Source organism: Chryseobacterium sp. FP211-J200 (genome assembly GCF_001643375.1).
Taxonomy (GTDB): domain Bacteria; phylum Bacteroidota; class Bacteroidia; order Flavobacteriales; family Weeksellaceae; genus Epilithonimonas; species Epilithonimonas ginsengisoli.
The window spans coordinates 1-57,671 of sequence record NZ_LSHB01000003.1; the positions used below are offsets into that span (position 1 = coordinate 1).

Consider the following 57,671-nt stretch of genomic DNA (forward strand, 5'->3'; position numbering starts at 1 on the left):
TAATAATGCACTACGAGTATCAATATTATTGTTTTATCAATTTCTTACTGAAACTTTCGTTTGCTGTTTTTATCTTCACAACATAGTTTCCAGTTTTCAGTCTAGAAACATCGAATGTATTTTTTGATAAACTATCAGCTTCAAACTGCTTCACCAATTTCCCTGAATTATCATATATCTCAACTGCAGTAATCTTGTTAATTCCATTCAAAGTGAATTGGCTTTTAACCGGATTTGGAGACAACGAAATATCTTTGGAATTGATAACGTCATCCACTGCAAGCGCCGTACAGCTAAAGTTAGCCTTGAAACCAGCCCTTGTTTGTCCGGTCGTCGATCTGAAAGTAATAGTGATCGCTCCTGTTGCATGAGTAGATTCAAATGCAGGTGGCAAGGTATTTCCGGTCATTAATCCTTGAAAAGGAACTCCTGCCGTCAGGCCATTTCTTACAATTATATAGTCACCTGCATTTATATCAAATTCCGTAAATGTGATCTTCAATTTTTGAGAAGAGTCGTTTGGATAGAATGTTTTTGTCCAGTTTTCATTATTAGAATAATTACCATTTTCACCTCCAGTATCTGTAACTGTTTCACCACACCAGTTATTACCTGGTAAAATAATCAATGACCTTTGAAACAATGGAGAACAATCTGTTCCGGCCTCTATTTTATAGAAGACTTTTGCAGTAAGCCCCGTGACATTGAAGACTTTTGTAGAAGTAGTTCCTGAGCTCACAATTGTACCGTCCATTGTGGAAACCCTATACTTCCAAGAGGTAGATGTATTATCTGAAATTGTAACTGTAGCACCTGTTTCCGTAACGTTTGTCACAGTCATGTTGGTCAAGGTCACATCACATGATTTGGAACAGTCACCACTCATACATGCTTTAGAATCAATAGTTTGCCTGATAAGGTCTCCAGGCTGAGGCCCAAATCCATTCGCAAAGCTGATCCCAACCGAATTCACTAAATGACAGTAACTCATGATCGTTCCCTTTGTAGTTGTGGGAAGTGGCCCGTCACAACCTTCGTCATTACCAGATGCTGGTCCACAACCATCGATAGCGGTATTATTACCATTCCAAGCACAAGCATGTGTATGCGGAGAACCAAGATTATGTCCTAATTCGTGAGTCATCGCTTCGATGTTCCAAGAATAAGTAGGTACTGCAACATTTTGGCTATTCACACCACAATAAGAATATTTGTAAGTTCCGCAAAGCGCATCTACATAAGCTACACTAGTTGTTGCAGGATTTCTGATCAGCTGAGCAAGGTCACCATTAAAAGTTGGCCTTGCAGTTCTGAACTGGCTAAGTATCGTTCCTGGTTGTCCAGAATAAGGATCTGTTGTTGTCCAAACATAAATAGAACTCATTGCAATATTTACGCTTTCATTATCATACAAAGTTTTGATATTGTTGAACAAAGCTGTCACCCAGTTGGTTGTATTCGCTACGTTGGAACCATTTTGAGTATACGGTCCATAACCTACCTCAAAATAAACTCTTACACAGTTGGCAGTTAGCTTATTGGTAGTTTTTTTAGTTGGGTCATAGGAGATCTTGTTCGCTGCGTTTTCCGGTAATTGGTCTGCACCACACGAGAACGGGTTTTTTGGTTTCAATTTGTAATCGCTGTAAGAGACGAAATCCTGAGAGCTTTTGGCTTTTCCCAGAACCACATTTCCCAATTCATTTGTGGAGGCAACTCCTACCACATCATTGTCAAAGAAACTGAAGGCTACAACAGAACTGTTATCTCCTTTTATAATTCCCTGATAATAAACACCTGGGGTATAAGCTTTGATTCCTTTATCTGTATCGACTTGAAAATCAGTTGTAAGAATATTATTCTTAACCAATTCTACCGTAAGTTCACGATCCTCGAATGGGAAAGTAAGTTCCATGGCTTCAGGCTTATCATTTACAATGGCCTGCAATTCCGAAGGCTTCAACTGCATCACCGTCACATCCGAAGCCTCATTTTTATACATGATGGCATTTTTGGAAGCGACATCTTTTGCAAAGGGGCTAATCTTCACAAAACTTCTATTTTTCGCCTTTTGGTCCGCTACTTTTTGGGCAATAGGCTTTAGGTCTTGTGAAAAACCTAGAACTACCATTCCCGCAGAAAATAATAGCTGTAAAATTCTCTTCATAATATTTTAATTAAATTAATGATACAAAAAAAGCGATTTTTCACCATAATCCATCTCAAAAATGGAATTTTAACTATTATAGTTTAATTAAAATAATATCTTAAAATCGATTTATATCAATTAAAATCAAAAAATAATTCCATTAAAAGCAAACAATCATAAGTTTTATTCAAAAAAAATGGCCAAAAAAAAATAATTTTGACCATTTTTACTTAATTTAATAAAATTATTCTTTGATCAATTTTTTACTTAAGGTCTCATTAGCCGCTTGGATCTTGATGATATAGCCCCCGATCTTCAATTTGGAAACATCGTAACTATTTTTCAAAACCGAAGCTTCTTCAAAGGTTTTCACCAGTTTTCCAGAAGCATCGAAAATACTCACTGACTCTATCTTATCAACTCCATCAATTTTGAAATTACCTCTAACTGGATTTGGAGAAAGCAGTACAGCTTTATTTTTATCAATATCAGAAACACTGAGTGTACTACAAGAAAACACAGCAGACCAACCAGACATTGTAAGATACGTATCCGATTTGAAAACAACAGTGATAGCACCCGTAGTATCAGTAGAAGTAAAAGTTCCTGGATTGAAATTACCTGTCATATTATTAGCTCCTGAGAAAATGGGAGAAGAAACGCTCGCGCCGTTTCTGATGGTCATAAAGTCGTAGCCATCCTCCAGATCAAAACTATTGAACGTTAACTTCAATTTTTGACCTGCCGAATCTGGATAGAAAGTCTTCACAAAATCCTCCGCATCCGAGTAATTCACTGTTGCTCCGCCAGAATCTGTGAAAGCCTTACCACACCAGTCATCATTGGTCAAAAACATATTGCTCGTCTGGAATGCATTCTCGCCTGCACAGAAAGTCCCAACTAATAATTTGTAATAGGTATTGGCCGTCAAACCATCAATAGACAATGTTTTGGTAGAAGTCGTGCCGGATCTCACGATCGTCCCGTCCATTTGGGTCACTCTGTATTTCCAAGAAGTAGAAGTATTGTCTGTAATTGTAGCCGTAAAATTAGTTTTTGCAATACTGTTGAAAGTGATCGCAGATACCGTGATCGGACAAGTCGTAACGCAATCTGTTCCCAGACATGCCTTTGAGTCCACAAGTGTTCTTATCAAAGCCGCAGGCTGAGGTCCAAACCCATTGGCAAAACTAATTCCCACATTCAGATGGCAATAGCTCATGATCGTTCCTTTCGTAGGAATCGGGCCGTCACAACCTTCGTCATAGCCAGACATCGGTCCACAGCCATCGATAGCTGTATCATTACCATTCCAAGCGCAGGCATGCGTATGTGGAGAACCTAGAGAATGCCCCATCTCGTGGGCCATTGCACCAATCGTCCAAGAATAGGTAGGAACATTGGAGTAACTTTGATCTATGCCGGAGTAAGCATGTTTATAACTTGTACATAAAGAATTAAGATAGGCAACACTTGTTGTAGAAGGTGCATTCACCAGATGCGCAAGGTCACCATCAAAAGTTGGTCTGTTGGCACTGAAAGCTTCCAAATTAGCATTATAATCTCCCGTGTAAGGATCCGCGGTCGTCCAAATGAAAATCTTCTTAAGGGTCATTTTCACACCGTCATTCACATAAAGTGTATTGATATTGTTGTGAACAGCCGTGATCCAATTGGTGGTTGTCGTTACATTAGAACCGTTGTTTTTATAAGGTTTATTGGCGACTTCGTAATACATTCTCACACAATTGGCAGTTTCAAGTGGTGCTTTCGCTTTGGGATCAAATGAAACTTTTTGTTTTTCATTCTGCATCAGCTCATCTGTCCCACACAGGAAAGTGCTTTTTCCTCTTAGTTTTAAATCATCATAGACCACAAAATCATCCGAGTTGATAGCCTTTCCGAGAACGACATTTCCACCGTCCTTTACCGAAGCGATACCAACAACATCATGATCAAAGAAACTAAAAGCCACCACAGAATTAACATCATTTTTAATGATTCCACGATAATAGACACCAGGATTATAATTAGTTACTTTTCCTTTATCAGTTTCAACATTGAATCCGATGGAAAAAATATCTACTTTGACCAATTCTACAGTCAATTCCCTGTTTTCAAAAGGAAAGGTCAATTCCAAAGCCTGAGGTTTTTGGCTGATGATCTGCGAAAGTTGGGAATGATTTAATTTCAAAGTGACTGCATCGGTCGCAGCTTGTTGGTATTTGGCCTGTTTCTGAGCTGAGGTATCTTTACTAAAAAGCGTAAACTTTTCGAAAGCTATTCTTCTTGTGTGGAGATCTGCAACTTCCTTGGCAACAGGTTTCAAAGCTTGAGCAAAACCTAGTATGCCAAGGAAAACTGCAAATAACAATTGTAATTTTCTTTTCATAATTATTTTTTTTTAATTTATTACAAAAGAAACATTTTTTATTCAATATCAACAAAATTATTTCAATTTTAACGTCAAATACTCAAAATAACCATGTGCGATTCTCCGTTTTATTTTTCTACCAATAAGGACTATCTTTGCAAAAATCCCCTGAATGCTATATTCCATTATCAAAGCGATTCACATTATTTTTATGGTAAGTTACTTTGCCGGGATCTTCTATCTTGTAAGACTTTTTGTTTACTATAAGGACACAGATGAATTTGACGAAGTGAAACAACAGATCCTTAGAAATCAATACATTTTCATGGCGGTCAGACTTTGGAATATCATCACGGTTCCAGCGGGAATACTGATGCTATTATCCGGAATAACCATGATCTTCTTGAATTCTGGATTGATGAAGACGCCTTGGTTCCATTTGAAACTTACATTTTTGGTCGGATTGGGAATCTACCATTTCTGGTGTTGGAAAAAGGTGAAAGAACTCAAAAAACTGAATGGCGATATTTTACCAACCACCAACATCAAACTTCGACAGTTCAATGAGATCGCAACTTTTATTTTATTCGGTGTAGTTTTCACAGTAATCCTCAAATATTCCGTTATAGAATATTGGTGGCAATTGATCTTAGGTTTCTTCGGAATCATTATTTTGATAAGTTCAATCGTCAAAATGGTGAATCGAAATAAGACAAAAGACTCAAGGCAAAAGAATCAAGAATAAGAACTATTTAACTTTAATACTTTCAAACTTATCTATGATCGCAATATTCAAAAAGGAACTTTGGAATTTTTTCGGAAACTGGAGCGCGTGGATCATCATCGGCGCTTTCAGTGTAATATCAGCATTATTCCTATTCTTCTTCGAGAATGATTTTAATATTTTCGATATCGGAAGTGCAACGCTTCAAAGTTTCTTTGTGCTTTCACCCTGGCTTTTTATGTTCATCATTCCAGCGATCAGTATGAGAACTTTGGCGGAGGAGCAACAATCCGGAACATTATTTTGGCTATTTTCTCAACCTGTAAAGATCACAGAAATCGTTGGTGGGAAATTCCTTTCTGTTTGGTTGGTCGGCGTTTTGTGCTTGCTGCCATCCTTGGTTTATTACTACACGGTTTACGTTTTGGGCGTTCCTGAAGGTAATATTGACGGAAGTATGACCTTTGGAAGTTACATTGGATTGATCATTTTAATTGCGGCTTTTTCCGCAGTTGGGATTTTGGCTTCATCGCTTTCACCTAATCAGATCACCGCTTATCTTTTGGGCGTTTTCATTTGTTTCATTTCGTATTTTGGGATTGAGCAATTGGCGAGTTACAAATTGTTGGGAAGTGCAGATTATATTTTGCAAAATATTGGATTTTATCAACACTTTTTAGCATTCACAAGAGGACAGATCGATACGAGAGACGTTTTCTATTTCTTATTCGTGATATTCCTGGGATTAGGTTTGGCGAGTTGGTTTGTCTGGAAAAAGAAGTAAGGAAATAGACAAGAAAAAAGTCAAAAGATAAAAGGCTTTCAATTGGAACGCTGAATCTGCAGCCCGGCTTGAGTGGAAATCCTTTTTTGTGGCTGGAAAAGCTAAGGCAAAAAGATTGGGAACGGAAGACGGATAAAGCTGCCCAAAAAAATTAAATTATAAAAATTCATTATCATTAAGATGAATAAAAAACATAAAATCACCCTTATCATTATCACTGTTCTTCTAATCATCGGGATGAGCGGATTGGTTTACAAACGTTTCGACCTCACAGCGGAAAAACGATACACACTTTCGTATTCTACCATCAAAGTTTTGGAAAGCGTGAACAAACCGATGACGATAGAAGTCTATTTGGATGGCGATTTCCCGGCTTCTTTCAAACAGCTCCAGAATGAGACCAAGTTTATGCTGGACGAGTTCCGAAAGATCAATCCGAAGATCGAGTACAAATTCCGTGACCCGATTGCGGAGAAAATTCCGCAAGATACTTTGGCCGGAATGGGAATGCAGCCTTCGATCCTTCCGGATATGAAAGATGGAAAGATCTCCGAGATTGTGATGTTCCCTTACGCCGCTATCAAATATAATGGTTATGGCACTGCAGTTCCACTCATCATTCAGCAATCCGGAATTGATGCAAGTACGCAACTTAGCAAATCGATTGAGAATCTTGAATATAATTTTGCCTCGACCATCAAAGGAATGACGGAAGAAACAGCCAAAAATGTCGGATTTTTGGTGAATCAGCAAGAATTGAGTCCAGATGAATTCCGTGGATTTTTGGATGTTGCAATGGAAAATTACAATGTTGGCCCAGTCATTCCGGAAAACAAGACCGAACTTTCTTTGGCCGATGTTCCGAAACTCAAGCAAATAGATGCGCTCGTCATCGCAAAACCCAGAAAAGCTTTTACCGACGGAGAGAAAGTCATTCTTGACCAATATATTATGAATGGCGGTAAAACGCTATGGATGATTGATGCTGTGAATGCAGAAATGGACACACTTTTCCAAGCGAAGAAGATCATGGCTTATCCGCTTGATCTCAACCTCACAGATTTTATGTTTAATTATGGATTAAGAATCAATCCTGCTTTGACAAAGGATATGAAGAAGTCGGCCTTGATCAGGATTGTTTCGGGCGAAGTGGCTGGCAATCCGCAATACAGCAGTTTTCTTTGGCCTTATTTTCCGTTAGGAATTGCGGAAACCAAGAATCCAATTACAAAAAACATCAATCCTGTAAAATTCGAATTTCCAACTTCTATTGATACGTTGGGTAGACCAAATATCAAAACAAAAGTTCTTTTCGAATCCAGCGAAAGGACCATCAGCAAAACGGTTCCGAATTATGTTGCCTTGTCAGAGATTGTAAGAGCAGACAGCATCGGCGAGATGGAACGTCCTACGCCACCGAAGATTTTTGCTGTGGCCTTGGAAGGAAAATTCACTTCAGCGTATGCGACGAGAAGTGAGAAAAATGCTTATCCAGGCTTTAAAGCTCAAAGTACAGAAAATAAAATGCTCGTGATCGCCGATGGCGACATTGCAAGAAATCAAATCTGGAAAGGAAAACCGCTTCCTTTGGGCGAAGATCTGCTTACCAAAGAACATTATGGAAACGCACAATTCCTTAGAAACGCCTTAGATTATCTTTTAGACGACAGCAATATGATGGAACTCCGCAACAGAACCATTGAAATCCGTTTGCTCGACAGAGAAAGAGTGGACGAAGAACGCTCGAAATGGCAATGGATCAACCTGCTTCTGCCATTGGGAATTTTGGGGATTTTAGGAGCTGGATTTTATTTTATTAGGAAGAAAAGATTCTCCTAGCCAAAATCAATTTATTTCCCCGACCCCAAAGGGAGTAAATTGATTTGCTTCGCTCCCTTTAGGGTCGGGGAAACCAAGGAAATTAATTTACACACATTAAAAATTATTAAATTTAATAATAATGAAGAACCTTCTATTAGCTTTAATATCCGGAGTTTTACTCGCCATTTCTTGGCCAACTTACGGGATTCCATTTTTTATATTTTTCGCATTCGTTCCTTTATTGATGATGGAACACAACATTGCTAAATTCAGTAATATCAAAAGGAAAAGCTTAGCGATATTTGGTTTGTCCTATCTTACGTTTGTCATTTGGAACGCGGTTACGACCGGTTGGCTTTATAATTCCAAACTTCCGGATGGGAGCAATTCGCTCTTGGCAGTTCTGTTTCCGGTTTTGACCAACGCGTTTTTTATGTCGATTATTTTCCACTTTTATCGACTTTACAAAAGAAGTCAGGGAACGTATTTCGGATTGGTATTTTTTGTGGTGATCTGGATGGCTTTTGAGAAGTTGCATTTGGTTTGGGAATTCACCTGGCCTTGGCTGAATCTTGGAAATGTCTTTGCAGATTATCATCAATTTATCCAATGGTACGACACTTTGGGCGCCACTGGCGGCAGTTTCTGGATTTTAATTTGTAATGTGTTGGCATTTTATACTTTTAGAATTTGGGAAGCGGGACGCAAGAGAAAACCGCTCATCAAAAATGTATCGATGTTGGCAGGATTTATCATTTTACCGATGTTGATTTCCTTGGTCAAATATTACAATTACGCACCAAAAACGGTCGGAACTTTGAATGTGACAATGCTTCAACCGGCTTTAGACCCTTACAATGAGAAATATCAAAAAGACAGTTTAACGATTGAAAGTGACCTATTAAAATTAGGGTCAGAAAATTCAATTATAACATTAAGAGGAAAAGAAACTCAAAACATCGACCTTTATCTTTCGCCGGAAACATCTTTGCCTGGACCAGGTTCTATAAGTGAGCGAGGATTCAATAATAGTTTGCTCATCAATAATATCAAAGCATTTTTAACTCAACATCCGAAATCGGTTTTTGCTGGCGGAATTTCCAGCTATTACGTTTATAAAGAAGATGAGGAAAAGCCTGTAACCGCGAGTTATCTTGAAAGACAAGGCATTTGGGTGGATGAATATAATTCTGCCATTCAAATCATCCCGAATCAACAGCCGGAAGTCTATCACAAAGCGATGCTGGTTCCCGGTGTTGAGATTTTCCCATACATCAATTTCTTCAAACCAATTTTAGGCGATGTGATGCTGGATTTAGGCGGAACAACACGTTCACTCGGCGTTTCCAAAGAACGAAAAGTATTTGCAAATCCTTATAACAAATCCGTTATCGCGCCAATCATTTGCTACGAAAGTGTCTATGGCGAATATGTAACGGATTATGTTAAGAAAGGTGCCAATCTTCTAACGATTGTGACGAATGATTCCTGGTGGGGATTTTCGCAAGGCCATAAACAATTGTTGGCTTACGCAAAACTCCGTGCGATAGAAACCAGACGCGAAATTGCAAGAGCTGCCAACAGCGGTACAAGTGCTCACATCAATTCCCGAGGAGATATTGTGGATGAATTACCATACGGCGCAAAAGGTGCATTAACCGCAAAAATCAATCTGATTGACAAAGAAACGTTCTATACCAAAAGCGGCGATTTTCTTTCTAGAATATGTCTTTTTGTGATTGGAGCTTTGTTACTTTTTATTCCGGGGAGAAAGTATTTAACTAGAAAGAAATAGATTGGTGAAATTGTTGATTTGTAAAACTGTAAAATTGTTAAAATTCGAATGAATTTACGATTCAACAAATCAACAATTTCACAAATTCTGCAAATACCTTTCCTTAATAATATTGAGATGATGAATATTGTGGCCAACTGTTAATTTGCCGATGGTTTCTACATTGATGCTGTTCTCATTGACGGTTCCGGATAGCTGTAAGGCATCTTCCGGAAGTGTTTTAAAGAAAATAAAAGACTGTTTCCTTGTTAATTTGAATTCTTTGATGAGGCTTTTCAAAGTCCGGCTGTCTGCATAAGAATGATTAGCCCAGGCTTCTTCATCAAATCCCGAAACCACAGACTGATCTTTTCTGGAAAACCTCAGCGCACGGTAAGCAAAAACTTTCTCGGTATCTATCAAATGTTGCAAAAGCGTTTTCAGGCTCCATTTGCCTTCTGCGTAAGCATAATTGGATTGATCTTCAAAAAGATTTTCGTAGATATCCAGGGTTTCTTTCCCTACAATTTTCAATTCGTCTAACCAATCTTCTGTCGGAATCAGATCCAAATAACGCTGGATATATTTTTCGAAATCTGTCATAGCTTATATATTTTTATCCTTCGAGAACCTCAGGATGACAATTATTTAAAACATTGTTAGGAAGAGATTCTCGAAGCCTTTCTTAATTGATTGTTTTACTTTTCTCTTGATTATTGATCAATTTCCAATTCATAAAAATTCACCTCATCATATTTTTTGAAGCCGGCACTTGGGTACAATTGATTACCAATCTGGTTGTCTTTGCCGGTTTCCAGATACATCCCGCAAGAATCGGATGTTCTGCAAAGTATTTTTGCTTCTTCTATCAAAACTTTAGAATAACCTTTGCCACGATATTCTGAATTAACATAAAGGTCATTCAACAACCAATATCGCTTCATTCTTGTGGATGAAAATAATGGGTATAATTGAACAAAACCGCCCAATTTCCCGTCCTCTTCCACTACAAAAATTTCGGAATCTCTGTTTTCCAATCTTTCGGAAATAAATTGTTCTGCTCCAAGAAAATCAGATGTTTTATGATAAAACATTCTGTACTCATCAAACAATTGTGCGAGTTGAGACAAATCGTCGATGGTTGCTTTTCTTGTATTAGTCTTCATCATCATCAGAATTTGCGTCCTCATCTTCGTATTGTTCAAGGTAATAAGTAAAGGTGAAACCTGCTACCTCATCTTCTGCATCTTCCAAGGTTGTCATAAGGTCTTCAAAAGTTTCTAATTGGTCAACGCTCATATTCACAAATTCCAGATGAAGCGGCATTTCCAATTCGCCTGAAATCACGTCGTAAAGTGCATCCAGATTGTCGCCAAAATAGTCCGGCAATTCTAATTTTGATTTCAGTTGTTCGTAAAAATCCTCGTAATCGCCGATGTTGACGAAATCGATATAAATAGTTTTCATATGTAGATTCTTATTTTAATGGTCATATGCAATCGCCTAATCTTTATTGGTATTTAGGTTTTAAAATCATGGCGATCTTATAATTTTTTATAATTGAGACCCAACCATTAGTTTGCGGCCAGATGAAAAGCAAATTTCGATTATTTTTTATTAAAGTCTGACAATTATCTATGCAATATTTTGTTGGGTTCCTAATTTTTCATTCCCTGTCAAATATTTAATTCTGAAAATAAGCAACAACGAAAAAAGAAGCCATAACAGCAACAGATGAATAATCGCCGGGAGATTATCCGAAAGCGAGCCACCTTCCTGAACCACCGAAATATAAGCTTTCAAAAAAGGCGAAGTCGGCAACATATCCGAACAAAACTGTATGAACCCCGGCAACGCAATATATGGCATCGAGTATCCGGTGATCAAAAAAATCGGGTAAGAAGAAAAAACCATTACCTGAAAAGTCAATAGTTTGGTTTTGAAAAAACTGCCAATCAGCATCCCGAATACAATCACCGTTGCGATAAAAATGGCTGTAACCAATGCCAAAGCCCAATAACTGCCCCGCACATCAACACCGAAAACAGAAAAATTAACCACCGTAAAAAACAGCCCAAAAATCATGAAAACAAAAAAGTACAACAAGCTTTTGCCAAATATGATTTTAGAAATATTATGACCGGACAGGTTGTATAAACTTTTCAGTTTTTTCTCTTCCCGTTCTGATGCCAAGCTTGCAGCAACACCAATAAGCAAAGTCTGCTGAAGAATAATCGCCAACAATCCCGGCAGCAGAAAAGAACCATACGTCATATCAGGATTATAAAGCGGCCGGTAATCCAAATTAATAGGATTGGTCATTGTCATAGCTTCGTCATCGCTCATCCCTTGCTTGTTAAAATAGGTTTTTCTTACGCCGGCGCCCACCGTCAGGCAGACTTTGGTCACCGTACTTAGCAAATCGCTGGACGGCAAAAAACGTGAGGCATTAAGAACCACATTCACGTTCGCCTGTTTTTGAGACAACAGTAGTTTTTCCAGGTCTTTCTGAATGTAAAAATAACCCTGAACTTCACCATTATACATTTTTTCCTGAGCGTCTCTCAGGTCGCTTGCAGGAATAATATCAATAATAGAAGTAGAATTCAGTTCGCTCGTCAATGTTCTGGAAATGGCTGTAGCATCATCATCTACCAACGCCAATTTTACCTTTTCTTCACCTTTGTTAAGATAAATACTGCCGTACATAAAAGCATAGAGAATAGGCGCCAGAAGAAGAATCAAAAAAAGGCTGGCATCTTTTGACACATTCCGGATCTCTCTCTTCAATATTTTGATAACAACTTTCAATGTTGATTTTTTAGATAAAGATTAATTTTTCTCTGGAAAATAATTACCGCCAAAGGAAATGTAACACCTATAAACAGTAATAATTTATAAACTTCAGGCATTGCATAATGCATAGGCAACTGCATAAAATAAAGCTTGATAAAACCATCCAGAAAATGTGTGTAAGGCATTATATCAGAATAGAGCTGATCGTACCAAGGCATAGCCCAGCGCGGAAAAGTAAAACCACTGAAAACAAAAGCCGGCGACGTAAAAAACAAGGCAACATCGGTCACAAAAAGAAGATTGTCTGACAGCGCTGACAGCATCATCCCAATCCCGATACAAGCCAAAGCCATCAATGTGTAAATGATAAAAAAATTAAAGTCCGTACCCGGTTTCCCCAAATCATATACAGGAAAAACCACAAAGGCAATCAGTACAAAAAGAATCCACGAGACCGACAAATGAGCCAGCATTTTCCCGATCACAATTTGTGATGATGAATGCGAAATCTCCAAAAGGTCATCAATGGTATTTCTTTTAAACTCAAGATTAAGGATAAGAACCGCCGCCACAATCAGCGCCATCTGCAGACCAACAGTAATCAGCCCGGGCGTGAGATACATCTTATAATTAAAATCGGGATTGTATAAAATGGTTGAATTAAGTTTTATCGGCTGAACCAGTGCATTGGCAGTCTGCGCCGGCATCCCTTGCTTTTCGGCTTTTTCCAGCACCACGGCCAATCCACCTTTGATAATAATCTCTGCTGCACCTTTGTAAATCATTTTGGCAGGTACCAGATAAGCACCGTTGGTGTATAAGGTAATATTGGACTGGTGGTTTTTCTTGGCATCAGACTCCATATTTTTAGGGAAATGAACAGCGCCGAAGATCTTGCCTTCTTTCATTAGCTTTTCGATCTCGGCATTGCTGAAAGCCGTATGGGTAAAATGGATATTTTCATTTTGCTCCATCATGTCGGTGAGGGTTCGGGAGACAGAAGATTGATCCTCATCCCAAACAGCCATCGGAAGCTCTTTGGCAAACTGCTTCTGATAAATCAATCCATAAAAAAAGAAAATCACCGGCGGAATCACCAGCAGAACTACATAGAAATTCGGAATCGAAAAAATCCGTTTCCATTCTCTTATGATGATTTGGCTGATGGTTTTCAAATGATATTGTTGTTAAATGTAGAATGATATTAGTCCAAAACGAGCTGCGCCGTCATCCCGGAACGGAGACCTTTTACCGCATTAGGATTCTCCGGCCTTACTTTGATCTGGAAGGTTCTCAGCTCAAACTCACCGTTCTGTTTCTCGGGCACCCAATCTGCGTATCCCAATGCTGGCGCCAATTCTGCCACTTTACCTTTGATGGTTTCCGGCGTACAACCCGGAATTTTCATGGTTACAACACTGCCTTTTTCAATTTTATTGATTTGATTTTGACGGAGATTAAATTTCACAAAAAAAGAATGATCTTTTTGGATGGTCATCATAGGGTAACCGGCATTCACCATCTCGCCCTGATTAGAGATCAGCGTTGATATTTTCCCAGAAGCGGGCGCTTTTATCGAATTATTATCTTTGATTTGCTCAGCCAGTTTTTCGCTGCTTTTGGCTTGATTGAGCAGTGCCTGCGCCGAGTTTTTCAGCTCTTTGTTATTGCCACGCTGTAAAAGCTGCACATTAAGGCTGGCTGTTTCCAGCTCTTTCTGCGCGGCTTTATATTTGAAATAAACCACATCACGCTCCTGTCCCGACACTACGCCTTCGGCATACAGATTCTGAAAACGGCTGTAGGTTTTCGACATCAGATCCATCTGCTGCTGCGCAATCTGCTGCAGGTTTTTTGCCGAAGCCAAAACTTCCGGCTCTACCCCACGGTTCACTTTATCCAGCTGATTTTGTGCGATAACTACCGCATCGGACACCTGAGCCTGTATGGTTTCTATCTCCGAAGTCTGTAACTGTGCCACAACCTGGCCTTCTTTAACCTCATCACCTTCCTTTACCAGCAAAGAAATAACCCTACCGGGAAGCGAAGCAGAAACATCCACAAAATCAGCATCTACCATCCCAATTACGGCATTATTATCGGTATCTGATGATTTGTTTTTCAGCAGGTAAATCAGCGCAATCGCCAGTACAAACAATGGAATAAAAACGGCCCAGTAATTTTTTATAAAATTTTTCATTCTTTTTTGTTCAGGTTAAGGGATGTAGTTGGTAATATTTTCCGGATTCCCGTTGATATAAAAATAAGTAGCCAATGCCGTCTGATAAGCAACTACAGAAGTGTAATACAGTTTTTCGGCTTCGTACTGCAGCTGCAGCGCATCATTCACATCTTTTACAGAAGAGAGGCTGTTTTCCATTCTTTTTCTTACCATTTCGGTCGTGGTATAAGTCTGTTGACGTGAGGCATCCAGTGTTTCGCTTTGTTCTTTCAGGCTCAGCAGTTTGTTTTCTGCAATCTTTGCCGCCAGGTTTACCGCCTTTTGTTTTTGTTCTATCAGCAGATCCGCTTCTTTAACCAACGATTCAGACGCCAGATTTCGGGATTTTCTTTCGGGATCGAACAAGGTCCATTGCATCTCTACACCTACCAGCCATGGCGGAGTAATCAGTGGTAAATCTTTCCGGAAAAACTGCACATTGCCAATCGCAAAAATATTGGGTTTTGAAAGTGATTTGGTAATGTTAAGTCCGGTTTCTGCTTCCGTTTTTTTACTTCTCAAGAGTTTGAGATCTGCATTATTCCCAGAATCAGAAAACGGAGGAAGTACGGTATTCTCATTAAGTTTTTCGGTAATCTCCAGAGGTTCATCCAAGGAGATTCCCATCAGGTCTTTGAGCATCAGCAGCGCATTCTGCTTTTCCAGATTAAGGTTTTTCAGATTGGTGTCGGCTTGTTTTTTTGCAATATCTGCCCAGTTTTTCTGATAAGGCGGGATAATCTCCGCCGTCATAAGGTTCCCGGCATATTTTTCATTTTTATCTAAAGACGACACACTCTCCTGCTGTTTAGCAATCATCGAATTAAGATACATAATCTGAATGTACTGCAACGCAATATTATATGCTGTAAGATCTTTTGAAGTTTGCAGGTTAGCTTTTCCACTCTCCACCTGCTGCTGAGAAAGTTGCTGCGAAGCTTTGAGCTTACCACCCAAATAGATTGGCTGCCGTACGGCCACTCCGGCTAAAAAGTAACTTTGCTTGGCAATGGCGGGATTGTAATTGGGATAGACTGCGCCAATAATATCTTTGGAAGTCTGATAAATCACATCCTGGATCTGCTGAGTAAGCGGCTGGCCTGTAATCTGCTGAAAAACCGAATTGGCTGCGTAAACGCTTTGATTGGCTGTACCTTCTACAATGCCGTCTTTTACCTGTTGCAGATTAACCCGCAACGGCTCACCGATGTAATTGTAACCTGCTAAAAGATCAACTTTTGGCAGATAATTATTTTTGTTAGACTGCAGAAGTTTTTCCCGCGTTTCCAGAGACTGCTCCGCCAGTTTTATAACGCTGTTGTTTTCCTGTGATTTATCAATGCACTGCTTCAGCGAATATTGGGAAAATGCAGTTACAGAAACCATCAAACATACCGGAAAAAAAACTCTATTATACGTCATCGTTTTTAGTAATAATTGCTTCTGTAAAAGGATTAATACCTACAAATTTAATTAAAAAAAATATTTTTTCAGCAAAGAAAACTTTTTTAAAAACTATTTACTGCCTGATAAACGACTTGTAGTGATCTTTTGTCAGCAAGACGTCACCATTTTTGGTGAAAATAATCCGGTCTGCACCTCTATTTCCGCAGTTGTAATTCACATCTGCTTCATAATATTGCTCGCCTTTTGGCAATTGTTTTTCACGGTTACTGAATTTATCACCACCAATTGCTTTTCCGGGTAAAATGTCGCAAAGATTTCCTTTTGACGGAATCCACCCTTTGCTTTTCGCTTCAGATTTTGTGATATAATAATCGGGCAATTTATGATTGGACTTGACGAAAGAAATAACTTTTGTTTCATTTGTCAATTCTTCTAATGAACTTTCTTCAGAAGGTTTTTCAGCACCAAATTGAGTTTCGGATTTATTCTCAGATTGCGCAACTTCGGTCTTCTGACTTCCAGCATCTGACTTCTTTTCGATTTTATAATTCGAAATGAGATACATTGTCAATATTCCGGCAAAAGCACCGACGAGAAAGAATAAAAGGGTTTTTAATTTTGGATTCATTATGAAAAAATTCTAGGCTAAAATAATGAAAACCTCGATTTATAAAGAATAAAAAACAAATTTTAAAAATAATTTATCCTTATCCTAATTTTTCTATATTTGGCGACAAAGATAAAAGTATGGATACTGCCACTATGGACAACCTAAAAATGATAGCTGAAACGGCAAAAGATTTTGCTGAAAAAAATATTCGCCCCAACATTATGGATTGGGACGAGAGCCAAACTTTCCCTGTAGAACTCTTCCACCAACTAGGTGAATTAGGTTTTATGGGAATCGTAATCCCTGAGGAATATGGTGGTTCCGGTCTTGGTTATCAGGAATATGTGACGATTTTGGACGAAATTTCTCAGGTTGACCCTTCCATCGGATTATCTGTTGCCGCACACAATTCACTTTGTACGAATCATATTTATGAATTCGGAAACGAGGAACAAAGAAGAAAATGGTTGCCACAATTGGCTTCCGGAAAAGTAATCGGCGCTTGGGGATTGACGGAACACAACACAGGTTCAGATTCCGGTGGAATGTCCACAACTGCTGTCAAAGACGGCGACGAATGGGTTATCAATGGTGCAAAAAACTTTATCACGCACGCTATTTCTGGCGATATTGCGGTTGTAATGACAAGAACTGGAGAAATTGGAGCAAAAAATAATTCTACAGCTTTTGTTCTGGAAAAAGGAATGGCTGGATTCACTTCCGGTAAAAAAGAAAATAAGCTAGGAATGCGTGCATCGGAAACAGCAGAATTGATTTTCGACAACGTTCGCGTTCCAGATTCTCACCGATTGGGCGAAGTGGGAAGCGGTTTCAAACAAGCGATGAAAATCCTTGATGGCGGTCGTATTTCTATTGCTGCTCTCAGTTTGGGAATCGCAAGAGGTGCTTACAAAGCCGCGCTTAAATATGCTCAGGAAAGACACCAATTCGGAAAATCGATTTCAAGTTTTCAGGCGGTTAACTTTATGTTGGCTGATATGGCAACAGAAATTGACGCTTCAGAATTATTAATCAGAAGAGCTTCTGACCTCAAAAATGCTAAAGCAAAAATGACCCGTGAAGGCGCAATGGCAAAATTATACGCTTCTGAAGCTTGCGTAAGAATTTCAAATAATGCGGTTCAGATTTTCGGCGGATATGGTTATACGAAAGATTTTCCTGTTGAGAAATTCTACAGAGATTCTAAATTGTGTACGATTGGCGAAGGAACTTCTGAAATCCAGAGATTGGTGATTGGAAGAGACATTACTTCTTAATATTAAATGATTAAATGATTAAATGATTAAATGATTAATTAATCTAAAAATTAAAATATTCAGCCCTTTCAAAATTAATAACTTTGAAAGGGTTTTTAAATTATAGCCGATGAATGCAGACATCATTTCATACAATCAGAAATTAGAATCTGAAGACGAAAAAATTGCGAATACCCTTTTCGAAGAAATCTGCAAGCATCTTCCCGAAGCTGAGAATAAAATCTGGCACGCACATCCGGTTTGATTTCTTGATGGAAATCCGATTGTTGGTTACAGCAAACAGAAACGAGGAATTCGATTGATGTTTTGGAGCGGAAAATCTTTCGTTGAAGAAAAACTGAATGTGGAAGGCGAAAAATTCCAAGATGCTTCTATTTTCTATAATGATGTGAATGAAATTAACAAAGACGATTTAAAACGTTGGCTGGAAAAATCCAGAGAAATCCAATGGGATTATAAGAATATTGTGAAACGGAAAGGTGTTTTGGAACGTTTGAAGTAATTTTAATAAATCCTTCGACTCCGCTCAGGATGACAATTCTAATATTAAAAAATTAATCGTAAGCGATGTCAGGCTGAGCGGAGTCGAAGTCTTTTTCCAACTTGATTCCGACTTTTTGAAAACTATAATTACTACTCAAAAAACATTTTAATTTTATAAATGCTGTCTTTAAGGATGGCATTTTTTATATTTGTTAAAATTTTAGAAAATATATGGAAAAGATAGACAGTCTGAACCAAGTTGCCGAATTTCACAAAACATTCAACGCCCCAATTCTGGACACACCTCAGATTCCTTCAAAAGAACGCGCTGAGTTGAGAGTGAGTCTTTTGCAAGAAGAATTGGACGAACTGAAAAAAGCGATTGAAGACAACGATTTGGTAGAAGTTGCTGATGCACTTTGCGACCTTCAGTATGTTTTGAGTGGCGCTGTTTTGGAGTTTGGATTGGGAGACAAATTTGTGGAATTATTTAATGAAGTTCAGCGTTCCAATATGTCCAAAGCTTGTGATAATGAAGTTCAGGCACAAGAAACAGTAGAATTTTACAAAGCCAAAGGAACTGATGCTTATTACGAAAAATCTGGCGACAAATACAATGTTCACAGAGTTGCAGACAACAAAGTTCTTAAGAACAAATATTATTCTGCAGCGGACATCGCTTCATTATTGAAATAAAAAACTCAGGATGAAAAAAATTTCAATTTTATTGGGAATCATTGCACTCACAACTATTAATTCTTGTGCGGAAAGAATCATCGTCAACCGAGAAGTAGAATCCAAGAACGATGGCAAAATGCTTTTGGGAACGCAATCACTTGACCAATTCCGAAAAGAACCTTACAAAACCTGGTTTGATGAGGAATATGACCGTTATCAAATTGACCAGCCAAGTTTGGCAGAATTGAAGAAAGAAAAACTGAACAGTTATAGCTTGGTGGTCTTCGTCGGAAGCTGGTGCGAAGACAGCCACAGAGAATTTCCGAGATTGATAAAAATCCTGGAAACTTTGAAATACAATACGGATAAGATGCAAATCATCGCTGTAAACCGCAAAAAGGAATCTCCGGCTGGCGAAGAAGGTCTTTATAACATCACAAGAGTTCCGACAATCATCGTCAAAAAGTACGGAAAAGAAATCGGAAGAATCACAGAAATGCCCGAAACCGGATTTTTGGAGAAAGATTTGCTTAACATTTTGAAAAAAGATAATAATTCAGGCTTATTTAAGTAGGAGAAATTATTTCAAAACTTAATTGGCTGACAAATCGCAATCATTCAAATGACAAAATACACAGGCATCCTTTCTTTTATTTTCGGAATCATTCTGACGGTTTTTCTATTTCTATCGTGGAGAAGCTGTAATAAAAAAGAAGATGCAGCGCTCATCAATCAAGATTACTATCTCATCACAAATCAAATTCAGAAAATGAATAAAATGGTGGTTTTGGAACAGGATTTTTCCAGCTTCCAGACGCACAAAAGTTCAGCAGCAAGTGTCGCCGGATTTGATATTCTGCCAAGAGAAATGGTACTTTACACGACTGCAAAAGCTCAAGTTTCTTACGATTTGAAACAGATGAAAATCGATGTCGATACAGTTAATAAAAAAGTCATCATTAATGAGCTTCCTCAACCGGAAATCAAGATTTTTCCAGATGTGAAAATTCATTTTATGGATGATTACGCCATCAACAGATTCACTCAGAAAGATATCAACGGTGTGATGGAGTCTGCCAAGAAAAATATGGCAAAAAGCGTGAACCAGAACAGTTTGAAGGAGCAAAGCAAAAAACAATTGAAAGATAATCTGAACGATATATTCGTTTTGGCAAAGGCATTGCATTATTCCATCGAGGATAAGACCAATACTTTTCCCGCAACCGAATTATAAAATCAATCGTTATGGAACCAGATAAAAAACAAGAAAGCAATAACTCGTCTGAACAGAAAAAACAGACCGAAGATTTCAAAAATATTCCAGCCGCTTCTGACAAGCAAAACCCGCCTGACATAGACAAAAAAGACATCGATAAAAGTTCTGAAGTGAACAAAGATGGCAAAACAGATAACATAAAAAAGTAATTATTTTTGCGAAAAAACCAACAAGCCTTTCAATTTATTTTGAAAGGCTTGTTTATTTGATAAAATTAACATATATTTAATATTGCAAATCAGATGATAAAAATTTGGTTTCAGAAGTGTTCTTTTTATTTCGTCTCATCAAAACATTACAGCTATGTCTTATATTGTTGTAGGGCTTTTTCCCACTCAGCTAGAGGCTGACAAGGTCCTTTTAAAATTGGAAAACGCTGGTTACAATGACTACAATCTTTCTCATTCTCATCACGAGACTGCGCAAAATGTGGACATTGAGAAGAAAAATGGTTTTTGGAATTGGTTATTTGATGACAATCACATAGACAAAGCCCGTTTCGAATACGCAAGTATCGACCACAACACGATCACCGTCCATCTGCAGACCGAGCAGGACGCGCACATCGTGAAAGATATCCTAGACAACAATGGCGCCGTGAATGTAGAAGAGAAAGCTCAGGACCACATGACTGAAAATTATCCGAATCACGAATATGTGATCTCCGAGAGCAGAAATGCGAAGATCATTGCCAAAGCACGGAACAATCTATTTTTCACAAACGACCGAAAACCACATCACAACCACGAAAAAAGAATTGCTGATGAGATCGATGGTTTGGGAATTACGAAGTTCAAATAGTTAGTTAGTAATTATTTGGGCAGCTTTTCCGTCCTCCGTTCCCGCTATTTTTGCCAAGCTTTTCCAGCCGCAAAAAATGAGCTCCACTCAGGCAGGGCTGCATAACCTCGGTGTAATTATAAACCTTTGAAAATTCAAACTATGGAAACCTTTCGGATGAACTGGAAGGTTTTTTCTATGCCGAAACGTTCAACTTGGCGAAGCGCGCCCCGACTTGAGCGGAAATCCTTTTTTGTAGCTGGAAAAGCCAAGGCAAAAAGATTGGGAGCGGAAGGCGGATAAAGGCGCCCAAATCTTAAATACTGTTAAAATTTTGTCCGGCAGTGGATTGTGTCATCATTTTTGTTTGGGTAAGGGAAATAAGTTTAACCACCAAAAAAAATATTATTATGTCTTACACGATTATCGGGATTTTCCCAAACGAAGCAGAAAGCAGAGATGTGATCACCAAACTGGAAGAAGCAGGCTTGTACGAATATTCCCTTGCCAACGCAGAAATAGAAGCCCTGGACAAAGTTGAAACCGTTGATACGGACAAAAAAGCAAGTTTCTTTGACTGGCTTTTTGACAGAGATGTTGTAGAAACTGACCGCTACGAATATGCAAGTATCGACAGCAACAGAATTACCGTCTATGCTGAAACAGAAGACGATGCGAACGCTGCTAAAAAAATATTGGATGAAAACGGCGCGATAGATGTGGAAGAAAAAACCAGAGGTTACCTCGCAGAAAAATATCCGGACACACACCACGAATATCCAATTCCAGAATCTACGAGAGCAAGGATCATCGCAAAAGCGAAAAATGATCTGTACTTCACAGATGATCGAAGCGCTGCCTACAGACCGGAAAAAGGAATGTCAGACGAGATGGATTCTCAGGGCAGAAAAGACTAACTGAATGAATTTTAATTTTATATTTTAACTGATGAGAGCCGAATAAACTTCGGCTCTCATTTTATTTTAGACAATCGTGGATTTTCCCAGCTGGACATTCTCGTGGTTGTAATACGACCTCTCCGAAAACAAAATATAATCTGCAATGAAATCCCCAACTTCGCTGGTTGAATAATTGATATCTGGATTCAGGTCAATCGTCACATATCTGCTTTCGATGGCATTTTCCACGCTTTCTCTCAGTTTATTGGCAGCTTGGGTCAATTCCAAATGGTCGAGCATCATCGCTGCACTCAAGATGGAGGCGATTGGATTGGCAATTCCTTTTCCTTTGGCTTGAGGATAAGAACCGTGGATTGGTTCGAAAAGTGCGTTGTCAATGCCAATTGATGCAGAAGGTAATAAACCAATTGAACCGCCAATCACGCTGGCTTCATCAGAAATAATATCGCCGAACATATTTTCTGTCAGGATGACATCAAATTGTTTAGGATTAAGAATCATTTGCATCGCGGCATTATCTACGAACATAAAATCCACTTTGACATCCGGATATTCCAAAGCAATTTCCTTCACGATTTTTCTCCAAAGTCTGGATGTGTCTAGAACGTTGGCTTTGTCAATTAATGTCAGTTTTTTCTTTCTTTTTTGAGCGTCCTGAAAAGCCAAATGTGCGATTCCCGTAATTTCTTCTTTCGAATATTTACAGACGTCGTAAGCGTAATCTCCGTTTTCCTCAGTAAATTTTTCTCCGAAATAGATGCCGCTAATCAATTCACGATAGATTTGAATATCCGTTCCTTCGACGATTTCTCTTTTCAATGGACTTTTCTTAACCAGAGATGCAAAAGTTTTAATCGGTCTGATGTTGGCGAATAATCCCAATTCTTTTCTCAATTTCAGCAAACCTTGTTCTGGACGAACTTTCGCGTCAGGATTATTATCAAAAGCCGGGTCGCCAATTGCACCGAACAAAACAGCGTCGGAATTTTTGCATAATTCCAAAGTTTCTTCTGGTAAAGGATTTCCCGTTTGATAAATGGCTTCCGCTCCCATCACGCCATAATCGAATTGGAAATTGTATTGAAAGGCTTCGCCAATCACTTTTAAGATCTTCACACTTTCGTTGGTCACTTCCGGACCGATGCCATCGCCTGGCAAAACCGCTATTTTATAATTCTTGCTCATATACTTTCTGTGTTTTTTGTTCAAATTTCTGAACCGCTTCTTTTTTGTTCGTTAAAAAATCAATATCGTCGTAGCCGTTGATGAGGCATATTTTTTTGTAAGAATCCAACTCGAAACTTTCTGTTTTATCATTGAAAGAAATCGTCTGTTCCTCTACGTCCACTGTAATTTGAGTTGATGGATTTTGCGTGATGGTTTCCATTAAATCTTTGAGATATTCCTCAGAAACTTTCACTGGAAGTAATCCATTATTAAGCGCATTGCCTTTGAAAATATCAGCAAAATAACTTGACACAACCACTTTGAATCCATAATCCGTCAACGACCAGGCCGCGTGTTCTCTGCTGCTTCCACATCCGAAGTTATTTCCTGCAACCAGAATTTCACCGGAATATTTAGGAGTATTCAAAACGAAGTCAGGATTTGGTTCATTCGTGTGAACGTTATACCGCCAGTCTCTGAAAAGATTTTCGCCGAAACCTTCTTTGCTGATGCTTTTAAGGAAACGCGCCGGAATAATCTGGTCGGTATCTATATTTTCGCTCGGCAACGGAACGGCCTGAGATTTTATTAAAACTAATTTTTGCATACGGTTAATTCGATGTTCAAGATTTAAAATTCAATGTTTAAAATTCCAGATTATAATTAATTCAGATTTTCAAAAGCCGGAATTCTGCCTTCCACAGCAACTTTCGCAGCTGTTAACGGACTCGCCAAAAGTGTTCTTGCGCCTTGACCTTGTCGGCCTTCGAAGTTTCTGTTGGACGTGGAAACGCAATATTCACCTTCTGGGATTTTATCTTCATTCATTGCCAAACAAGCCGAACATCCAGGCTGACGAATTTGGAAACCAGCCTCATTAAAGACTTTATCCAATCCTTCATCATAAATTTGTTTTGCTACTTTTTGTGAACCCGGAACCAGCCAAGCGACAATATTTGTAGCTTTTTGCTTTCCTTTCACATAAGTTGCAGCCGAACGAAAATCCTCAATCCTTGCGTTGGTACAACTTCCGATGAAAACGTAATTTACTTTTATGTCTGAGGTGGATTGTCCGGCATTCAGTCCCATATATTTCAAAGCTTTTTCTTCGGATTCGTTTTGAGCCGTCGGAATTTTAGAATCGATGGAAATTCCCATTCCAGGGTTGGTTCCGTAAGTTATCATTGGACGAATATCTTCTGCCGAGAATTCAAATTCTTTATCAAAAATAGCGTCAGAATCGGATTTCAACGTTTTCCAATATTCAACTTTTTCAGTCCATTCTTCTCCTTTTGGTGCGAATGTTTTGTCTTTTACATAGTTGAAAGTGGTTTCATCGGGCGCAATCATTCCGCCTCTCGCTCCCATTTCGATGCTCATATTGCAGACGGTCATTCGGCCTTCCATCGACATTTCTTCGAAGACATTTCCTTCATATTCGCAGAAATAACCAGTTCCTGAATCCGTTCCGACCTTCGAAATAATATAAAGAATCACATCTTTCGGCTGAACATCTTTATTCAGTTTTCCATTCACGGAAACACGCATCGATTTTGGTTTGTTCATTAACAGACATTGACTTGCAAAAACCTGCGCGACCTGACTTGTTCCAATTCCAAAAGCAATCGCTCCAAAAGCGCCGTGCGTGGAAGTATGACTGTCACCGCAAACAATGCTCATTCCCGGCTGAGTAATTCCCAACTCGGGAGCGATGATGTGAACGATTCCTTGATATTGATGACCAAGTCCGTACAACTCGATGTTATTTTTTTTGCAATTCTCTGTCAATTGCTGAACCTGCGTTCTTGACAATTCGTCTCTGATTGGCAATTCCTGTCCTAACGTCGGAACGTTGTGGTCGGCAGTCGCCACAATTTGATTCGGACGAAAAACTTCCAAACCTCTTGCTTCCAATTCCGCAAAAGCCTGTGGACTTGTCACTTCGTGAATCAAATGTTTATCTATATAAATTACCTGAGGTCCATCCGGAACGGTTTCTACAACGTGCGCATCCCAAACTTTATCAAATAGTGTTTTGCTTTGGCTCATTTTCTATCCAATTTTTTGATTAAATGATTTCATCATAAAGCTTAAATCATCATTATTAACTTCTTTTTTGGTATCGGCGATTTTCAAAAACTCCTGATACAAAAAGTCCAACTCCACTTTTGTCACATCAAAACCGATATTTTTGAAACGATAAGCCAACGCCGAACGTCCGCTTCTCGCTGTCAGAACGATGGAAGATTCATTGATTCCGACTTCTTTCGGGTCGATAATTTCATAGGTTTCCCTGTTTTTGATAACGCCATCCTGATGAATTCCGGAACTGTGTGCAAATGCATTCGCTCCAACAATTGCCTTATTTGGCTGAACCGGCATTCCCATTAATTCTGAAACCAGATAACTCATTTCGTTCAGCATTTTGGAATTGATATCGGTGTGAAAATTAAGATTTGGATGTTGTTTAATAATCATCACCACTTCTTCCAAAGCTGTGTTTCCGGCACGTTCGCCAAGTCCGTTGATGGTACATTCGATTTGTCTGGCGCCGTTGATGATTCCTGAGATAGAATTTGCGGTTGCCATTCCAAGGTCGTTGTGACAGTGGCAAGACAAAATTGCTTTGTCAATGTCTTTTACATTTTCTCTCAGATATTTGATTTTTCGGCCGTATTCTTCCGGCAGACAATAACCTGTTGTATCAGGAATATTAAGAACTGTTGCGCCGGCCTTGATGACTTCTTCACAGACTTTTGCCAGGAAATCATTATCAGTTCGTCCTGCATCTTCAGCATAAAACTCAACATCATCCACGAAATTCTTCGCGTATTTCACCGCTTCGATTGCGCGTTCCAAAACCTGCTCTCTTGTAGAATTGAATTTGAATCTGATGTGAGAATCTGAAGTTCCAATTCCGGTATGGATTCTTGGTCTTTTTGCATATTTCAAAGCTTCTGCAGCGACTTCTATATCTTTTTTGTTGGCTCTCGTCAATCCGCAAACTTTCGCATATTTCACGATTTTGGAAATCTCCTGAACGGATTGGAAATCACCTGGACTCGAAATTGGAAAACCAGCTTCAATAATATCAACGCCAAGAAAATCGAGTTTCTCGGCGATGATTATTTTTTGTTCTGTATTGAGTTTACATCCGGGAACCTGTTCACCATCTCTCAACGTCGTATCAAAAATTTCAATTTTTTCCGGATTCATAATAAAGTTTTTTACCTAATTTTGATATTCAAAAGTAGAATTTGATTTATGATATCTGATTGATACTTTCTAAAAAATACAATATTCAATTCCTTTAAAATAATTGACAACAAATTAATTATCAATTATTTATATATTTTAAATTTACAATGTCAGAATTACAGAAAGATTTTTTATTTGTACTCATCAAGTCACTTTCGACGTCGGAAAAACGTCAATTTAAGCTGTACGTGAACCGACTTGGAATTAATGTCGACGCCAAATTTCTTTTACTTTTTTCTGAATTGGACAAAATGAAAGAATATAATGAGGAGATTATTATTGAGAAAAAAATATCATCGAAACAGCAACTTTCCAATCTGAAAGCACATCTTTATAAACAAATCCTGGTAAGTCTGAGACTGAATCCAAGCCTTCAAAACAGCAGAATCCAATTGCGGGAACAGCTTGATTTTGCAACGATTTTATATCAAAAAGGTTTGTACAAGCAAGCTTTGAAAATCCTAGACAAAGCGAAACAATCTGCATTGGATTTAGATGAAAAAAGCATCGCTTCAGAAATCATAGAACTTGAAAAAGTTATTGAATCTCAATTCATTACAAGAAGTATCGACGGACGAGCAGATGAATTAATTCTGCAATCGACTGAAATCAACAAGCAAAACAGTTATGCTACCCAACTTTCCAATCTTTCTTTGAAATTGTACAGCGAAATGTTGACGCACGGTTACATCAAAAATGACGAAGACCGTGATAAAATCCTTGATTTGTTTGATAAAAAAGTCAAAAAAATTGACCTTAACAAACTTAATTTCACGGAGAAACTTTGGTATTTCAAGGCTCACGTTTGGAAAAATCAGCTTTTGCAGGATTACAAGTACACTTTAAAATACGCTTATCAATGGGTAGAATTGTTCCATCAGAATCCTGAAATGATAAAAAATCATCCAGTTTGGTACATCAAAGGAAATACTTATTTATTCAAAATTTTGTTTCTGTACGGCAATATTAAAAGGATTGAAGAAAGTTTTGAGAAGTTTAGTCGCGTTGTAAAATCGGACACTTTTATTCATAATGAGAATTCGCAATCGTTGATTTTCCTTAATTATTATAATACCAAAATGAATCTTTATTTCATCAAAGGAGATTTTTTCGGTGGCACAAAGATGATTCCTGAATTGGAATTGAAGATGGAAAAACACCGCGACAAGATAGATGAACACCATTTTCTCATTTTATATCTGAAAATCGCATCGATGTATTTTGGCAGTAAACAATATCAAAACACTATTAAATACGGTTTGAAAATCATTAATTCAAAAGGAAATATTCAGGAGGATTTGCTTTTCCACACGAGGATTTTGATTCTGATGGCGAAATTTGAAGCTGGTTTTGATGACGATTATGATGCCTTTGTGAAAAGCACGATTAAGTTTGTAAAAAAGATGAGAAATCCCGGCGAATTACATTTTAAAATTGTTGATTTCTTTAAGAAAATCGATGACCAGAATTCCACTGCGCAACTTTCGTCTTTCAAGGAATTCGAAAAGCAGCTGCAGGAATCCGAGAAAAACAGATACGACAAAAGAACGCTCGTCTACATCGACATCCACGGCTGGGTAAAATCGAAAGTGAGAAATGTGGACGTCATCGAGATTATAAAAGAGAAAGTTAAGCTAAAATAAATCCGGTTTTTTCTTTAAAAAATCACTATTTTTGCATCCTAAAAATTTCAGTCATAATGCTAAAAATTACTCTTCCTGATGGCAGCATCAGAGAATATGAAGGAGCAGTTACTCCACTACAAGTTGCACAAAGTATCAGTGACGGTTTGGCAAGAAACACCATTTCTGCCGTCGTAAACGGAAAACAGACAGAAGTAGACACCACGATAACGGAGGATTCTACAGTGCAGCTATTGACGTGGAATGACGATATGGGTAAAAAAGCATTCTGGCATTCTTCTGCCCACTTGCTGGCTCAGGCTATTATGGAATTTTATCCAGAGGCTAAGCTGACAATCGGGCCTGCAATCGCGAACGGATTCTATTATGATGTAGATTTCGGAGGAGAACCTTTGTCTGAAAAAGACTTCGAAAAGCTGGAAAAGAAAATCTTAGAAAATGCTAAGAAAAATTCGACTTTCAACCTTCGTGAAGTTTCCAAAGCTGACGCGCTAAAAGAATATGCGGACAATCCTTTCAAAACAGAATTGATTGAAAATCTGCCTGATGGCGAAATCACCTTCGTAACTCATGATAACTTCACAGACCTTTGTAGAGGTGGACACATCCCATCAACAGGAATTGTAAAAGCTGTAAAAATATTGAACGCAGCCGGAGCTTATTGGAGAGGTGACGAGAAAAATCCACAGCTGACAAGAGTTTACGGTGTTTCTTTTCCAAAACAAAAAGAGCTGACAGAATATCTTGAAAGACTGGAGGAAGCAAAAAGAAGAGACCACAGAAAATTGGGTAAAGAATTGGGAATTTTCGCATTCTCAGAAAAAGTAGGTGCCGGTCTTCCGCTTTGGTTGCCAAAAGGTGCTGCGCTTAGAAAAAAATTAGAAGAATTCCTTTCCAAAGCACAGAAAAAACAAGGTTATGAATTCGTGATCTCTCCACATATTGGAGCGAAAGAATTGTATGTAACTTCTGGACACTGGGACAAATATGGCGCTGATAGTTTTCAGCCAATCAAAACACCAAATGAAGGTGAAGAATTTTTATTAAAACCAATGAACTGTCCGCACCACTGCGAGATTTACAAAGCTCAGCAATGGTCTTACAAAGATTTGCCGAAGCGTTATGCGGAATTTGGTACAGTTTACAGATATGAGCAATCTGGAGAATTACACGGCTTGACAAGAGTTCGTGGATTTACTCAGGATGATGCGCACCTTTTCTGTACGCCAGACCAGTTGTTGCAGGAATTTGAAAAAGTGATCGACCTTGTGCTTTACGTTTTCGGTTCACTTGGATTTGCTGACTTTACGGCTCAAATTTCATTAAGAGACAAAGAAAACAGAGACAAATATATCGGATCCGATGAGAATTGGGAGAAAGCTGAAAACGCAATCGTGACTGCTGCAAAAGCAAAAGGCTTGAAAACTGTAACTGAATATGGCGAAGCGGCTTTCTATGGTCCAAAGCTTGACTTTATGGTGAAAGATGCGTTGGGAAGAAGCTGGCAGTTGGGAACAATTCAGGTAGATTACAATTTACCGGAAAGATTTGACCTTTGGTACAACGGAAGCGACAACGAGAAGCACAGACCAGTGATGATCCACAGAGCGCCATTCGGCTCTATGGAACGTTTCATTGCGATATTAATTGAGAATACAGCGGGTGATTTCCCACTTTGGCTGAGTCCGGAACAGTTCACTATTTTGCCTATCAGTGAAAAATATTCAGATTATGCAAAAAAAGTTTCAGAATCATTGGAAATTCACGATATTTGCGGATTGATTGACGACAGAAACGAGAAAACGGGTAAGAAAATCCGTGATGCCGAATTGAAAAAGTTACCATTTATGCTTATTGTAGGTGAGAACGAGGAAAATAACGGTACGATTTCTGTAAGAAGAAGAGGCGAAGGTGATTTGGGAGAAATGACGGTGGATGCGTTTATAACATACTTTAAACAAGAAGCAAAACCAGCATTTGACTTAGGAGCAAACCAATAAGCCAACACTAATTATTAATTTTAAAATTTAAAACCATAGCACTAAAAAGAAACAACAGCAGAGGCCCGATGAGACGTCCAGTCCAAGAAGACCTCCATCAAATTAACGGTAAAATTCGTGCTAACGAGGTACGTCTTGTTGGTGACAACGTAGAACCGGGAGTTTACCCTTTATCAAAAGCTTTAGAAATTGCAAGAGAACAAGAGTTGGATCTTGTCGTAATTTCTGATAAAGCTGAGCCTTATATTTCTCGTATCCTTGATTATAAAAAATTCTTGTACGAGCAAAAGAAAAAGACCAAAGAACTAAAAGCGAAGCAAGTAAAAGTAGTTGTGAAAGAAATTAGATTTGGTCCTCAGACCGATGATCACGATTATGACTTCAAGAAAAAGCACGCTGAAAAATTCTTGGAAGAAGGTTCAAAACTGAAAACCTACGTTTTCTTCAAAGGCCGTTCTATTATCTTTAAAGACCAGGGAGAGATTCTTCTTTTGAAACTTGCCCAGGATCTGGAGCATGTTGGGAAAGTCGACCAGCTTCCTAAACTTGAAGGGAAAAGAATGATCATGATGATGAGCCCTAAGAAGCCTGCTAAATAACATTGATACCATTCAATTGATATATAAAACCTCAAATTAATTTTGAGGTTTTTTTGATATTTTAATTAATATGATCAAACACAGATTTTACAGTCTGAGTTTGATAATTTTTTTGTAATTTTGCAAACTATTATTCTTGGATACGTTCATTGATAATAAAAATAGATATTGATAACAAAACATAAAAAGCAAAACAATGCCAAAATTAAAAACGAAATCAGGTGCTAAAAAGCGTTTTGCTCTTACCGGAACCGGAAAGATCAAAAGAAAAGGTGCTTTCAAAAGCCACATCTTGACAAAGAAAGAAACTAAGCAAAAGAGAAATCTGACGCAAACTTCTTACGTTGCAGAAGTGGACAAGAAAAGTGTACTACGTCAATTAGCGTTAAAGTAGTTTTTATAAATCATTTCGGTTTATAAGAATTAGAACAATTCAACAATTAACCCTGGAACGGTGCACCTAAGCGTAATGAAAATTACCGCCCTTTTCAAAAAAACAATTTAAATTATGCCAAGATCAGTAAATTCTGTAGCGTCTAGAGCGCGTAGAAAAAAAGTTTTAAAAAAGGCTAAAGGTTTTTTCGGTAGAAGAAAGAACGTTTGGACTGTAGCAAAAAATGCGGTAGAGAAAGCAATGTCTTACGCTTACCGTGGTAGAAAAGAGAAGAAAAGAAGTTTCAGAAGCCTTTGGGTAATGCGTATCAATGCAGGAGCTAGAGAGCACGGATTGACTTATTCTCAATTCATAGGAGGTCTTAAGAAAAACAACATCGAGCTAAACAGAAAAGTCCTTGCAGATCTTGCAATGAACCATCCAGAAGCTTTCAAAGCTGTTGTAGACCTAGTAAAATAATTACAAATCTTTGTTATCAATATAAAATCCTGAGAATTCCTCAGGATTTTTTTTTTAATTCAACTTTACGGATCCTCTTGGCGGAATAGGCTGAAATTTCGGATTATTAAGAATGTTTACAACTCCCGAATATTCCGAAAAGTCAAATTGATACGCGGTTTCATCGGTCTGGTCGATTTGGCGATCCTATGTTCCCAATTGGTCTGCAGATCGCCTTTCATAATGAGCAGTGAACCGTGCTGAAGTGGCAACGTATATTTATTCTGATGATTGTCCTTTTTTCTAAAATCAAAATTCCTCACTTGCCCAAAACTCACCGATGCGATAACTGGACGATTGCCCAGCTCGCTTTCCTTGTCGCGATGCCAAGCGACGGAATCATTTCCGTCCCTATAAAAATTGAGCAAGACAGAATTGAACTGATGACCTGTCAATTTCTGGATTTTATATTTCAAGCCCAAAAGTTCCGGCGTCCAGGCATTGACACTGAATTCATTGCCTCCCAAATGATAGGATTTTTCATCGTCGCCATACCAGGCTGTCAGGCGTGGCGTCAAAACTTCTTTGTCATACATTTTTTGCGTATTCTGTTTCCAGGGAACAGTTTCTATGAGTATTTTTTCAATTTCGGTCGCTCTCTCTTCAGACAAAAAATGTTCGGTATAATCCAAAAGCTCCGTCGGAAATTGGTAATATTCGCCTGCATCGAATAAACTGAGTTGCATATCTGTATTGTACATTTTAAAATTATTTGGGAAAATGGACCTTACTCGTCCCAAGACTTTTTGTTGGGATAAGTTTTTGTTGCTTCTTAAAAACCTGATGTTATCTGGAAAAATCGACATTGATACAAATTGTATCTGCAAATATAACAAAAATGATACAAAATGAATCTAATTTTGTCACATGAATCGAGCAATTGTACATATGGATTTGGATACGTTTTTTGTTTCCTGCGAGAGAAAAGAACATTCCGAAATTGAAGGAATACCACTTATAATCGGTGGTGGCGACCGTGGTGTGGTGGCTTCTTGTTCGTATGAAGCGCGAAAATTCGGGGTACGTTCTGCAATGCCAATCAAAATGGCGCTCAGACTTTGTCCCGATGCAAAAGTGGTAAAAGGCGATTATGAGAATTTTTCTAAAATGTCTCATTTGGTAACCGAAGTGATTCAGGACAAAGTGCCGGTGATGGAAAAAGCGAGCATTGATGAATTTTATCTTGACCTGACCGGAATGGACAAATTTTTCGGCTGTTATCAATGGACTAAGGAAATTGCATCAGCTGTAAAAAAGGAAACTGGATTGCCGATAAGTTTTGCATTATCGAACAATAAAACTGTTTCCAAAATCGGAACGGGAGAATCTAAACCTGAAGGTAAATTTCAAATCAGAGAAACAGAAATACAACCATTTTTGAATCCACTTTCCGTCAAAAAAATCCCGATGGTTGGTGATAAAACATTCCAGCTTCTTTCGAGAATTGGAGTCCGGACAATTCATACACTTTCAGAAATGCCCGTTTTGGTCCTTCAGCAAATGATTGGCGCAAACGGAAAAGAACTTTGGAAAAAAGCGAATGGTATTGATGAAAATCCAGTCGTTCCTTACTCCGAAAAAAAATCGATTTCCTCAGAACGGACTTTTGCAACGGATTCTATTGATGTTTTGGAAATAAAAAGATTGATTTCGGGAATGGCAGAAAAGTTAGCGTATCAATTGAGACAAGAAAAATGGTTGACTTCAACCGTTGTCATCAAAATCCGATATTCCAATTTCGATACGGAAACCAAGCAACACAAAATCGCTTACACGTCTGCTGACCACACGTTGTCCAGAGTTGCGTTGGAACTTTTCAATAAAGTTTATACGAGAAGAATGCGCATCAGACTCGTCGGTTTGCGCTTCACAGATTTGGTTCATGGCAATCATCAGATGAATCTTTTTGAAGATACCGAGGAGCAAATGAGCCTTTATCAAACGATGGATTACCTCAAAAACCGATTTGGGAAAGATGCGCTTGGACGAGCTTCCGGTTACGATTTCGGCAAATAATTTTTTAAAATTTTAATTAAATGTATCTCAACTGTCATTCTTATCACAGCCTTCGTTACGGCACTTTATCGGTTCAAAATCTGGTAGAGCAAGCTTCCGAATTAGGAATCAAAACATTGGTTTTGACCGATATCAATACGGTGACTGCGATTTATGATTTTAAAAAAGTATGTGAAAAAGCCGGAATCAAACCGATTGCTGGTATTGAAGTGAGAAAAGAAAATAAACTCTTATATATTGCTATCGCCAAGGACTTCAGCGGAATTGGAGAAGTGAATAAAATTTTGACTCAACATAATTGTGACGGAATTGAACTTTCCGAAACGGCTCCGAATTACAATCAAGTATTCGTGATTTATCCAATTCAAAATATTCCTGAAACCCTAAAAGAAAATGAGTTCATAGGAATCCGTGAAGAAGAATTGAATCTGTTGATTAGACCGGAATTTAAAGCTAAAATCAATAAAATGGTTGTTCTTCAGCCTGTCACTTTCAGTACGAAAAAAGAATATAATCTTCATAGAATCTTGAGAGCGATTGACGGAAATACTTTGATTTCCAAACTCTCTGAAGATGAGATTTGCAGAAAATCAGAACATTTCAAACCTGAAATTAATTTAATAAAATCATTTGAACATTCTCCTCAAATCATTAATAACACAAAAAAAATCCTCGATGAATGTAGTTTTGAATTTATTTATAAAGAACGCGGAAGTACTGAAAACAAGAACAAAAAATATTTCACAAAATCTCCGGAAGAAGACATGAAATTGTTGACCGAACTCGCTTATTCAGGTTTGGAAAAACGATATGGAGCAAATGACGAAGTTGCCAGAACAAGAGTTGAAAAGGAACTAAAAGTGATTGGCGAACTCAAATTTTCAGCGTATTTTCTTATTACTTGGGACATCATCCAGTACAGTAACAGGATGGGATTTATGCACGTCGGGCGAGGAAGTGGTGCTAATTCCATTGTCAGTTATTGTCTTGGGATCACAGATATCTGTCCGATAGAACTCGACCTTTATTTCGAACGATTCCTAAATCTTAACCGAACTTCGCCACCCGATTTTGATATCGACTGGAGTTGGCAAAATAGAGATGCGATCATCCAATATATTTTTGATACCTACGGAAAAGACCACGTTGCTTTTTGCGGGACCAATGTGGAATTCAAATATAAATCGATTTTTCGGGAAGTAGGAAAAGCGTTTGGTTTGCCCAAAGAAGAATTAGATAATTTGGCTGGCAAATCGATGGAAAACCACGACCAAAACTCGATTGTAAAGTTGGTTCAGGAATATGGAATATTAATGGAGAAATTTCCGAATCAAAGAAGTATGCACGCTTGTGGAATTCTGATTTCTGAAGAACCAATCACAACTTATACAGCATTGGAAATGCCACCAAAAGGATTTCCAATTGCTCAGTTTGATATGAATGTGGCGGAAGACATCGGTCTGGAAAAGTTTGACATCCTTTCTCAGCGCGGTCTGGGAACCATTAATGATACGGTAGAATTAATCAAAAAAAACAGAGGAATTGAGGTTGATATTCGGGACACTTCTATTTCGAAAGATGAATCTGTTTGCAATGAATATTTAGCGATTGGAAAAACAATCGGCTGTTTCTATATCGAAAGTCCAGCAATGCGTGGCTTATTAAGACGATTAAAATGTGACAATTACAGAACTTTGGTGGCCGCTTCCTCGATCATTCGACCTGGCGTTGCGCAAAGTGGGATGATGCGTGAATATATTTTCCGGCACAATCATCCCAACCAATTTGAATATTTTCATCCCGTGTTTGAGGAAAATCTGAAGGAAACTTATGGCATTATGGTCTATCAGGAAGATGTGATAAAAATTGCCCAGTATTTTGGTGGACTTTCTCACGCAGATGGTGATATTTTGAGACGAGCGATGAGCGGAAAGGAAAGGTCAATTCAAAAATTAAATGAAGTAAAATCTAATTTCTTTAAATCTTGTATGGAAGACCAAGGACATTCGGAACAAATGACTGCGGAAGCTTTCCGACAGATCGAATCTTTTGCGGGCTATTCTTTCTGTAAGGCGCATTCAGCTTCGTATGCGGTGGAAAGTTATCAGAGCTTGTATTTGAAGGTTTATTATCCGTTGGAATTTATGGTTTCGGTCATCAATAATCAAGGTGGTTTTTATCGGACGGAAGTTTACATCCACGAAGCAAGAATGTCTGGTGCTGATGTTCAGAATCCCTGTGTGAATAACAGCGAATATCAAACGATTTTGAAAGGGAAAGAAATCTATCTGGGTTTTATGGTCTTGCAATCGCTGGAAACAAAAGTGGCTCAAATCATTTCTGAAGAACGGGAAAAAAGTGGTGATTACAAATCTTTGGACAACTTCATCAAACGCATTCCGATCGGGATTGAAACCATTCAAACCTTGATTTTCATTGGTGCTTTCAGATTTACAGGAAAACCAAAAAATGAACTTTTGGTGGAAGCGAGATTATTATTAATCAATTATAAAATTGAGAACAGAAATATCGCTCTTTTCGATGAACCGGCCAACGACTTTAAACTTCCAGAACTGAAAAGAGAACAGTTTGAAGACGCGTTTGATGAAGTTGAAATCATAGGATTTCCTGTTTCGTGTAGTCCATTTGACTTGTTACAAACCAAATTCAGAGGTCATTTTTTCGTAAAAGATTTGCTGAAGTTTCATAAAAGTCAGGTGAAAATGTTGGCTTATCTGATTTCCAGAAAACACGTTCCAACCAAAAAAGGAGCGATGTTTTTCGGAACCTGGGTTGATGTCAACGGCGATTATTTTGACACCGCTCATTTTCCGGACAGTTTGGAAAAACATCAATTTCAGGGTGGTGGCTGTTATCTTTTGTTGGGAACGGTGGAAGTAGATTATCATTTTCCGACCATCACAATCCATAAAATGGCCAAAATGCCAATGATTCCTGACCCACGCTACGCCTATGACAAAGAAAAACAGTACGATGTCCACAAGCAGATCAAAGAAGATGTGAGTATGACTTCCCGAAAGCCTTATCCTCAGGCTCACGAGATCAATTTGCCGAGGCAGAAGTTTAATGTTTAATTAAAACAAAAAACGACCGCAAAAGCAATCGTTCTAATTTATACTATTTCGGAACTAAGTCCTTTATCCAACAATGCCTGATGCATCGGTTTTAATTTTTCCAAAGCGCCTGTCTTTACGGTACATTTTCCTTTATAATGAACCAGCATCGTACATTGTTCTGCTTGTTCCAAAGTATGTTCACAGATCTCTATCAAACATTCGATCACGAAATCAAAGGTGTTGACGTCGTCGTTGTGAAGGACGATTTTATAGATTTCGTCTTCTTGTTCCAAGACCAATACATCTTCTTCGTACTGGCGTTTTGGCTCGTCATAAGATCTGTTGTTGTAGATTTTCATAACGTTCATTTTTTATTCAGTGATCTCGTCTGTTATATCTTCTAAAAATGGTTTATCGTATAAAAGCTCGACCAATTCTACACTTTTGTTTTGCATTTTCAAGATCTTGAAATGGTAATTACCATAATCGAATTCTTGATTTTCTTCTGGAATATCCTGCAATTCATTCAAGATAAATCCTGCAAGCGTGTTATATTCTCCTTCTTCGGATGGCGGAATATTTTTCGGAAGCTGTTCATTGATCTCGTCCAAAGGCTGTGTTGCTTTTACCCAATAGATATTTTCACCAACTTTGTCTACGATCTTTTCTTCCTCGTCTTCTTCATCCTGGATCTCTCCAACCAATTCTTCAAGAATATCTTCAAGTGTGATGATTCCCTCCGTTCCACCAAACTCATCGATGACAATTGCCAAATGTTGTTTCTTCAATTGGAAAACTTTCAGAAGGTCAGATATTTTTTTGCTACCAACCACAAAGAATGCTTCTCTCATAAAGCCTCTCAGACTTTCGTGGGAAACTTGACCTTTGCTTTTGATATACTCTCTGATGATTTCTTTCGTGTAGAAAATCCCAATAATATTATCGATAGAACCTTCGTAAACCGGAATTCGGGAATAGCCGCTTTCCATAATCTGATTGATGATATCTTCCGGATCATCATTGATATCGATGGACGAGATATTTTGTCTCGTGATCATAATTTGTTTTGCATTGTGATCGGTAAAATCGAATGCATTTTTGATGATCTCGTAATTTTCTTCTTCAATTTCGCCACTGTCCGCTGATTGTTTTACCAATAGCTGCAACTCTTCTGTTGAGTGAATATCGTGTTCCGACGCTGGAAATATTTTGATCAATTTCAAGAACGCGTTCGATAATGAATTCATCAACCAGATAAATGGACGGAAGACATTATAAAAAACGTGCAATGGATAAGCGATGAAAAGTGTTGTCGCTTCTGACTTTCTGATGGCAATTGATTTAGGAACCAACTCTCCAAAGACGATGTGCATGATCGTGATCAACAAGAAACTACAAACTACAGAAATGGTGGTTACCGTTGCGGCAGCCAATTCTATACTCAGCGACTGGAATGTGGCTTCTATAATGTGATGCAAGGCACTCTCTCCTACCCAACCTAAGGCAAGGGAAGCGAGTGTGATCCCCAATTGCGTTGCAGAGAGATAGGCATCAAGATTCTTGATGATGTTTTCTGCTTGCTTGGCTACAGCGTTTCCCTCAGCGGCTTTTACTTGAATTTGGGAATAACGTACTTTTACTATTGAAAATTCGGCGGCTACGAAAAAGCCATTTAGAAGAACTAAAAATAATGCTATGAGAAGTTTGATTAAACTATCAGAATCCATTTAATGTTGTTATATACAATCTGTGCAAAGATAGATATTTTTTTTAACTTGGAAATTAGATGTTAGAAGTGAGATAAACCACCCCGTCAAAAATTCTTCGAATTTTTGAATCCCCTCCAGAGGATGGGAATTTTTACAAGCAAAATGTTTTTTTTAGATTGAAATCGTGATTTTATGTGGAATCTCGCAGCCCGACTTGAACGGAAATCCTTTTTTGCGTATGCTTAAGTTCAACTTAATGGAAAACGTCTGCAAAAAAGATTGGGAGTGGAAGGCGGAAAAGCTGCCCAAATACAAACTGCCCTAAATAATAAAAAGCACTGAAGTTTGACCCTCAATACTTTTTATAACTAACTACTAACTTTAACTTTATCTTTATTAACTGTTCTTGAGCGCTTCTGCTCCGGAAACAATTTCTAATATTTCGTTGGTAATGGCTGCCTGTCTTGCTTTGTTGTAGAAGATCTTCAGGTCACTTCTAAGTGCGTCTGCATTGTCGGTCGCCTTGTGCATTGCTGTCATCCTTGCACCGTGTTCTGATGCTACGGAATCTAGAATGGCTTTGAAGATCTGAGTCTTGATAGATTTTGGGATCAACACGTCAAGAATCTGTTTTCTGCCCGGTTCGAAGATATAATCTACATTGATATCTGCTGAACCAGCTTTCTCTTCTGTAGCTGATGAAATTGGTAAAACCTGCTCTGTCACTACTTCCTGCGTTGCAGCATTGATGAATCTGTTGTAAACAACATAGACTTTATCAAATTTGCCCGCTTTGAAGTCTGACATCACTTTCTCCGTCATATTTGAAACGTGATCGAAAGAAAGATTGTCGAAAAGTGAACTGTGGTTTTCGTAAACTGTTTTGTTTCTTCTCACCGCATCGAAGGCTTTTTTACCTACTGTCAAAACTTCTATCTCCGTGTTTTCGTTTGCAGAAAACTGGATGTTGAGTTCTTTGATCACAGATGAGTTGAAAGCGCCGGCCAAACCTCTGTTGGAAGTCACGGTGATAAAAAGTACTTTTTTGACTTCTCTTTCCAATGCGTATTCCGAGATGTTCTCTGCATCAGACGCCGCACTTACATTCTGTATGATCTCCTGAAGTTTTTCAGAATAAGGTCTTAGCATTACGATCGCATCTTGCGCTTTCTTCAGTTTCGCAGCGGAAACCATTTTCATAGCGCTTGTAATCTGCATCGTAGAAGATATAGATGTAATCCTGCCTCGTATTTCTTTTAAGTTTGCCATAATCTTTAATCTAACAATGTATCAATCTGACAGTTTAACAATTTAACAATTCATATTGCTAAATTGTTAAACTGTTTTACTGTTACATTATTTTTTAATTGTATTTCGCAGAAAGTTCTGTCGCTACTTGCTTCAAAACGCCAGTCAATTGATCATCAATTTTTCCGGATTTAAGAGCTGCCATTACTTCTGGATGTTTGTTTTTCAAGAAATCCACATATTCTACCTGGAATTCTTTCACCTTTTTGATAGGGATGTTTCTCAATAGATTCTCAGTTCCTGCGTAGATCATCGCTACTTGATTTTCTACCGGAAGTGGAGAGTTAACTGGTTGCTTCAAAAGCTCCACGTTTCTTTCTCCTTTTGAGATTACCGCCATAGTAGCAGCATCCAAGTCAGAACCGAATTTAGCAAACGCTTCCAATTCTTTATATTGAGCCTGGTCCAATTTAAGTGTACCAGAAACTTTTTTCATTGATTTGATCTGTGCATTACCACCAACCCTGGATACAGAGATACCAACGTTGATCGCCGGACGAACTCCTGAGTTGAAAAGGTCTGTCTCCAAGAAGATCTGACCATCTGTGATCGAAATTACGTTTGTCGGGATGTACGCAGAAACGTCACCAGCCTGAGTTTCGATAATCGGAAGTGCTGTCAAAGATCCGCCACCTTTTACCAATGGTCTTAGAGATTCTGGCAAGTCATTCATCTGAGCTGCAATTGTATCATCTTTGATGATTTTCGCTGCTCTTTCCAACAATCTTGAGTGAAGGTAGAAAACGTCTCCAGGATAAGCCTCACGTCCCGGTGGTCTTCTCAATAGTAGAGAAAGCTCACGGTAAGCAACCGCTTGTTTTGAAAGATCATCATAAACGATCAAAGCTGCACGACCAGAGTCTCTGAAGAATTCTCCGATAGATGCACCAGCCATTGCAGAATAAACCTGCATTGGAACCGGGTCAGAAGCATTAGCTGCAACGATAACCGTGTAAGCCAAAGCACCTTTGTCCTCTAATGTTTTAACGATCTGTGCTACAGTTGACGCTTTTTGCCCAATTGCAACATATATACAATATACTGGTTGCCCAGCATCATAAAATTCTCTTTGATTGATAATGGTATCAATAGCCACAACTGTTTTACCAGTTTGTCTATCACCAATGATCAACTCTCTTTGTCCTCTTCCTACAGGGATCATGGAGTCGATAGCAACAATACCAGTTTGAAGTGGTTCTGTTACCGGCTGACGGAAGATAACTCCCGGCGCTTTTCTTTCCAATGGCATTTCGTAAAGTTCTCCTTGGATAGGTCCTTTACCGTCGATAGGATTACCTAGAGTATCTACAACTCTACCTAGCATTCCTTCACCAACTTTGATAGAAGAGATCCTGTTTGTTCTTTTTACAGTATCACCTTCTTTTACCAATTTGGATTCACCAAGAAGTGCAACCCCAACATTATCTTCTTCAAGGTTAAGAACGATACCTTCAACTCCAGCCTGGAATCTTACCAATTCTCCGTACTGTACGTTTTCTAAACCGTAAACACGAGCAATACCATCCCCTATCGTAAGAACAGTACCAACTTCTTCTACGTTAGATTGAGTATCGAAATTTGCTAATTGCTGCTTCAGTATCGCTGATACTTCTGCCGGATTTATTTCTGCCATTATATGGTTGTTTTTTCTTAATTAAGTTGAAATTCTTTTTTGATATTGCCCAGCTTTGTTCTTACTGATGCATCGATCTGCTGATCTCCCACTCTTAGGATATAACCTCCCAAGATCTCTGGTTTTACAATAGTTTCCAAGTCATAGTTAGAAACGTTTACCATTTTGGAATCCGTAATGATCTTCTGAATATTTTCCTGTGATAAAGGCGAAGCTGTTACCAAAGAGATACGTTGAGTACCTTTGATGTCTTCCACTTTATTGATGAATTCCTGAGCAATATTTCTAAGCTGAGATTCTCTGCCTTGCTTGATGACCAATCTGATGATATTCTTAGAAACTTGAGAAAAATCTTTGAAGATCTCCAAAGCGATCGCTTCTTTCTTTTTTGCATCAATGATCGGTGTATTCACAAACTGATTCAGTTCTTTGGAAGAAGACATGATTTTCACAATATCCTTCATCTCACCGAAAACAGCATCTGTGTTACCAGACTCCTGCGTGAAATCCAATAGACCCTGAGCGTATCTTTTAGCTACTTTAGATGTTAACATCCGGATTAGTTAAGGTTAGATTTGTTAAGAATATTTTCTACCAAAGCGTTTTGCGCGTCATCGTTATCCAATTTCTCTTTAAGGATATTTTCAGCGATGCTTACAGACAAAGTTCCTATTTGAGTTTTGATATCTGCCATTGCAGCATTTTTCTCAGTCTGGATAGATTGTCTAGCAGCTTCGATCATTTTTTCGCCTTCAACTTTTGCGCTGTCTTTAGCTTGATTTACAATCTTATCTTTCATATCTCTAGCTTCTTTCAAGATACCATCTCTCTCAGCTCTAGCCTCACGAAGGATTCTTTCGTTATCCTCTTTCAACTGAGCCATTTCTTGTTTAGCCAATTTAGCTTGATTAAGAGCATCGATGATAGAAACTTCTCTATCGTTCACTGCATTCAGAATTGGTTTCCAAGCGAATTTTGCTAATAAAAACAAGAGGATGATAAATGTAAGCGTCATCCAAAATAATAAACCTATGCCTGGTTCTATCATAATATGAGTTTTTTATTAATTATAAATAATTTTTGAATTTAAAAAAATCTTAGCAAAACCAACCGTCTTGCTAAGATTTGATTGTAAAGGATTACTTGATAAATGCACCAAAGATAATCGCAATAAGACCAGCTCCTTCAATAAGACCTGCTGCAATTAGCATAGCCCCTTGAATTTTACCAGCTTGTTCCGGTTGTCTAGCGATAGCATCCATTGCGTGTCCACCGATTTTACCAATTCCTAGACCTACGCCTAATACTGCTAAACCGATACCTACGTAGATTAATCCTGCTCCAGTTGTTAAATCCATAATAAAATTATTTAGGTTAAAATATGTTTCTTTTTAATATAATTAATGTTCGTGTGAATGGTCCTGTACTGCAATACCAATAAATAATGCGGACAAAACCGTAAAGATATAAGCCTGCAAAACGGCTACTAATAATTCCAAAACTGAAATAAACAAAGCCAACGGCACCGATGCAAATCCCAAAAGTGGAGATTTGAAGATAAATATCAATGAAATAATTGCTAATATCATAATGTGACCCGCAGTTACGTTTGCAAAAAGTCGCATCATCAAAGCAAATGGTTTTGTAAACACCCCGATGATTTCGATAGGAACCATAATTGGATAAAGCAAAATTGGAACTGGCGGCATAAAAATATGCTTCCAATAATCTTTGTTTGCGCTGAAAAGCGTAATCAACAAAGTAATGATTGCCAACACCGCTGTAATTGCGATGTTCCCAGTCAAGTTACCTCCGAAAGGGAAAAACGGAATCAATCCGAATAAGTTATTAATCCAGATAAAGAAAAATACCGTCAATAAATAAGGCATAAATCTTTTATACTTGGATGATCCAATATTTGGAATCGCAACCTCGTCTCTAATAAAAATGACAATAGGTTCTAAAATTCTGCCCGCTCCTTTTGGCATCAAAGAATTCTTATAACTTCTTCCCATACCGATAAAAATAATCAGCATAAAAATAACTGACAATAGCATTGCGAAGACATTTTTGGTAATGGAAAAATCATAGAAAACTTTACCAGAATCTTGCTTGCCCCCAATCAATCCGAATAATGTTGCTTTTTCCAAACCTTTGGTAGAAACCAATTGTCCTTCGTGCAACGTGTATCCATCGTGCTCGTGACCGTGCGCAATGGAAGATGATAAAAATGTGTGAATTCCTGTTTGATCTTTAATTATAATCGGCAAAGGAACCGAAATATGTTTTTCCTCGGCTGTTCCTTCGTTCAAAGTTACCAAGTGCCATTCGTTGGAATCGCCGATATGCTCCATTATCATTTTCTTTGCATCAAATGATTTTTCAGCTTTTTCTATTTCTGCCGTTTCCCCTTGGTGAGCAACTTCGTGCTGAGCAGAGACAAAAACACTTGAAAAGAGGAACAAAAACGTAAAAAATATTGGATTAATTCTTTGCTTCATAACACATTTTATCGGTTTGCAAATATATTGATTTATAATGGATAGAAAAACTAAATTATATGATTTTTATCAAATCTATAATCCTATGATTTATTGAGTTTTATAATGACAAAATAATACAAAATAAAGGAACTTGCTAAAAAAATTAAGCTTAAAAATAAAAAATTAACTTTTGTTTTGTCTATAAAAAATAAAATCACTGCCACCCAGATTAGATCTTTCAACAAGTTAAATCCTAAAAATCTCAAACCCGGATCATTGCGCTTTATCAAGAAGTTTGAAAATAGATAATAGACAATAATATTGAGAATAAGTATTGAACAAACAATAATTAAAAGGGCCAATATTGGATTCATTTTGCAAAAGTAAACATTTTAAGTTTGAAGTCAGGGGTTGGATGATGGAAGTTTATGTGTTGAAGTTTAGAAACGTAAATCACATTCATCCAAATCCGGGTAATAATCCCATTGTAAATCTAAAACCGCAGGGCGATGAACTGTTAATAGAAAACCAATCATCAAACCACGCAAAGCTCCGTAGGTGCGACCTGTTAAAAATCTAAGGGAAAATCGAAAATCTATTTTAATTCAAATAATATTTTTGTAAAAATAATAATCGTAAAAAATAATTAAACATTACGATGAGACGCTATTTATATTCTTATTTAAATAGACGTTTTTTACAGGTCGCTCCTCTGGAGCTTAGCTTCTATAGATTACTTATTTCTATTAACAGTTCGCCTTTACAAGGCTTTCTTTGTAATTTATAATTCCTAACTCGAACCGAATTTAAATAACAAACATTATACATTTAGACAAGGTTCGTTTTATCTTGAATCTGCAGCCCGGCTTGAGCGGAAATCCTTTTTTGCTTGGACTCGCGTTCAACTTATCTGAAAGCGTGGAGCAAAAAAGATTGGGAGCGGAAGACGGATATAGCTGCCCAAACCTTCAGGTTCGACGGAGTCAAATAAAATAAATGATAAATGATGATCGATAAGTGATGGCCGAGTCTATTACCTTTGTTTAAATTTTCTTATTTTTGCAACCTTAATATATTACACAAAGTTATGTTCAACAGTTTACAAGATAAGCTAGATAAGGCGCTTCATAATATTTCCGGTCGCGGAAAGATCTCCGAGATCAACGTTGCAGAAACTGTAAAAGAAATCCGACGTGCACTCGTAGATGCCGATGTGAACTACAAAGTCGCAAAGGACCTGACGAAACGCGTGCAAGATAAAGCGCTGGGACAAAACGTTCTGACGTCTCTTACTCCGGGACAATTGATGACGAAGATCGTCCACGATGAGTTGGTGGAATTGATGGGTGGAAGCCAAGAAGGCATCAATCTTTCCGGAAAACCAAGCGTTATTCTAATTGCTGGACTTCAAGGTTCTGGTAAGACAACTTTCTCAGGAAAATTGGCCAATTATCTGAAACAAAAACGCAGCAAAAAACCACTTTTGGTAGCTTGTGATGTTTATAGACCTGCGGCAATCGATCAGTTGAAAGTTCTTGGTGGCCAGATCAATGTTGAAGTTTATACGGAGCTTGAAAATAAAAATCCAACTTCTATCGCATCTAACGCAATCAATTATGCAAAATCGAATGGTTTTGATACAGTGATCGTGGATACGGCAGGACGTTTGGCAATTGACGAGCAGATGATGATCGAGATCAAGTCTGTTCACAGTACGATCCAACCGAACGAGACTTTGTTCGTTGTAGATTCTATGACAGGTCAGGATGCTGTGAATACAGCGAAGACCTTCAATGATGTTCTGAACTTCGACGGTGTTGTTCTTACGAAATTGGATGGTGATACGCGAGGTGGAGCGGCTTTGACAATTCGTTCTGTTGTAGAGAAGCCCATCAAGTTCATCTCAACAGGAGAAAAAATGGAAGCTCTGGATCTTTTCTACCCGGAAAGGATGGCGGACAGAATTCTTGGAATGGGAGATGTTGTGTCTTTGGTGGAAAGAGCTCAGGAACAGTTTGATGAAGAGGAAGCGAAAAAACTTCATAAGAAAATTGCCAAGAATGAATTTGGTTTTGATGATTTCTTGAAGCAGATCAATCAGATCAAGAAAATGGGTAATATGAAGGATCTAATGGGAATGATTCCCGGTGTTGGAAAAGCAATCAAAGATGTGGACATCAATGATGATGCCTTCAAACACATCGAAGCGATCATTCATTCTATGACGCCGGATGAGAGAAGAAGACCTTCTATCATCAATGTTTCAAGAAAGCAAAGAATTGCTAAAGGTGCAGGTAGAAAACTGGAAGATGTGAATGCATTGATGAAACAATTTGACCAAATGGGAAAAATGATGAAAATGATGCAAGGTCCTCAAGGTAAACAAATGATGCAAATGATGAGCAAAATGCCAAATATGCCTGGAATGGGTGGTGGATTGTTTGGGAAGTAATAGGATATAATCCATCGATTTATTATAGAATAAAAAAACCTCAGAATCCTTCTGAGGTTTTTTGTTTTTTGTTGATTTATTTAAGATAAGACTAAAATAAAAGACCGCATAAATGCGGTCTTTTTATAATAGAGAATCGTTAGATTCTTATTGATCCCACCAAACTTTTGATGTATTTTTATCTTCTGCCGGCAACAATGTTTGTACTCCAGTTTTATAATTTGCATTATTAAAATTGACTTCCTCTTGAGGATATCTAATTCTGCGTGGAATAATACCACCATTCAAAGCACTAGGAGCAGGTTTTAAATCAGGAAAATTAGTTCTTCTCCATTCTGCCCACGAATAATGTCCATTCATAAATAATGAAATCCATTTTTCTTCTCCAATAACTCTTTTTGCTCCAAACGCAGCGACATCAGCTACTCTAGCAGCTGCATAAGCTGCTGCGGAAGATGATATTGCGGTTCCTGTAAAAGGTGCAGTTCCTGTTACATATTTACTATCCAAAGAATTGTAGTTTAAAACTATCCCGCTAGTAAGCAAAGGAGCAATATTTTCTGTTGTCCAACCCAAAGCAGCCGCTTCAGCTCTATTCAGAAAAGTATAAGATGCTGTCATTAAACTTATAGGGGAGTTATTACTTCTAAATCTAGCACTAACGGTAGATGCAGTAGCTGAAAAGCCTGCATTCGCCAAAGCATTAGCATCATATCCATATGGTAAACCAACAGCTGTAGCGTTTCCAGTAGTACTATACAAATTCAATCTAGCATCTTGAGTATGGTTTGAGGTTCTATTAAAAACTGTATTAGCTCCAGTAGTAGTACCTTTAAGTGATTCAACCAGCTCTCTAGAAATTCTGTAATCTGCAGCTCTAAATGCAGAATAAGGATTAGGATAAGATTGAGAAGGATTGATAGTAAACCAAGCTTCGTCTGCAACTGTTTCAATAACTCCAGCTGGATTTGCTAAAGCACTTTTAAATTCTGTAGCTGCAAAATCATTTGCTCCAGGATATTTTTTTGATAACTGAAGTGTTACTTGCAAAAGTACAGAGTTAGCTAACTTTTTCCATCTAGCAATATTCCCATAGTAAAGAATATCACCGGTAGGAACAGTTGATGTTGTATTGATAGCATCTCGTCCTGATTTCAAATCAACAATAAGTTGCTTATAAATAGCCTCCTGTGAATCATACTTAGGCAAATAAATATTATTATTTACTTGATTAGCTTCTGAGAAAGGAGCATCACCATATAAATCAGTCACTCTTTTTAATATAATTGCTCTAAAAATTTTAGAGACACCCACCATATTACTTGCACTTCCTTGCAAAAGCATCTCTTGAGATGGCGAATTGCTGTAAGCATTAATAATTGTAGTTAAATTCTGTAATTGATTAGCATAATAATTTCCCCAAGCACCAGGCGTATCACCATAGTTCTGTTCAGTTGTGTACAAAACCTGAGACTGATATTGGACGAACAACATTGGAGTCATCTGATATACTTGACTAGCAGTCCCACCATTATTACCAAAGTTCATGATAGCACCAGACAAAAGCGATTTATAATCAGCATTATAGATACCGTAAACGTCCTTATTGTAATCTGCTCCAAAATCTTCATCATTACAAGAAGTTAAAAAGAAACTTGATGCAAGAATTGATAAGGATAATATTTTAAATGTTATTTTTTTCATTATTAAAAATTTAGAATGTTATTTTAAAATTAACTCCAAATCCTCTAGTAGAAGGAAGTTGACCATCTTCTCCATAGATTTGAGACATTTCTGATGGATCTTGCTTATGTTTATTATCTTTTGAAACAGAAATTAGCCAAGGATTTCTTGCCACAACACCCAATGTAATACTATTTATTCCTGTACCATAGAAAATTGACGAAGGTAAATCGTAACTTAATGCAACTTCTCTCAATTTAATGTAACTAGCATCGTGAATAAATGGTTCAGCAATTCTATTACCGTGGAATTGTTTGAAATAATCATAAGCTTCAACATAAGTATCTACTGCTCCTCCTGTTGCATTTACGCCAACAACATGAACACCTCCACCATCTGCTACAGCATCTCTAACGTTAAATCCTCTGTCATTTGTAGCAGCAGTTTCTTCTAGCAATCCAGTATAACTACCCCATTGCTCTGAAAGAGAGAAAAACTTACCACCTTTTTGGAAATCAATAGAAGCACTTAAAGTAACACCTTTATAACTGAATGAGTTAAAGAAACCTCCAGTAAATTCAGGCAAAACGCTTCCAAATGCTTTATTTGGTTCATATGCAAATAAACCATCTTCATTAATTACAGCATTTCCGCTAGCATCCCTCTTAATTCCTGTACCATATAATTGTCCCCATTCTTGACCTGGCAACTGTAAAACTTGTACATAGCTAAAAGAACCGTAGCCAGTATTAGTACCATATTGGATTCTATCCAAGTTTTCATTTATACTAACAATAGTTGACTTATTTTTTGCAAAATTTAAAGATGTTGTCCAGTTAAAACCTGTTGAACTTCTGAAAACATCTCCTGACAAATTAAGCTCTATACCTTCTCTTTTAGCTTTTGCAGAATTGATCAAGATATCAAGAGCCCCACTTGATGACGGTAATGTAACTGGAATTGGTTCATCATTTCTTGTTTCATTATAATATGTACCAGATAAGCTAAGACGATTTTTTAGGAATTTTAGATCCAAACCAAATTCTTTATTTTCATTGATCGCAGGTTTTAGATCCTGATCGATTTTTCTTGTCGGGTAGTATGCAGTTGGATAATAACTAGATCCAACAGTTAATGGTTGAGTTCCATTTCTAAACTCTGGATTAGTATATCTAGCATCCAAATCCGCAGGTATTTGTGCAAAACCACCTCTCACTTTGAAGAAAGTTAATACGTCATTCTTAGCAATTAATTCATGTAATAGAACACTTGCTCCAACAGAATAACTTAAAAATGAATTATTCGTATTAAGATATGCTGAATTTATATCATTTCTTACCGAAGCATCGACATAAAAAGTGTTTTTAAATCCTAACGAAGTTGTTGCATATAGAGATTTGTAAGTCTGCTTATACTCGTATGGATTTGCAACGATTGGAATATTAGTATTTTTAAAATCGTATACATCTGGAGTCAATAACCATTGCGTTGTTCCTCCGGTATCCATTAATTGTGAGTTACCACTCCATAGTCTATTAGTGATATTACCCCCACCAACTACATTTACATCTAAATCACCAAATTTTTTACTGTAACTTAATCTGCCTTCATATTGATCTTCAGTATAATTTGTGTCTCTAACACCAAAACCATTCAAAACTGTTAAATACCCACTAGGAGTATTAGAACCTGTTCCTGAACCGTTTTTAGCTAAAGAATAAGGCATAAAATATTTGTTTTGTGCATAATTACCAGCTCGTGAAAAGGAAACTCTAGCAGTTAAATCTTTGCTGATTTTGTATGTAGGAGCTACTGATATCAAAAGAGTTTGTCTATCAGTTGTATTTTTATACTGATCCAACCAAGTATAAGGATTAAACCAGAATGCCGGTTTTGCCATAAAATTCACAGCATTATTTGTTGGAGCATTTAATGCATCTGCATAACCATTAGGTCCCCACCAATTCCAACTTGCATGATATCCAGCTGAATTTTGTAAATTCTTAAGGCTTTTCAAAATTCCAGTATCGACATCTCTACCAAACCAGTTATTAATAGATCCAGTTGTTTGATTCCCATAAGTATCATCAAAATCTCCTTGAGTTTTGCCATCTGAATAATTTAAGACAGCGTCTACTGACAACTTATCACTAAATTTATAATTACCATTAAGATTCAAATAATTTCTTTTAAGAGATGAATTTGGAATAATCCCACTTTGATCTAAATTAGTAATAGATACTCTTGCTGTAAAATCATCATTTCCACCGGATACTGCGATTGAGTTTTTAAAAGCAAAAGCTTTATCATAAAAGTTTTTAATGTTATCTGGTTGAGCTTCCCATTTTGCAGTTTGTCCAAAATAAGGACTGCTTTTCCACCAAGAGTACCATGGAACATATGATTGACCATCAAATTTCGCACCCCAACTTTCATCATAAGTATAATCATCATCTGTAAGAATTCTCTCTCCATCAAAGACTGACCACTCTGCTGGATGAACTGCAGGATCAAACTCAAATGCTGTAAAAGAATCAGCACCATGTTGCCCTTGTCCATATTGATTTTGAAACTTAAGAGTTCTAGCCACCATATCAGTAGTAACAGTAGAATTAAGCTCTACACTTAATCTCTTTTTTGAACCTTTTTTTGATGACATTACTACAACACCATACTGTGCTCTAACACCATATAAACTGGTTGCGTTTGGCCCTTTTAGCACATTGACAGACTCTACAATGTCCATGTCAATACTGTTAGGATTAACAATAACACCATCAAGAACATAAATTGGATCAGCATCACTTAATAAGCTTACTGCACCTCTAATTCTCAGTTTTCCAGTTTCACCAAGTTTTGAACCGGCTTGACCATTTAACTGTACTCCAGAGACTTTACCAACTATTGCATTTTTAACATCAACATTTTGTGTTAAATTAAGTTCCTTTGCTTGAACCACTTGGGTTCCATAAGACAAAGATTTTTCTTCTCTCTTGATACCTAATGCCGTCACTACAACGCCCTCGATATCTGTTGTAGCTGTGTCTCTTACCGTTTGCGCCGAAACCATTGCAAAAGACGACGAAAGAACCACTGCTAAAACGCTTGTTGTTAATTTTTTCATATCAAATCAAATTTTTCAATAGACAAATGTGCAAAACATTATTAACATATACAATACAAAATGTTAATTATTCCTAAAAAAGTTAAATAAAACGCAATAATTAAAACAAAAACATTTGACGTTTATTCAAAAAATTCTTAATATTATGACAATTCCGCAAACACAATATTTTTGCATTAAAAAAAAGGCATAACTTAAAAATCCTTTATATCAGAATAAAAAGCATTAATAAAAAATTAAAAAAAAACAAAAGAGCAATTCTTACCTTAATAAAAAAACACGGGAAATCAAATCATTTTCGCAAAGTAATATTTAATTGATTACATATTTATAAAATCAAAAAAGCTCATTAGATGTCTCGTGTTAAATTAATTATTTAGAAGCCCGATAGAGCCTATTATAAACAAAAAGTCACCTTATTAAAATAAGGTGACTTTTTAAATATAGATACTTTAGCCTAGTTGTCGTATCCCGGATTAGAAACTATTGGCGTATTTGCAATATTGGTTTCTTTTCTTGGAATTGGAAAAGCTAGCATAGTTTCTGCTATATCAGATGGTTTGAAAGACTTATCTCCCCAACGTAACAGATCCCACTGTCTCTGTCCTTCTCCTAAAAGCTCTTTTAATCTTTCCAACTTCAAATCATTCATAGTTACGCTTGTAGCAGCAACTAATCCTCTATTGGTAATTATATCATTATAATATTCTAAAGCTTTTGCTGAAGAACCGCCATTAAGTTCGGCTTCTACACCTGCTAACAAAACTTCTTCGAAACGAATCATTCTGATATTATCTGCACCATTTTGCTGTGTATATTTTCCTGTAACAAAATAATTACCGGCATCCTCGGTAATCAATTTTAGACGAACATCATCAGCAGAATATAAATCTACAACACCTTCTTTCAATTGGATGTTAGCATAACCGTTTAAACCAATTAGATAGTTATAAGAATCTGTAGCAAGCGCAGAGTTAATACCTACCGCCAACTCAAACATCGAGTTAGAAGCTGCACCATTCATCTGAAAGCTATGAAATGTTCCTACACTTCCCGCAGGTGCAACTGAATATTTACCAGATGCAACAATATCATTAACTAATGATCTCACCTTTACGTAATCTTTTTTATAAAGATAAAAACGAGTCATCAAACCTTTTAATGCGTTGATAGACAAGTCTGTTTTAATACCTACATTATCATAAGAACCATTAGCCTCCATCATTTGAAGTGCTTTGGTGAAATCTGCATCAATCTGAGCCTCTGTCTCTGCTACACTTGCACGTGGCATAAGAGCTTTTGGATCATACTTAGTTGGCAAAACTATACCTACAGAACCACCACTAAACTGTTGGCCATATAATTTTAATAAATCGAAAAATGCTACGGCTCTAAGACCATAAGCTTCACCTTGAAGATATTCTGCAAAATCTGAATCATTGAAACCTGATACATTGGTATTTACTACAATATTAGACTTTGCTATTGCTTCGTAAATTTTATTCCAAGTATCACCTGCGTATGAATCATTAGAAAGCATGGTGTAGTTCTGAACATTTAAGAAATAACCACCTGCGGTATTACTGAACATCTCATCGGAACGTACTTCTCCGTATCCTAGATAATCTGCACCATAATAATTAGGCGATCTCATAGAAGAATAAATCCCTCTTACAAAAGCCTGAACCTCATCTGCTGACTTAAGAGGTGACTGCTCGATTGCTTCATTAAATTGTGTTTCTACAAAATCATCACTACATGATGTAGTTAGTCCAAATAGAGTTGTAGAAAATATAGCGATTGAAAATAATCTCTTTTTCATTTTTTAATTTTTTTTGTTTTTAGAAACTTGCGTTAAAACCGATTAAGAAAGATTTAAGCACTGGCAAATTCAAATCTGTATAACCTGACACGTTTGTTTCTGGATCAAACTTCAGATTTTTATCAAATCTATGTGTCCATGCATTATTGGCCATTACATAAATCTGCACACTGTTTAACAAAGTACCATTTAATTGATCACGGTCAAAAGTATATCCCAATCTTGCGTTACTCAAACGGATATAATCACTATCATATAAGAAACGTGTGGATGCTGCATTAGATCTTTTGTTACCTCCATAAATTGGTTTAGGATTAGCTGCATCAGTATTTTCCGGTGTCCAATAGTTACCCATTACATCACCGTAACCAGGATAGGTGGCATTATATTGACCATCACTCATTGTATACCTTGCCCAGTTATCATAGATCTTACCTCCAAATCCATAAGTAAATTGTAGATCAAGAGCGAAACCTTTATAGCTTAAGCTAGTGTTAGCACCACCAAAAAGAGTGCTTAGGAAAGAGCCTTGCGTTGCTTGCTGTGCTTCTGCATAATTGTTTGTTGTAGCACCGTCTTTACCATTAATATACCATAGTGGATCACCATTAGCAGCATCTACACCTGCCCATTTTCTAAGAAAGAATGTTCTTACACCTTCTCCTTCTTTCAAAATTGTTGTACCTCCAATAACATCACCTCCATAAAGCTCTGTAATCTCATTATGCAATGTTGATAAGTTTCCTCCAATGTTCCAATTGAACTCATCCCTATCACCTCTGAAGATGTTTGCATTCACAGAAAATTCAAACCCTCTGTTTACCAAAGAACCAATATTATCTACATAATTACCATAACTTGATGTTCCATCAGGATTTATAATAATACTTCCTTGGGATGTAGATAGCGGACGGTTATAAATAAGATCTTGTGTCTTTTTGTTATAGTATTCTGCAGACAAGGTCACTCTGTTATTCCAGAAACCAAAATCTAAACCAACATTGAATGGCTTGATAGTCTCCCAGGAAAGATTAGGATTGTAAACTCCTGAATAAGATGCTGCGGGTGAATCATTATAATTAGACGTAAATTGGTACAAAGCATAAGGATTGGCACTAATTTGGTTACCAACTTTACCATAAGAGGAGCGAAGTTTCAACATACTAATTGTATTATTATCTCTTAGCATTCCTAACTTGGCAACATCAAAACCGACACCTGCAGACCAGAAGTCACCAGCCTTTTGACCTGGAGTAAACTGAGAAAGCATATCTCTTCTATAGGAACCATCTACCAAAATAATCTTATCATAGTCATAATGTGCAGTTACTGCATATCCCCAACGTGAAGTAGGCTTTTCAATTCCATTATAGCCAAATGGAGTAACAAAGTTATCCAAAGTTTGAAGCGTAGGTGATCCAACTCCTATTGCAGTAGCAGTTAAGTATTTACGATCCGACTTGTAAGCCTCTTGTATTGCGGAAGCCCCTACATTATGTCTACCAAAACTCTCATCCCAACTTAAAATATTCTGTAAATTGAAATTAAAATATCTATTGAATGAAGTTCTCTGGTATCCTTGATAGCCAAAACCATCACCATGAATTGGAGACCAATAAGTATCTTCTTCTACATTGATATATTCCGGAGCAAATACAAATTGATATTTCAAGTTATCCAAAATTTGGTACTCTGCTTTCAAATTACCAAAAATCCTAGCGGTCTTTGCCTCATTATAATTATTCTCTTGAAGAAAAGCAGGATTGAACATACTATTTGACAAACGCCCTCCTGAACCTAAGTAGAATGAACCATCTGCGTTTCTTACAGGATCGGTTGGTCTATTGAAATATTGCGCCAAAATTGGGTTAGAAAACGAACCAGCATCTGCTAAAGTATTGATTCTACCAAATGATGCTTGGAAATCTGTAGAGATCTTTAATTTATCTGTAGCCTTATATGAAACCTTAGTTGTGAACGCCAAACGATTAAAGTCTGACCCTCTAACAATACTCTCCTGAGTCATATAGTTGGCAGATGCATAATAAGTAAAACGATCATCAGCACCAGATAAGTTAAAATCAACATTTTGTTGGAAACCTTTTTTGGTAGTCTCCTTTAGCCAATCTGTATTGGCGGTAGATTCAAACACACCTTGTAAATTAGGACCCAACTTACCTTCCAGAATACCTTCTGATGCTTCGTTTGGATTAGCAAAATTACTTGGATATCTGTTCGCAACTGCGGTAGAAAGGTATAACTTATACTCATCACTTGTAAAACCTCTGTAAGTCTTAACAGCTCTATCGTTATATCCTATATTAGAAGAAAAGTTAAATTTAGCCTTTCCTTTTTTACCAGACTTAGTAGTAACAATAATTACACCTGAACCTGCATCCGCACCATAAATAGCTGTTGAAACAGCATCTTTTAGTACAGTTACACTTTCTATATCATCTGGGTTCATGTTAGCCAAAACATTGGAAGTTGTTCCATTAGTTGTCAAATCTCCAGAAGCAACACGTACACCATCTACTATCCAAACAGGAGAAGTAAGTCCATTGATAGAAGAAACACCACGTACTCTCACACTAGCCATACCACCCGGCTGCCCAGATGCACTACCTGTTTGCACACCCGACACACGACCTTGTAACATTTTATCAACTGATGCAACTGGTACATCTTCAATCGATTTTGAAGTCATAGTACTGACAGATCCTGTAACTTCCTGAACAGTTTTCTTCTGACCAAACCCCATAATAACAACATTCTCAATTGTTGTTTCTTTTGTAAGCGTATCACTATCTTTTTGAGCCATTACCATTTGGCTTGTAAAAAATAGTACGCCTACAGTCATCACACTTAAACGTAAATTCATCTTAACAGATTTTTAATATTTTAGGATTGTAAATTTGTTAATTAAATTTAACATTACCAAGTAACAAGCTAATTCTAAATATTTATACAAATAACTAAATTTAAAAAATTTAAAAAATTAACATAATAAAAGCAAAAATCGAAGTGAATTATTAAACAAGAAATTAGTTAGAGACAAAAGCACCACCAATTTATCATTTCAAATTTTAAACAAAAAAACACTTATTTATAATGATTAAAAATAATAAAAATTCTTTTAACAATAATTTAAAACGCTGATTTACAAATAACTACGTAAAATAAATAATAAAAAACAATGTAAATAATATAATTAAAGACTGTATTTTTATAATTTTACTAATTATAAAAAAAACGCAATTTCATAAAAAAAATTAACGAAAAAGTGAATCACAAAATTAAACAAAAAATTAACTAATAAAAACCAACAACTTATTCAATAAACACAGTCATGTATTACCAAATCCATAAACCAGATAAATTATCAATACAATTAAAAACAACACTTTTTTTCAACAAAAATTCAAAACAAAACTAAACCATTGTTTGATTTATTAATGTTTTAAACCAAATATTGTAAATTAAAACTTGATTTCTAGTCCAAAATTTAAGATTAATTTAAAATTTATTTAAGAGATCTGCGGTGTAATGAGACAAAATAAAAGCTATTAAAATTGAAAATTTACGCAAATGATGCCTACATTTGAAATCCAAAATCTATTCTCAATTATAAATGATAGAACTTTATAATAGTTTCTCAAACACCTACATAGAAGCAGGCTGCGACGAAGTCGGAAGAGGCTGTCTTGCAGGCCCCGTAGTTGCTGCAGCAGTTATTGTAAACAAAAATTTTAAGCAAAATTTAGTTAATGATTCTAAAACGTTAAATTTTAAAACCAGACAGAATCTGGATATCTATATCCGTGAAAATGCCGTCGATTTTGCCATTGCAGAATTGTCTCCCGAATTTATAGACGAACATAATATATTGAACGCTAGCCTGCATGCTATGCATCTTGCGTTGGACCAACTTGGTACAAGACCGGAATTGATTTTAGTGGATGGCAACAAGTTTCATCCTTACAATTATATTCCACATCATTGTATTATAAAAGGAGACAGTAAATATCTTTCGATTGCAGCCGCTTCAATTCTTGCGAAAAACTATCGTGATAACTTAATGATAAAACTTCACGATGAGTTTCCAGAATATGGTTGGAATACCAATTTCGGCTATTGCACCAAAACCCATCAGAAAGGTTTGAAAAAATTTGGACCGACCATTCATCATAGAAAATCTTTCCGGTTGGACTACGATGTCGAGATTGATCAATTTTTTTAAAACTATTTTGTAAATTGCTTCCTTAACTTATATATAAGGATGCAAAATTCATACACCGTCATCAACGCCTCTGCTGGCTCTGGCAAAACTTACCGTCTGGTTCAGAGTCTCCTGATGATTTGCCTTCGATTTCCAAATCAGTCAGATTCTATCCGTACGATTTTGGCATTGACTTTCACCAACAAAGCGGCGAAAGAAATGAAGGAAAGAATCCTTTTCTACCTTGGCGAATTTGTAAAAGATAATTACACTGAAAATCAGGATTTGAAGAATGTACAGGAAGCATTGGTGAATCAAGGTTACAAGATTACGCTGGACGATTTGCATCACCGTTCGCAGAAAGTTCTCGATTATATTTTGCACCACTACTCGACTTTGAACATTGGGACGATTGACAAGTTCAATTCCCGATTGGTAAAGAGTTTTTCCTATGAATTGGGATTGGCGCAGAACTTCAATTTGGAAATTCAACCAGAACCTTATTTGATTGA

Annotated in this window: 51 protein-coding genes (1 of these 51 running past the window's edge); 24 read left to right on the forward strand and 27 right to left on the reverse strand. The window is 37.4% G+C overall.

Annotated features, from left to right (window positions below; all coding sequences use genetic code 11):
- Nucleotides 1-25: 25 nt before the first annotated feature.
- Nucleotides 26-2,167: a M12 family metallo-peptidase gene (locus AXA65_RS00855; RefSeq protein WP_228391593.1), complete on the reverse strand. Its 2,142-nt coding sequence runs from the start codon at nucleotides 2,165-2,167 to the stop codon at nucleotides 26-28.
- Nucleotides 2,168-2,393: 226 nt separating this feature from the next.
- Entirely contained in the window at nucleotides 2,394-4,541 is a 2,148-nt protein-coding gene (locus AXA65_RS00860) for a M12 family metallo-peptidase (protein WP_063968252.1), read from the reverse strand.
- Between the two features lie 154 nt (nucleotides 4,542-4,695).
- Here AXA65_RS00860 and AXA65_RS00865 point away from each other — a divergent pair, with 154 nt between their 5' ends.
- From AXA65_RS00865 to lnt, 4 genes are all read left to right on the forward strand, one after another.
- Entirely contained in the window at nucleotides 4,696-5,268 is a 573-nt protein-coding gene (locus tag AXA65_RS00865) for a CopD family protein (RefSeq protein WP_063968253.1), read from the forward strand.
- 34 nt (nucleotides 5,269-5,302) lie between these two features.
- Complete coding sequence (locus tag AXA65_RS00870; RefSeq protein WP_063968254.1) at nucleotides 5,303-6,031, forward strand: ABC transporter permease subunit; 729 nt, start codon at nucleotides 5,303-5,305, stop codon at nucleotides 6,029-6,031.
- Between the two features lie 180 nt (nucleotides 6,032-6,211).
- A complete protein-coding gene (gene gldG / locus AXA65_RS00875) occupies nucleotides 6,212-7,870 on the forward strand; it encodes a gliding motility-associated ABC transporter substrate-binding protein GldG (RefSeq protein ID WP_256333816.1) in 1,659 nt (552 codons plus the stop codon).
- 121 nt (nucleotides 7,871-7,991) lie between these two features.
- Complete coding sequence (gene lnt / locus AXA65_RS00880) at nucleotides 7,992-9,647, forward strand: apolipoprotein N-acyltransferase (protein WP_063968256.1); 1,656 nt, start codon at nucleotides 7,992-7,994, stop codon at nucleotides 9,645-9,647.
- A gap of 78 nt (nucleotides 9,648-9,725) precedes the next feature.
- Here the strand turns inward: lnt and AXA65_RS00885 are convergent, their stop codons facing one another.
- From AXA65_RS00885 to AXA65_RS00920, 8 genes are all read right to left on the reverse strand, one after another.
- The gene (locus tag AXA65_RS00885) at nucleotides 9,726-10,229 is read right to left on the reverse strand and encodes a DinB family protein (protein WP_063968257.1); all 504 of its coding nucleotides are present in this window, start codon (nucleotides 10,227-10,229) and stop codon (nucleotides 9,726-9,728) included.
- Between the two features lie 110 nt (nucleotides 10,230-10,339).
- A complete protein-coding gene (locus AXA65_RS00890) occupies nucleotides 10,340-10,792 on the reverse strand; it encodes a GNAT family N-acetyltransferase (RefSeq protein WP_063968316.1) in 453 nt (150 codons plus the stop codon).
- Nucleotides 10,782-11,093 carry a barstar family protein gene (locus AXA65_RS00895; RefSeq protein ID WP_063968258.1) on the reverse strand — a complete coding sequence of 104 codons (312 nt, stop codon included), beginning with the start codon at nucleotides 11,091-11,093 and terminating at the stop codon, nucleotides 10,782-10,784. Before AXA65_RS00895 ends, AXA65_RS00890 begins: the two co-directional genes overlap by 11 nt.
- A gap of 168 nt (nucleotides 11,094-11,261) precedes the next feature.
- Nucleotides 11,262-12,437, reverse strand: coding sequence for an ABC transporter permease (locus AXA65_RS00900; protein WP_063968259.1), 1,176 nt, complete (start codon nucleotides 12,435-12,437; stop codon nucleotides 11,262-11,264).
- On the reverse strand, nucleotides 12,434-13,597 hold the full coding sequence (locus tag AXA65_RS00905) for an ABC transporter permease (RefSeq protein WP_063968260.1): 1,164 nt from the start codon (nucleotides 13,595-13,597) through the stop codon (nucleotides 12,434-12,436). The genes AXA65_RS00900 and AXA65_RS00905 overlap by 4 nt, the downstream gene beginning before the upstream one ends.
- 29 nt (nucleotides 13,598-13,626) lie before the next feature.
- Nucleotides 13,627-14,622 carry an HlyD family secretion protein gene (locus AXA65_RS00910; protein ID WP_063968261.1) on the reverse strand — a complete coding sequence of 332 codons (996 nt, stop codon included), beginning with the start codon at nucleotides 14,620-14,622 and terminating at the stop codon, nucleotides 13,627-13,629.
- Nucleotides 14,623-14,637: 15 nt separating this feature from the next.
- Nucleotides 14,638-16,065: a TolC family protein gene (locus AXA65_RS00915; protein ID WP_086048024.1), complete on the reverse strand. Its 1,428-nt coding sequence runs from the start codon at nucleotides 16,063-16,065 to the stop codon at nucleotides 14,638-14,640.
- 97 nt (nucleotides 16,066-16,162) lie between these two features.
- Nucleotides 16,163-16,678, reverse strand: coding sequence for a ribonuclease domain-containing protein (locus tag AXA65_RS00920; protein ID WP_063968262.1), 516 nt, complete (start codon nucleotides 16,676-16,678; stop codon nucleotides 16,163-16,165).
- Between the two features lie 119 nt (nucleotides 16,679-16,797).
- Here AXA65_RS00920 and AXA65_RS00925 point away from each other — a divergent pair, with 119 nt between their 5' ends.
- The 10 genes from AXA65_RS00925 (at nucleotide 16,798) to AXA65_RS00960 (ending at nucleotide 22,071) form a co-directional block, all read left to right on the forward strand.
- The gene (locus tag AXA65_RS00925) at nucleotides 16,798-17,937 is read left to right on the forward strand and encodes an acyl-CoA dehydrogenase family protein (protein WP_228391594.1); all 1,140 of its coding nucleotides are present in this window, start codon (nucleotides 16,798-16,800) and stop codon (nucleotides 17,935-17,937) included.
- Between the two features lie 109 nt (nucleotides 17,938-18,046).
- Nucleotides 18,047-18,181 carry a hypothetical protein gene (locus AXA65_RS20430; RefSeq protein WP_317040325.1) on the forward strand — a complete coding sequence of 45 codons (135 nt, stop codon included), beginning with the start codon at nucleotides 18,047-18,049 and terminating at the stop codon, nucleotides 18,179-18,181.
- Between the two features lie 57 nt (nucleotides 18,182-18,238).
- A complete protein-coding gene (locus AXA65_RS20435) occupies nucleotides 18,239-18,439 on the forward strand; it encodes a hypothetical protein (RefSeq protein WP_317040326.1) in 201 nt (66 codons plus the stop codon).
- A 212-nt stretch (nucleotides 18,440-18,651) separates the two neighbouring features.
- Nucleotides 18,652-19,116 (forward strand): nucleoside triphosphate pyrophosphohydrolase family protein, encoded by a 465-nt coding sequence (locus tag AXA65_RS00935; RefSeq protein WP_063968263.1) that lies wholly within the window; start codon nucleotides 18,652-18,654, stop codon nucleotides 19,114-19,116.
- A gap of 10 nt (nucleotides 19,117-19,126) precedes the next feature.
- Entirely contained in the window at nucleotides 19,127-19,672 is a 546-nt protein-coding gene (locus AXA65_RS00940; protein ID WP_063968264.1) for a TlpA family protein disulfide reductase, read from the forward strand.
- Nucleotides 19,673-19,720: 48 nt separating this feature from the next.
- The gene (locus tag AXA65_RS00945; protein ID WP_063968265.1) at nucleotides 19,721-20,332 is read left to right on the forward strand and encodes a DUF4230 domain-containing protein; all 612 of its coding nucleotides are present in this window, start codon (nucleotides 19,721-19,723) and stop codon (nucleotides 20,330-20,332) included.
- Between the two features lie 11 nt (nucleotides 20,333-20,343).
- A complete protein-coding gene (locus AXA65_RS00950; protein ID WP_063968266.1) occupies nucleotides 20,344-20,523 on the forward strand; it encodes a hypothetical protein in 180 nt (59 codons plus the stop codon).
- Between the two features lie 154 nt (nucleotides 20,524-20,677).
- A complete protein-coding gene (locus AXA65_RS00955; RefSeq protein WP_063968267.1) occupies nucleotides 20,678-21,175 on the forward strand; it encodes a hypothetical protein in 498 nt (165 codons plus the stop codon).
- A 141-nt stretch (nucleotides 21,176-21,316) separates the two neighbouring features.
- Nucleotides 21,317-21,457 (forward strand): hypothetical protein, encoded by a 141-nt coding sequence (locus tag AXA65_RS19800; RefSeq protein WP_165596550.1) that lies wholly within the window; start codon nucleotides 21,317-21,319, stop codon nucleotides 21,455-21,457.
- A 107-nt stretch (nucleotides 21,458-21,564) separates the two neighbouring features.
- Complete coding sequence (locus tag AXA65_RS00960; RefSeq protein ID WP_063968268.1) at nucleotides 21,565-22,071, forward strand: hypothetical protein; 507 nt, start codon at nucleotides 21,565-21,567, stop codon at nucleotides 22,069-22,071.
- 66 nt (nucleotides 22,072-22,137) lie between these two features.
- Here AXA65_RS00960 and leuB read toward each other — a convergent pair whose 3' ends face one another.
- Genes leuB through AXA65_RS00980 form a run of 4 tightly spaced genes read right to left on the reverse strand, consistent with a single transcriptional unit; the run spans nucleotide 22,138 to nucleotide 26,457 of the window.
- Entirely contained in the window at nucleotides 22,138-23,259 is a 1,122-nt protein-coding gene (leuB, locus tag AXA65_RS00965; RefSeq protein WP_063968269.1) for a 3-isopropylmalate dehydrogenase, read from the reverse strand.
- A complete protein-coding gene (leuD, locus tag AXA65_RS00970) occupies nucleotides 23,243-23,848 on the reverse strand; it encodes a 3-isopropylmalate dehydratase small subunit (protein WP_063968270.1) in 606 nt (201 codons plus the stop codon). Before leuD ends, leuB begins: the two co-directional genes overlap by 17 nt.
- 56 nt (nucleotides 23,849-23,904) lie before the next feature.
- Nucleotides 23,905-25,290: a 3-isopropylmalate dehydratase large subunit gene (leuC, locus tag AXA65_RS00975; protein WP_063968271.1), complete on the reverse strand. Its 1,386-nt coding sequence runs from the start codon at nucleotides 25,288-25,290 to the stop codon at nucleotides 23,905-23,907.
- Between the two features lie 3 nt (nucleotides 25,291-25,293).
- Complete coding sequence (locus AXA65_RS00980; protein WP_086048025.1) at nucleotides 25,294-26,457, reverse strand: 2-isopropylmalate synthase; 1,164 nt, start codon at nucleotides 26,455-26,457, stop codon at nucleotides 25,294-25,296.
- Between the two features lie 149 nt (nucleotides 26,458-26,606).
- On the opposite strand from AXA65_RS00980, the gene AXA65_RS00985 reads away from it, so the two are divergent.
- From AXA65_RS00985 to rplT, 5 genes are all read left to right on the forward strand, one after another.
- Nucleotides 26,607-28,142, forward strand: coding sequence for a hypothetical protein (locus tag AXA65_RS00985; protein ID WP_063968272.1), 1,536 nt, complete (start codon nucleotides 26,607-26,609; stop codon nucleotides 28,140-28,142).
- A 56-nt stretch (nucleotides 28,143-28,198) separates the two neighbouring features.
- Nucleotides 28,199-30,142, forward strand: coding sequence for a threonine--tRNA ligase (gene thrS / locus AXA65_RS00990; RefSeq protein ID WP_063968273.1), 1,944 nt, complete (start codon nucleotides 28,199-28,201; stop codon nucleotides 30,140-30,142).
- A 68-nt stretch (nucleotides 30,143-30,210) separates the two neighbouring features.
- Nucleotides 30,211-30,741, forward strand: a complete 531-nt coding sequence (gene infC / locus AXA65_RS00995) for a translation initiation factor IF-3 (RefSeq protein WP_051259629.1) — start codon at nucleotides 30,211-30,213, stop codon at nucleotides 30,739-30,741.
- A 196-nt stretch (nucleotides 30,742-30,937) separates the two neighbouring features.
- Nucleotides 30,938-31,135 carry a 50S ribosomal protein L35 gene (rpmI, locus tag AXA65_RS01000; protein WP_034965196.1) on the forward strand — a complete coding sequence of 66 codons (198 nt, stop codon included), beginning with the start codon at nucleotides 30,938-30,940 and terminating at the stop codon, nucleotides 31,133-31,135.
- Nucleotides 31,136-31,249: 114 nt separating this feature from the next.
- Nucleotides 31,250-31,594 (forward strand): 50S ribosomal protein L20, encoded by a 345-nt coding sequence (gene rplT / locus AXA65_RS01005; protein ID WP_063968274.1) that lies wholly within the window; start codon nucleotides 31,250-31,252, stop codon nucleotides 31,592-31,594.
- A gap of 116 nt (nucleotides 31,595-31,710) precedes the next feature.
- Here the strand turns inward: rplT and AXA65_RS01010 are convergent, their stop codons facing one another.
- Nucleotides 31,711-32,334 carry an alpha-ketoglutarate-dependent dioxygenase AlkB family protein gene (locus AXA65_RS01010; RefSeq protein WP_228391595.1) on the reverse strand — a complete coding sequence of 208 codons (624 nt, stop codon included), beginning with the start codon at nucleotides 32,332-32,334 and terminating at the stop codon, nucleotides 31,711-31,713.
- A gap of 166 nt (nucleotides 32,335-32,500) precedes the next feature.
- Here AXA65_RS01010 and dinB point away from each other — a divergent pair, with 166 nt between their 5' ends.
- Together dinB and AXA65_RS01020 are read left to right on the forward strand one after the other, a co-directional pair.
- Nucleotides 32,501-33,649 (forward strand): DNA polymerase IV, encoded by a 1,149-nt coding sequence (gene dinB, locus AXA65_RS01015; protein ID WP_063968275.1) that lies wholly within the window; start codon nucleotides 32,501-32,503, stop codon nucleotides 33,647-33,649.
- A gap of 20 nt (nucleotides 33,650-33,669) precedes the next feature.
- Nucleotides 33,670-36,744, forward strand: coding sequence for a DNA polymerase III subunit alpha (locus tag AXA65_RS01020; protein WP_063968276.1), 3,075 nt, complete (start codon nucleotides 33,670-33,672; stop codon nucleotides 36,742-36,744).
- Between the two features lie 38 nt (nucleotides 36,745-36,782).
- Here AXA65_RS01020 and AXA65_RS01025 read toward each other — a convergent pair whose 3' ends face one another.
- The 8 genes from AXA65_RS01025 to atpB all read right to left on the reverse strand — a co-directional run bounded on the left by AXA65_RS01025 (nucleotide 36,783) and on the right by atpB (nucleotide 43,877).
- The gene (locus AXA65_RS01025) at nucleotides 36,783-37,085 is read right to left on the reverse strand and encodes an ATP-dependent Clp protease adaptor ClpS (protein ID WP_371131541.1); all 303 of its coding nucleotides are present in this window, start codon (nucleotides 37,083-37,085) and stop codon (nucleotides 36,783-36,785) included.
- A gap of 12 nt (nucleotides 37,086-37,097) precedes the next feature.
- Nucleotides 37,098-38,453: a hemolysin family protein gene (locus tag AXA65_RS01030; protein WP_063968278.1), complete on the reverse strand. Its 1,356-nt coding sequence runs from the start codon at nucleotides 38,451-38,453 to the stop codon at nucleotides 37,098-37,100.
- A 378-nt stretch (nucleotides 38,454-38,831) separates the two neighbouring features.
- Nucleotides 38,832-39,704 carry an ATP synthase F1 subunit gamma gene (gene atpG / locus AXA65_RS01035; protein WP_063968279.1) on the reverse strand — a complete coding sequence of 291 codons (873 nt, stop codon included), beginning with the start codon at nucleotides 39,702-39,704 and terminating at the stop codon, nucleotides 38,832-38,834.
- Nucleotides 39,705-39,798: 94 nt separating this feature from the next.
- Nucleotides 39,799-41,376, reverse strand: coding sequence for a F0F1 ATP synthase subunit alpha (gene atpA, locus AXA65_RS01040; protein WP_063968280.1), 1,578 nt, complete (start codon nucleotides 41,374-41,376; stop codon nucleotides 39,799-39,801).
- A 17-nt stretch (nucleotides 41,377-41,393) separates the two neighbouring features.
- Nucleotides 41,394-41,930: an ATP synthase F1 subunit delta gene (gene atpH / locus AXA65_RS01045; protein WP_063968281.1), complete on the reverse strand. Its 537-nt coding sequence runs from the start codon at nucleotides 41,928-41,930 to the stop codon at nucleotides 41,394-41,396.
- 5 nt (nucleotides 41,931-41,935) lie between these two features.
- Nucleotides 41,936-42,424: a F0F1 ATP synthase subunit B gene (locus AXA65_RS01050; RefSeq protein WP_063968282.1), complete on the reverse strand. Its 489-nt coding sequence runs from the start codon at nucleotides 42,422-42,424 to the stop codon at nucleotides 41,936-41,938.
- Between the two features lie 91 nt (nucleotides 42,425-42,515).
- Nucleotides 42,516-42,734 carry an ATP synthase F0 subunit C gene (locus tag AXA65_RS01055; protein WP_063968283.1) on the reverse strand — a complete coding sequence of 73 codons (219 nt, stop codon included), beginning with the start codon at nucleotides 42,732-42,734 and terminating at the stop codon, nucleotides 42,516-42,518.
- 42 nt (nucleotides 42,735-42,776) lie between these two features.
- Nucleotides 42,777-43,877: a F0F1 ATP synthase subunit A gene (gene atpB / locus AXA65_RS01060; RefSeq protein ID WP_063968284.1), complete on the reverse strand. Its 1,101-nt coding sequence runs from the start codon at nucleotides 43,875-43,877 to the stop codon at nucleotides 42,777-42,779.
- Between the two features lie 1,069 nt (nucleotides 43,878-44,946).
- On the opposite strand from atpB, the gene ffh reads away from it, so the two are divergent.
- On the forward strand, nucleotides 44,947-46,311 hold the full coding sequence (gene ffh / locus AXA65_RS01070; protein WP_063968286.1) for a signal recognition particle protein: 1,365 nt from the start codon (nucleotides 44,947-44,949) through the stop codon (nucleotides 46,309-46,311).
- 147 nt (nucleotides 46,312-46,458) lie between these two features.
- On the opposite strand, the gene AXA65_RS01075 is transcribed toward ffh, so the two are convergent.
- The 4 genes from AXA65_RS01075 to AXA65_RS01090 form a co-directional block, all read right to left on the reverse strand.
- Nucleotides 46,459-48,015, reverse strand: coding sequence for a SusD/RagB family nutrient-binding outer membrane lipoprotein (locus AXA65_RS01075; protein WP_063968287.1), 1,557 nt, complete (start codon nucleotides 48,013-48,015; stop codon nucleotides 46,459-46,461).
- Nucleotides 48,016-48,025: 10 nt separating this feature from the next.
- On the reverse strand, nucleotides 48,026-51,118 hold the full coding sequence (locus AXA65_RS01080; RefSeq protein WP_063968288.1) for a SusC/RagA family TonB-linked outer membrane protein: 3,093 nt from the start codon (nucleotides 51,116-51,118) through the stop codon (nucleotides 48,026-48,028).
- 457 nt (nucleotides 51,119-51,575) lie between these two features.
- Nucleotides 51,576-52,940, reverse strand: a complete 1,365-nt coding sequence (locus AXA65_RS01085; protein ID WP_063968289.1) for a RagB/SusD family nutrient uptake outer membrane protein — start codon at nucleotides 52,938-52,940, stop codon at nucleotides 51,576-51,578.
- 19 nt (nucleotides 52,941-52,959) lie between these two features.
- On the reverse strand, nucleotides 52,960-55,821 hold the full coding sequence (locus AXA65_RS01090) for a SusC/RagA family TonB-linked outer membrane protein (RefSeq protein ID WP_063968290.1): 2,862 nt from the start codon (nucleotides 55,819-55,821) through the stop codon (nucleotides 52,960-52,962).
- Nucleotides 55,822-56,571: 750 nt separating this feature from the next.
- On the opposite strand from AXA65_RS01090, the gene AXA65_RS01095 reads away from it, so the two are divergent.
- Together AXA65_RS01095 and AXA65_RS01100 are read left to right on the forward strand one after the other, a co-directional pair.
- Nucleotides 56,572-57,180, forward strand: a complete 609-nt coding sequence (locus tag AXA65_RS01095) for a ribonuclease HII (protein WP_256333815.1) — start codon at nucleotides 56,572-56,574, stop codon at nucleotides 57,178-57,180.
- Nucleotides 57,181-57,219: 39 nt separating this feature from the next.
- Nucleotides 57,220-57,671, forward strand: the 5' portion of a protein-coding gene (locus AXA65_RS01100) for a UvrD-helicase domain-containing protein (protein ID WP_063968291.1). The gene runs 2,707 nt beyond the window's last position; only the first 452 of its 3,159 coding nucleotides appear in the window; the start codon lies at nucleotides 57,220-57,222; the stop codon falls past the right edge of the window.

What these genes read in the sequence shown, in the direction of transcription:
- AXA65_RS00855 (WP_228391593.1), bottom strand. Translation starts at nt 2,167, where the DNA reads ATGAAGAGAATTTTACAGCTATTATTTTCTGCGGGAATGGTAGTTCTA.
- AXA65_RS00860 (WP_063968252.1), bottom strand. Translation starts at nt 4,541, where the DNA reads ATGAAAAGAAAATTACAATTGTTATTTGCAGTTTTCCTTGGCATACTA.
- AXA65_RS00865 (WP_063968253.1), top strand. Translation starts at nt 4,696, where the DNA reads ATGCTATATTCCATTATCAAAGCGATTCACATTATTTTTATGGTAAGT.
- AXA65_RS00870 (WP_063968254.1), top strand. Translation starts at nt 5,303, where the DNA reads ATGATCGCAATATTCAAAAAGGAACTTTGGAATTTTTTCGGAAACTGG.
- gldG (WP_256333816.1), top strand. Translation starts at nt 6,212, where the DNA reads ATGAATAAAAAACATAAAATCACCCTTATCATTATCACTGTTCTTCTA.
- lnt (WP_063968256.1), top strand. Translation starts at nt 7,992, where the DNA reads ATGAAGAACCTTCTATTAGCTTTAATATCCGGAGTTTTACTCGCCATT.
- AXA65_RS00885 (WP_063968257.1), bottom strand. Translation starts at nt 10,229, where the DNA reads ATGACAGATTTCGAAAAATATATCCAGCGTTATTTGGATCTGATTCCG.
- AXA65_RS00890 (WP_063968316.1), bottom strand. Translation starts at nt 10,792, where the DNA reads ATGAAGACTAATACAAGAAAAGCAACCATCGACGATTTGTCTCAACTC.
- AXA65_RS00895 (WP_063968258.1), bottom strand. Translation starts at nt 11,093, where the DNA reads ATGAAAACTATTTATATCGATTTCGTCAACATCGGCGATTACGAGGAT.
- AXA65_RS00910 (WP_063968261.1), bottom strand. Translation starts at nt 14,622, where the DNA reads ATGAAAAATTTTATAAAAAATTACTGGGCCGTTTTTATTCCATTGTTT.
- AXA65_RS00915 (WP_086048024.1), bottom strand. Translation starts at nt 16,065, where the DNA reads ATGACGTATAATAGAGTTTTTTTTCCGGTATGTTTGATGGTTTCTGTA.
- AXA65_RS00920 (WP_063968262.1), bottom strand. Translation starts at nt 16,678, where the DNA reads ATGAATCCAAAATTAAAAACCCTTTTATTCTTTCTCGTCGGTGCTTTT.
- AXA65_RS00925 (WP_228391594.1), top strand. Translation starts at nt 16,798, where the DNA reads ATGGATACTGCCACTATGGACAACCTAAAAATGATAGCTGAAACGGCA.
- AXA65_RS20430 (WP_317040325.1), top strand. Translation starts at nt 18,047, where the DNA reads ATGAATGCAGACATCATTTCATACAATCAGAAATTAGAATCTGAAGAC.
- AXA65_RS20435 (WP_317040326.1), top strand. Translation starts at nt 18,239, where the DNA reads ATGTTTTGGAGCGGAAAATCTTTCGTTGAAGAAAAACTGAATGTGGAA.
- AXA65_RS00935 (WP_063968263.1), top strand. Translation starts at nt 18,652, where the DNA reads ATGGAAAAGATAGACAGTCTGAACCAAGTTGCCGAATTTCACAAAACA.
- AXA65_RS00940 (WP_063968264.1), top strand. Translation starts at nt 19,127, where the DNA reads ATGAAAAAAATTTCAATTTTATTGGGAATCATTGCACTCACAACTATT.
- AXA65_RS00945 (WP_063968265.1), top strand. Translation starts at nt 19,721, where the DNA reads ATGACAAAATACACAGGCATCCTTTCTTTTATTTTCGGAATCATTCTG.
- AXA65_RS00950 (WP_063968266.1), top strand. Translation starts at nt 20,344, where the DNA reads ATGGAACCAGATAAAAAACAAGAAAGCAATAACTCGTCTGAACAGAAA.
- AXA65_RS00955 (WP_063968267.1), top strand. Translation starts at nt 20,678, where the DNA reads ATGTCTTATATTGTTGTAGGGCTTTTTCCCACTCAGCTAGAGGCTGAC.
- AXA65_RS19800 (WP_165596550.1), top strand. Translation starts at nt 21,317, where the DNA reads ATGGAAACCTTTCGGATGAACTGGAAGGTTTTTTCTATGCCGAAACGT.
- AXA65_RS00960 (WP_063968268.1), top strand. Translation starts at nt 21,565, where the DNA reads ATGTCTTACACGATTATCGGGATTTTCCCAAACGAAGCAGAAAGCAGA.
- leuB (WP_063968269.1), bottom strand. Translation starts at nt 23,259, where the DNA reads ATGAGCAAGAATTATAAAATAGCGGTTTTGCCAGGCGATGGCATCGGT.
- leuD (WP_063968270.1), bottom strand. Translation starts at nt 23,848, where the DNA reads ATGCAAAAATTAGTTTTAATAAAATCTCAGGCCGTTCCGTTGCCGAGC.
- leuC (WP_063968271.1), bottom strand. Translation starts at nt 25,290, where the DNA reads ATGAGCCAAAGCAAAACACTATTTGATAAAGTTTGGGATGCGCACGTT.
- AXA65_RS00980 (WP_086048025.1), bottom strand. Translation starts at nt 26,457, where the DNA reads ATGAATCCGGAAAAAATTGAAATTTTTGATACGACGTTGAGAGATGGT.
- AXA65_RS00985 (WP_063968272.1), top strand. Translation starts at nt 26,607, where the DNA reads ATGTCAGAATTACAGAAAGATTTTTTATTTGTACTCATCAAGTCACTT.
- thrS (WP_063968273.1), top strand. Translation starts at nt 28,199, where the DNA reads ATGCTAAAAATTACTCTTCCTGATGGCAGCATCAGAGAATATGAAGGA.
- infC (WP_051259629.1), top strand. Translation starts at nt 30,211, where the DNA reads ATGAGACGTCCAGTCCAAGAAGACCTCCATCAAATTAACGGTAAAATT.
- rpmI (WP_034965196.1), top strand. Translation starts at nt 30,938, where the DNA reads ATGCCAAAATTAAAAACGAAATCAGGTGCTAAAAAGCGTTTTGCTCTT.
- rplT (WP_063968274.1), top strand. Translation starts at nt 31,250, where the DNA reads ATGCCAAGATCAGTAAATTCTGTAGCGTCTAGAGCGCGTAGAAAAAAA.
- AXA65_RS01010 (WP_228391595.1), bottom strand. Translation starts at nt 32,334, where the DNA reads ATGTACAATACAGATATGCAACTCAGTTTATTCGATGCAGGCGAATAT.
- dinB (WP_063968275.1), top strand. Translation starts at nt 32,501, where the DNA reads ATGAATCGAGCAATTGTACATATGGATTTGGATACGTTTTTTGTTTCC.
- AXA65_RS01020 (WP_063968276.1), top strand. Translation starts at nt 33,670, where the DNA reads ATGTATCTCAACTGTCATTCTTATCACAGCCTTCGTTACGGCACTTTA.
- AXA65_RS01025 (WP_371131541.1), bottom strand. Translation starts at nt 37,085, where the DNA reads ATGAAAATCTACAACAACAGATCTTATGACGAGCCAAAACGCCAGTAC.
- AXA65_RS01030 (WP_063968278.1), bottom strand. Translation starts at nt 38,453, where the DNA reads ATGGATTCTGATAGTTTAATCAAACTTCTCATAGCATTATTTTTAGTT.
- atpG (WP_063968279.1), bottom strand. Translation starts at nt 39,704, where the DNA reads ATGGCAAACTTAAAAGAAATACGAGGCAGGATTACATCTATATCTTCT.
- atpA (WP_063968280.1), bottom strand. Translation starts at nt 41,376, where the DNA reads ATGGCAGAAATAAATCCGGCAGAAGTATCAGCGATACTGAAGCAGCAA.
- atpH (WP_063968281.1), bottom strand. Translation starts at nt 41,930, where the DNA reads ATGTTAACATCTAAAGTAGCTAAAAGATACGCTCAGGGTCTATTGGAT.
- AXA65_RS01050 (WP_063968282.1), bottom strand. Translation starts at nt 42,424, where the DNA reads ATGATAGAACCAGGCATAGGTTTATTATTTTGGATGACGCTTACATTT.
- AXA65_RS01055 (WP_063968283.1), bottom strand. Translation starts at nt 42,734, where the DNA reads ATGGATTTAACAACTGGAGCAGGATTAATCTACGTAGGTATCGGTTTA.
- atpB (WP_063968284.1), bottom strand. Translation starts at nt 43,877, where the DNA reads ATGAAGCAAAGAATTAATCCAATATTTTTTACGTTTTTGTTCCTCTTT.
- ffh (WP_063968286.1), top strand. Translation starts at nt 44,947, where the DNA reads ATGTTCAACAGTTTACAAGATAAGCTAGATAAGGCGCTTCATAATATT.
- AXA65_RS01075 (WP_063968287.1), bottom strand. Translation starts at nt 48,015, where the DNA reads ATGAAAAAAATAACATTTAAAATATTATCCTTATCAATTCTTGCATCA.
- AXA65_RS01080 (WP_063968288.1), bottom strand. Translation starts at nt 51,118, where the DNA reads ATGAAAAAATTAACAACAAGCGTTTTAGCAGTGGTTCTTTCGTCGTCT.
- AXA65_RS01085 (WP_063968289.1), bottom strand. Translation starts at nt 52,940, where the DNA reads ATGAAAAAGAGATTATTTTCAATCGCTATATTTTCTACAACTCTATTT.
- AXA65_RS01090 (WP_063968290.1), bottom strand. Translation starts at nt 55,821, where the DNA reads ATGAATTTACGTTTAAGTGTGATGACTGTAGGCGTACTATTTTTTACA.
- AXA65_RS01095 (WP_256333815.1), top strand. Translation starts at nt 56,572, where the DNA reads ATGATAGAACTTTATAATAGTTTCTCAAACACCTACATAGAAGCAGGC.